This window comes from Ectobacillus antri, assembly GCF_003852715.1.
Taxonomy (GTDB): domain Bacteria; phylum Bacillota; class Bacilli; order Bacillales; family Bacillaceae_G; genus Ectobacillus; species Ectobacillus antri.
In genome coordinates this window covers 1-57671 of record NZ_RIAV01000007.1, presented here as the reverse complement: position 1 = coordinate 57671, position 57671 = coordinate 1, and the positions used below count along the sequence as shown (strand labels likewise).

Below are 57671 nucleotides of genomic sequence, written 5' to 3'. Positions count from 1 at the left end.
CGTACCGCGCATTCCTGAATTCGTCTGCATGACGCAGTTCAGTGAAACGGTTGGAGGCTACGTTGCTTTCAAACCAACAAATCTAGACAACACATTGGGAGAAGTTGTATCCCAGGCGGGCTTAAAGCAACTTCGTATTGCGGAAACAGAAAAGTATCCGCACGTAACATTCTTCTTCAGTGGCGGACGTGAAGCAGAATTCCCAGGTGAAGAGCGCATCCTCATTAACTCTCCAAAGGTTGCGACATATGATTTAAAACCTGAAATGAGCATTTATGAAGTAACGGATGCCCTATTAAAGGAAATTGAAGCAGACAAACACGACATGATTATTTTAAACTTTGCAAACTGTGACATGGTTGGTCACTCCGGTATGATGGAACCGACTATTAAAGCAGTAGAAGCGACAGATGAGTGCCTAGGAAAAGTTGTGGACGCTATTCTTGCCAAAGGCGGACAAGCTATCATTACGGCAGACCACGGTAACGCGGATGAAGAATTAACGCCGGACGGTCAACCAATGACAGCTCACACAACAAATCCAGTGCCATGCATCGTAACAAAGCAAGACATAACACTTCGTGAAGATGGTATTCTTGGTGATCTTGCCCCAACAATGCTTTCATTACTTGGTATTGAACAACCGAAAGAAATGACAGGAAAAACATTAATTCAACAATAAAAGGAGAGATTTTACATGCCAGCTATTTTAGATGTTTATGCTCGTGAAGTATTAGACTCCCGCGGTAACCCGACGGTAGAAGTAGAAGTATACACAGAGTCCGGTGCATTCGGACGCGCAATCGTACCAAGCGGTGCATCCACTGGTGAGCACGAAGCAGTTGAGCTTCGCGACGGCGACAAAGGTCGTTACCTTGGTAAAGGTGTACAAAAAGCGGTTGATAACGTAAACGAAATCATCGCTGAAGCAATCGTAGGTATGGACGTAACAGATCAAGCAGGTATTGACGCTGTGATGATCGATCTTGATGGTACAGAAAACAAAAGTAAATTGGGTGCAAACGCAATCCTTGGCGTATCTATGGCAGTAGCACATGCTGCAGCTGATTACGTTGGTCTTCCATTGTACCGTTACCTTGGTGGCTTCAACGCGAAGCAATTGCCAACACCAATGATGAACATCATCAACGGCGGTTCTCACGCAGACAACAATGTAGACTTCCAAGAATTCATGATTCTTCCTGTAGGTGCGCCTACATTCAAAGAAGCAATCCGCATGGGTGCTGAAGTATTCCACGCATTAAAATCTGTATTAAGCGCAAAAGGCTTAAATACAGCTGTAGGTGACGAAGGTGGTTTCGCACCAAACCTTGGTTCTAACCGTGAAGCACTAGAAGTAATCATGGAAGCAATCAAAAAAGCTGGCTACGAAGCTGGTAAAGACATCCTTTTAGGTATGGACGTTGCTTCTTCTGAATTCTACAACAAAGAAACTGGTAAATATGACCTTGCAGGCGAAGGCCGCACTGGTTTAACTTCTAAAGAAATGGTTGATTTCTACGAAGAGCTAGTAAATGAATTCCCAATCGTGTCTATCGAAGACGGTTTGGACGAGAATGACTGGGAAGGTCACAAGCTTTTAACAGAGCGCATCGGCGACCGCGTTCAATTGGTGGGCGATGACTTGTTCGTAACAAACACGAAGAAGCTTGCTGAAGGTATCGAAAAAGGTATCTCTAACTCCATCCTAATCAAAGTAAACCAAATCGGTACTTTGACTGAAACATTCGAAGCAATCGAAATGGCAAAACGCGCTGGTTACACTGCAGTTGTTTCTCACCGTTCTGGTGAAACAGAAGATGCAACAATCGCTGACATCGCAGTTGCAACAAATGCTGGCCAAATCAAAACAGGTTCTATGAGCCGTACAGACCGCATCGCGAAGTACAACCAACTTCTTCGCATTGAAGACGAGCTAGGCGATCTAGCTGTTTACGCTGGTCTAAAATCTTTCTACAACTTGAAGAAGTAATGACAAAGACCTCCTGCCAAGTTTGGCGGGAGGTTTTTTAATCCTACTTGTTCAACAGGGGTCTTTATGATACAGTTAAACTAACTCAAAGTGTGTATAGGAGGTTCATCGCGTGAATACATTTCTATCGGTCTTATTGATTATTGTATCTGTAGTGTTGATTATCCTTGTTCTGTTGCAGTCTAGCAAAAGTGCGGGCCTTTCTGGCGCAATCTCGGGCGGAGCGGAGCAATTGTTCGGTAAGCAAAAAGCGCGCGGTCTGGAAGCAGTGTTAGAAAAAATGACAGTGGTCTTCGCTGTCCTCTTCTTCGTGCTAGCAATGGCTGTAACTTACGTGAACCTAGCTTAAAGCAACCAAGAGATTCATCTGATTAGATGAATCTTTTTTGTGTCCGAAAGCTTTGGGAGCTTTATACACATGAATGTTCGTGACTTATGATACACTATAGAGAGATCGCCTAATGGTGGATGCAGAATTACGGAAGGAAAGAGGAGAAGTCATGAAAGTAGTTGCACCTAAACCGTTTACATTTGAAGCTGGCGAGCGCGCTGTTTTATTACTACACGGATTTACTGGTCATTCCGCTGATGTACGCATGCTTGGCCGCTTTTTAGAGAAAAAAGGCTATACATCCCATGCCCCTATTTATAAAGGTCACGGGGTGCCGCCTGAGCAGCTTGTTCATACAGGACCAGAGGATTGGTGGAGCGATGTAATGAACGCCTACAATCATTTAAAAGAGCTTGGTTACGAAAAGATTGCTGCGGTTGGTCTGTCACTTGGCGGCGTATTTTCTCTCAAGCTATCATATACAGTTCCTATTGTCGGTGTTGTACCAATGTGCGCGCCCATGTACATTAAAAGCGAAGAAACGATGTATGAAGGAATTTTAGCGTATGCAAGAGAATATAAGCGCTATGAGGGTAAGTCACCAGAGCAAATTGAGGAAGAGATGAATGCGTTTCGTCAAACGCCAATGAATACATTGCGCGCCCTGCAGGACTTAATCCGTGACGTCCGCAATAACATTGACATGATTTACAGTCCAACCTTTGTTGTACAAGCACGCCACGATGAAATGATTAACACCGACAGTGCGAACATCATTTACAACGGCGTAGAATCACATCTAAAGAAAATTAAATGGTATGAAGACTCAACACATGTCATCACACTGGATAAAGAAAAAGATGCATTGCATGAGGACGTCTACAATTTCTTAGAGCAACTGGATTGGTAATTCAGTTGCGTCTTTTTTATGGGCTGGGAACCTCCGCCCATAAAGGCAAAAAGCGCCTTTTTGTTCGGAGAACCTCTTCTTCGGTGCCTAAACGAACCGGCTCCGCTTTTCTTATTGTCCAGCTGTAGCGGCTAACTCCTCCGGTCAGAGAACCCAAGCCCATTAAGGCAAAGAAGCGCCTTTATGGGCTGGGAACCTCTGCCCTATGGAGTTAAACGAGCCGCTTCCGCTTTTCTTATTGTCTAGTTCCGCCGGTTAGGCACTGCCAGCAGAGAACCTCCGCCCATAAAGGCAAAAAGCGCCTTTTTGGTCGGAGAACCTCTTCTTCGGTGCCTAAACGAACCGGCTCCGCTTTTCTTATACATACCTACTTTTTAGGTAAAACTAATGATATGAAGTTTGAGGGAGGAATCTATTTGGAACAAGGTATTCAGCAAAATATGGATAGGCTACTGGCGTTTATGAAAGAAGAAGCGTATAAGCCTTTAACTGTTCAGGAATTAGAGGAGGCGTTCGGCATTGCTGAGGCAGCCGAATTTAAGGATTTTGTAAAAGCGTTAATTATAATGGAAGAGAAGGGATTAGTTGTGCGAACGCGCAACAATCGCTACGGCTTACCAGAGAAAATGAATTTGCTACGCGGCAAATTAACAGGTCATGCGCGCGGCTTTGCGTTTGTCTCGCCGGAAGAAACGGGTATGGATGATATTTTTATCCCGCCAAATGAACTCAATAGCGCGATGCACGGTGATATTGTGTTGGTTCGGGTTAGCTCTGAATCAAGTGGCAGCCGCCGTGAAGGCTCTGTTGTCCGCATTGTCGAGCGCGGCACGAAAGAGATTGTCGGTACATATACCGAATCAAAAAACTTTGGCTTTGTGATTCCAGACGACAAGCGCTTTGTTGGTGATATTTTTATACCGAAAAATGCGGCCCAAGGCGCGGTAGAGGGACATAAGGTTGTTGTGAAAATTACTGCCTATCCAGAAAACCGCATGAGTGCGGAGGGTGAGGTTATTCAAATCCTTGGTCATAAAAACGACCCAGGTGTGGATATTTTGTCTGTCATCCACAAGCACGGTTTGCCGCAAATGTTTCCTGCAGATGTGCTTGAGCAAGCGAACAATGTACCAGATGAAATTGATGAAGCAGATCTTAAAGATCGCCGCGATTTACGCGATCAAGTAATCGTTACAATCGACGGTGCAGATGCGAAGGACTTGGACGACGCTGTTACAGTTACAAGACTTGCAAATGGCAATTATAAGCTAGGTGTTCATATTGCCGATGTGAGTCACTATGTGAAAGAAGGGTCACCAATTGACCGTGAGGCGGCGGAGCGTGCAACGAGTATTTATCTTGTAGATCGCGTTATTCCAATGATTCCCCATCGCTTGTCAAATGGCATTTGTTCCTTGAACCCAAAGGTAAATCGTCTGACACTATCATGTGAAATGGAAATTAACCGAAATGGTGAAGTGGTAAACCACGAAATTTTCCAGAGTGTGATTAAAACGACAGAGCGTATGACGTATTCAGATGTAAATAGTATTTTAGAGGATGAAGACGAAGCGCTGATCGAGCGCTACGAGCCGCTCGTGCCTATGTTTAAAGATATGGCGGAGCTTGCATCTATTTTGCGAGAAAAGCGCATGAAGCGCGGTGCTATCGATTTCGATTTTAAAGAAGCAAAGGTTCTTGTGGATGAAGACGGACACCCGCAAGATGTGATTTTACGAGATCGCTCTACTGCTGAAAAGTTAATTGAAGAGTTCATGCTAGCAGCAAACGAAACAGTGGCGGAACACTTCCATTGGCTCAACGTACCGTTTATGTATCGTGTGCATGAAGATCCGAAGGAAGATAAGCTAGAACGTTTTTTCCAGTTCATCACAAATTTTGGTTACGTGGTAAAAGGAAAAGCAAATGATATTCACCCGCGTGCCCTGCAGCAGGTGCTTGAGATGGTACAGGGGCAGCCGGAGGAAATGGTGATTTCAACAGTTATGCTTCGCTCTATGAAGCAGGCGCGTTATGATGAAAAGAGTCTGGGGCATTTTGGACTATCAACAGAGTTTTACACACATTTCACATCACCAATTCGTCGCTATCCAGATACCATTGTGCATCGCTTAATTCGCACATATTTAATTGAAGGAAAAATGGATGCAGAGACGCAGGCAGAATGGAAGGATAAATTGCCGGAGATTGCTGAGCATTCTTCCAATATGGAGCGCCGTGCAGTGGAAGCTGAGCGCGAAACAGATGAATTGAAGAAAGCGGAGTATATGTTAGATAAAATCGGCGAGGAATACGATGGTATTATTAGCTCTGTAACTAACTTCGGATTGTTTGTAGAATTGCCGAATACAATTGAAGGGCTTGTTCATGTAAGTTATTTAACAGACGATTATTATCGATACGATGAAAAGCATTTTGCGATGATTGGAGAACGTACAGGAAACGTCTTCCGTATTGGTGATGAGATTTCGATTCGTGTTGTAAACGTCAATAAAGATGAGCGTGCTATTGATTTTGAAATCGTCGGCATGAAGGGCGGCGCTAAGCGTGATCGCAAGCCGCGCGCGATGGTGATTGAAAGTGGTGGACGTCGTAAGCGCAAAGAAGGCGAAACGACGCATAACCGCCGCGGCAAAGCACCGCGCAAAGATGGAAAAAAGAAGCGGGCGTTTTTTGAAAACGCGCCGGTGTCTAAGCGGAAAAAGAAAAAGAAACGATAAAGAGGCTGACTCAACAGGGTGGTAATGCTCCTATCTGAGGTAACATGGAAAAATAGACAGCCAGTGAAAACTCAGTAAAATCAAGGGTTTCAGAGGTGGTCTATTTCACATACTTCGGTTACATTTCATCAAAAAAAGGGGCTTTTGGGTTAGCCCCTTTTTTAGTTGGTAGCAATAACGCCAGCTTTTTTAGAGTGAGATATAGGAAAGAGGTTGACGATTTCATATCTCTAACTTCTCATGTAGTCCTTTAATAAAAGTAGAAAGTAAGCGTCTTAAACTTTCATCACGGTCAAGAGACAAGCCGAAGCCTCCCTTTTGCTCCAAAGAAGAAAAACCGTGCACAATACTGCGGAACCCTCTGACAAGGTGCAGCGCATCTTCTTCCGCTAGCTGATATTCTTCGAGCACGCGCAGCAGCAGACGAACTAAAGCGTCGCCGGCAGCCTGTATTTCTTCGTCATATGCGGCGGCAGGCAGGGTAGCTTCATATAAACCGGGATGCTGACGCACAAACGTGACATACGATAAACCGATAGACAACAAGGCTTTATCGCCGGCTTTCCCGATAGAAGCTTGTGTTAATGCCTCTGTAAGCTGACGAATACCGTAAAGTGCCATTTCTTTTCGTAAGCCTGCAAGACCATCTATGTGATTGTACAGAGAAGGTGTTTTAATGCCAAGACGCTGTGCGATGGCTGCTAGCGTGATAGCATCTATTCCTTGTTCATCAGCAAGCGCTGCTGCTGTTTCGACAACGAGTGCTTTATTGACTTTCATGCTGTAATCGCTCCTAATTTGATATTTGCCTCAGCAATCGCTTGTTTCATATGCGTAATCGGCGCTGCCATCATCTTACCATGTCCTGTTGCTAGTAAGGAAGGAGATAAGCGAAGTAGCTTTTCTGCGCTGGCAATGGCAGTTTTTTTATCCCATGTGCCAAAAGCCGGAAATGGAAATAACATATTGATTTTACCTGCTACGGCTACACCAGCGCGAGTTTGGAAAGCATCACCTGCAATAAGAGCATGTGTACGAGTGTCTAAAAACGCCATTGACCCAGGTGTATGTCCAGGCGCGGCGACAGCTGTAAGCGACCCGATTGTATCTCCGTCATGAAGAAGGACGTCAGGGCGTGTTTGCAACGTTTTTGGCACACCGCCTTTAATTGGTGTTTGTGGTTCGTTTGGCCGCAGTGACAGATCATGCGCCATGATGCTAGCATCTCGTTCGGAAATAAATACCTTGGCGTTTGGTAAGGCACGTTTTAAGGAATCAAGTGCACCTACATGATCTTCATGAGCATGCGTCAATACAATGCGTGTAATGGGTTTACCGATGGTTTGTGCGGCCTTCAAAATCCCTTTATGACTGAAAGGAAGGGCAGCATCAATGAGTGTTAATTCATTTTTTTCTTCTACAAGGTAGCAATTGACGGGAAACAGACGAGGTAAAAATGCTAATTGAAACAAGTGACCGTTCTGTGTGATACGCATATATAATCAGCTCCTTAACTAAGTATATTAATATTATAGCTAATAATATTAGTTTTGTGTATGAAATATGTGTAAAGATTGTGAAGATGTGATGTTTTTGATAAAATAATGTGATACAAAGGAGGGGCAAGCACAATGCCAAAAGGACATGGAAAGGTCGTTGCACAAAATAAAAAAGCGTATCATGACTATTTCATTGAAGAAACATATGAAGCCGGCATGGTCCTTCAAGGAACAGAAATCAAGTCCATCCGCGCCGGACGCGTAAACCTAAAGGATGCATATGCGCGCATTCAAAACGGTGAGATTTGGATTTTCGGCATGCATATTAGCCCATATGAGCAAGGCAATCGTTACAATCACGATCCGCTGCGCACACGAAAGCTGCTGTTGCATCGCAAGGAAATCTTGAAGCTGATCGGTTATACGAAAGAGACAGGATATACAATAGTGCCGCTTCGTATTTATCTGCAAAATGGATTTGCAAAAATGCAAATCGGCGTTGCTAAAGGTAAGAAGAACTATGATAAGCGTGAAGACCTGAAGAAAAAAGAAGCCAAGCGAGATATTGAGCGTGCATTCCGCGAGCGCCAAAAAATGTAATACAATAATTTACAATTGCAAAGTTCGCGACATATGATATAATGGGTTATGTAATCGCCAGTTGCTCTTTGAGAAACAGCTCAGTAGCTTACTTCTCGTAATTTTCCTATATGGGGACGTTACGGATTCGACAGGGGTAGTTCGAGCTTAAGTTGCGAGTCGAGGGGATCGGCCTCGTTAAAACGTCACAGCCAATAACTGGCAAAACTAATTACGCACTAGCTGCTTAATTAAAGTAGCTGCTCCTCCCTCCATCGCCCATGTGGTAGGGTAAGGGGCCCAAACTTAGTGGGCTACGCCGGAGTTCGCCGTCTGAGGACGAAGGAAGAGAACAACCAGACTAGCGGCTTGGACGCCTGTCGATAGGCATAAAAGTCCGCGAAACCCGAGTATATCGACTACACTCGTAGAAGCTTAAGTGCCGATATTTCTGGACGTGGGTTCGACTCCCACCGTCTCCACCAATACATATTGTTGGTGGTTTTTTTATGCCTAAAAAAGGGGTGGTCGCCAAATCCCTGTCAAAGAGGTGATAACATGATTAAAAAAGAGCGCAAGCCACCGCTCAAACTGCAAAAGCTTGAAGCGCTACTACGAAGATTACCTGCTTCTCATCCAAAATATAAAGAAGTAGAAGTCGAACTCGCCAAAAGTCGTGCTGGATATAAAGGAGAGCTCTCGCTCGACTATCATATCAACTCCTTTGCTTCGTCGCAGCACCTCATTTTTCACGACCTTCGTTTACCCCACAAGCAGTACTTCTTTCAAATGGACACTCTCCTTGTCACATCTTCCTATCTATTAATTCTCGAAGTGAAAAACATAAGCGGTACACTATTCTTAGATCACCAATTTAATCAGCTCATTCGTAATCAAAATGGTGAAGAGCATGTATTTGCAGATCCCATTTTACAGGTACGCAGACAAGCCTTTCAGTTGCGGATGTGGCTGGAGGTATATAAGATCCCCACTGTTCCTATCGAGTATTTAGTTGTTATGACAAATAGAAATGCTTTGTTAAAGAGTCATAAATCAGAGCCCTGTGTGATTCACAGTGAGGCTCTGCATGAAAAGTTACAGGAATTTGATAGAAGATATAACCAGCCTGTGCTTTGTACAAAGAAACTGCGTAAGCTTTCATCTTCTCTTATAAAGGCTGATACCATGCAGCAATTAGATGTTCTCAAACAATTTTCAATTCATTCTAGTGAGCTAATAACAGGCGTACAATGTCCACATTGTGGAAAATTTGCGATGAGGAGAGTGTATGGGACATGGAGATGTCCTGATTGTGAGTACGTTTGTAAGCAAGCGCATCTTTCTGCGCTTATTGACTATGCGCTACTGATTAAACCTTCTATTACAAATCACGAGTTTAGAGCGTTTCTCCGCTTGTCCTCCATCAATATAGCCAAAAACTTACTAGCTGCATTACAACTACCGTATACAGGTGAAACAAAAGGTCGGGTGTATGAGCTTTCAATAGGTGACTTGCCAGATTATGTGCGAAAGTCGCCAAATTCCTCTTGAAACTCGCCAAATTATTATCCAAAGTCGCCAGATTCTCCCTGAAACTCGCCGAATTCCGCAAAAAAACAGCATAGCCCCTATGCTGTCTCCTTATGATTTATACAAATCATGTCTGTTTACAGGCTGCGGTGACTGTTCGAATCGCCCACTTCCATCCATCATGTACAACCGCTATTTGCACGTATTGATGTCAAACAAATAGAGGAAGAGCTGCAGAGGCTGCATCACTCCTCCATAAAGTCATAAGATGACCAGCAGCGATTCATTTGTATGCCTTTTTCTTCAGCATATAAATCACCCCATTTGCACATTTCAAACAGAGTGGGTTGAATCTTTTTGCCAAGGTCGGTTGTTGTATATTCAACACGAGGAGGTACTTCTTCATATACCGTGCGCATGACAAGCCCGTGCTCTTCGAGTTCGCGCAGCTGCTGTGTTAGCATTTTTTGCGTAATACCAGGCATGGCGCGTTTTAGTTCATTAAAACGCTTCGTGCCCTCGTTTAAGTTCCAAAGAATAAGCACCTTCCATTTACCGCCGATAATCTCGATGACCATATTAATTGCACATTGATATTCTTGATTTAATTGCTTCATGCTCGTTCTCCTTTAGTATCCAAATGGAAACCAGTTACAAAATAGTGCCTACTTGTTTCCTTTTCTTCTAGTATATATTATATACCATGTAAGACAAACTACATGTAAGCTTACATTAAGGAGCTGATATAGATGAAAGCATTGTTACTTCACGAAAAAGGACAATGGAAAGATATGAAAATTGAAGAGGTGAGCACGCCAACACCGCAAAAAGGAGAAGTATTGGTTGAGGTGCATGCTGCAGGCTTAAATCCGGTTGATTATAAAACAGGCACAAACGGTAATCCAAACTGGGTATATCCACATATTTTGGGCTTAGATGTTGCAGGTGTAATCGCAGAAGTCGGCGAAGGTGTGACAGAGTGGAAGAAAGGCGATCGTGTTGTATATCATGGCGATTGGATTCGCCCGGGCGGTTATGCACAGTATTCCATTACAACAGCACAAACGGTGTCTCGTATTCCAGACAGCGTTTCGTTTGAGGATGCCGCAGCTATTCCAACTGCGGGCTATACGGCTTATCAAGCACTATTCCGCAAATTGCCGCTTGAGCGTATTCACACAATTTTAATTCACGGTGGTGCTGGCGGTGTAGGCGGATTTTGCGTACAGCTAGCAAAATTGGCAGGTAAAACAGTTATTTCCACAGCGTCTGCTCATAATCATGAATACGTTAAATCACTGGGTGCGGATTATGTCATTGATTATCGGGAAGAAAACGTAAAAGAAAGAATTATGGAGATTACAAACGGCCGCGGTGTCGATGCGGTTGTCGATGCGGTAAGCAGACAAAGTGCAACAGATTCACTAGACATGCTGGCATTTATGGGACACATCGTATATATCGCGGGTGCACCTGATTTTGCACACATCAAGCCATTTACCAAAGTGGTGTCTTATCACGAAATTGCCCTTGCGGCAGCGCATCAGGCAGACTTCGAATCACAAAAGGATTTAGCGGTTATGGGAGATGAGATGCTTGCATTAATAGCGGAAGGTAAAATCTCTTCTTTACTAGAAGAAATTATCTCTTTTGAAGAAGTACCAGCAGCCCTTGCTCGTTTGTCCGAACGTCATGTAAAAGGCAAGATTGTAGCAAAAATCAAATAAGTAGAAACGAGGATAGGCCATGGTCTATTCGCAAAGAAATTTCATATATAGAATTGCGGAAGCAGGAAAACGCGCAAAGGCTTATATGGATAATGTCTTCAGTGGGCGCTCTAAGTATCATGTAACAACGGCAGGAATTCTATAAGGTCCTGCTGTTGTTTTTGAAACATGTAGATAATTCCAGGTGAAAACCAAACATAACGAGCTTTATTTGTGATACGATATGTATTACAAGCGGAAATAGCGGGAGTTGATTGAATGGAACAATATTTTTGCGGGTGTTTATATTTTACTGCCAATCACCTGGCAAGATTGATGAATAAAATGGCCGAGGAAGAATTTGTACAGCTTGGTCTTTCGCCAACATATGCTTTTTTATTAATGGCTGTCCATGATAAACCTGGTATCACGCAAACAGAGCTAAGCAATACATTGCATATCGCACCTTCTACGACAACCAGATTTGTTGAAAAGCTGGAAGTGAAAAAGCTAGTGGAGAGAAAAAATGAAGGCAAATTAACGCTCGTGTATCTGACAGAAAAGGGAGCAGACATACAGGCTGATATTAAGGTATGCTGGAAGAATTTGTACAAGCGATATGCGGACATTTTAGGAGAAGAAACAGCAAAACAGCTAACAAATCAAACGTATTTAGCTGCTACAGAGTTGGAAAAGCATAAATAAAAGTTTGTATGTACACGCAATATCGATTTTTAAATAAGGGCTGTGTTCATTTTACGCTCTCTGACTGCCGTACCACAAATCAAAACAAACTTCAAAATAATAGAAGCTAGACCATCGCGGATTTGTAAGCGATGGTCTTTTTTTATGGATCTATTGTATAGAGTGCAGAATTTTGATACAAACTACATACTAAAGGGAGGTATGTGCAATGAAACATGTTATGATGTTACTCATAAAGTTTGGGATTTCGACAGTGGCATTCGCAATTGGTTTGGACTTATTCTTTGATGCTACAATTGTAGACATTTTATCATTTAGTGTATTTGTTACGATTGTAACGTATGTATTCGTGGACCGTGAAATTTTACCGCGTCTTGGCAATACGGTGGCATCGATGACAGACTTTTTGCTCGTGTATTTAAGTGTATGGGTATTCGGTAGCTATTTATTTGAAGGCTATTTGCAGGTTGCTTGGGGTAGTGGAATTTCTGCTGTTATTATTACGATGGCCGAAGTATTTGTACATCGCTATTTACTGGGCGGCATCGCTGAACGCGTAAACAGAGAAAGAAGCATGTCATTTAATCGTCGTTTCGCTTATGAGTTTGCAGAGGAAAACGAGATACATAACCCTAAAAAAGAAGAGTAAAACCGCTGCCTATTGGCCGCGGTTTTCGTTTTGAATCCAAAAGCGCTTTACAGCATTGCCATCATCTTCTATGAACATAGATTCAAAGACGCCGCCATTTTTTAAAATGGTTCGCTCTGAAGCTATATTGTCTTCGTCACAACATACAAGCACGCGATCAATGCCAAGCTCCTTTGTTTTTTCAAGAGCCAACGCTAGGATATGGGTTGCATATCCCTTGCGGCGTTCCGATGGACGAACGCCGTATCCGATATGTCCCCCGCAGTTTAACAGCTGCTCTGTTAGCGCATGACGAATATTTACTGCCCCAACTACTTTTTCTCCATCTACCAGCCAATATGTAGAGGCTGGTACCCAGCCCGGCGGCAAGCATTCTACCAATTCGCCCTCTCTCAAAAAGCGCAGCATCTCCTCAAAATCGGACGGGTCCTTGCTGATGACCCAAGGCACCATCGTTTCGCCGCTTGCCTTCCATTCTTCGTAAAAAGAAAGATAGGCAGATTGTAAATCACGAGTTGGTTTCACTAAACGCATATATATCCCCCTATGTCTACTATACGATAAAATCACTATTTTGTATTTTAAGTAAAAAAAATATTATTTTAAGTTTTTTGCTTTTTAGAAAGAAATGCGTATAATAGAACTATCTTATATGCGAGGAGTAAACGTGTATGTTGCAAGCTGACAGATTAGCAGAAGTGAAGCGCATACTGCAGTTGCAGGGAGAAATGAGCTTAGAAGAAATGATGAAGCTATTTGGCGTTTCGCGTGATACGGCAAGACGGGATGCGGTAAAACTGTCAGAGGATGGTGACGTTTTGCGTGTGAAGCGCGGGGTGGCTTTACGCTCACCAAGGAGCTATCGTGACAGACCGGCAACACCAGCAAAAGAAGCAATTGCAAAAACAGCCTGCGCCTTAATTCAAGATTATGATACGCTGATTTTTGATACATCAACAACAATTGAATTAGTTGCACGTTTGATGGGAAATCGTCCAGTGTCGGTAATTACAAATTCCATTGATGTAATGAATGTACTCAGTGAATACCGAGATGTAGAGCTATATGTGACAGGTGGAAAATTACATGCTTATCATCGTAATTTCGTAGGCCCTGGCGCGGCAGAGGAAATGCAGAAATACAGTGCCAATAAGTTGTTTATTGGCGCCTGTGCGATTACCACAAAAGGATTAACATCTCCTGATGAACAGGAAGCACACGTAAAAAAAAGTATGATACAAGCGGCACAACAGGTTATTGTCGTGACCGAGCATACAAAGTTTGAAAAAGCATTTTTGCACAATGTATGTAGTCTAAAGGAAATTGATATCATCATTACGGATAAAGTGCCAAGTGAAGAAATACTGGAGCATTTACAAGGCATCCAATTACTTATAGCAAAAGGAGAGGGAGATTATGAAGAGTATTAAAACCGCATTGGTTGGATACGGATTCTCAGGCGTCACATTTCACGCCCCGTTTTTACAGGCGATGGATGAATTTGATGTGATAAAAGTAGTATCTAGCAGCCCTGAAAAAGTCAAGCAGGATTTTAGTGAGGCAGAGGTCGTACCGCAGTTGGAGGATGCGCTTCGTGACCCTAATGTAGAATTGGTCGTGATTACGACCCCGAATACCCTTCACTATGACATGGCTAAGCAAAGCATACTGGCAGGTAAGCATGTGATTATTGAAAAGCCGATGGTTGTTGAGCCTGTGGAAGCAGAAGAGCTTATTGCACTTGCTAAGGTACACGGTGTGATGCTGAGCGTGTATCAAAACAGACGCTGGGATAATGATTTCCTGACAATTAAGCAATTGCTTGCGCAGAATAAACTGGGTGATGTTATGACGTATGAAGCGCATTTTGATCGCTTCCGCCCACAAGTCCGTGACCGATGGAGAGAGCGTGAGGGAAGAGGAACGGGAATCTTGTACGATCTTGGCTCACATTTAATTGACCAAGCGTTGCATTTGTTCGGCATGCCGCAGTTCGTAGTCGCTGACGTGACAGAACAAAGAGAAGGTGCGCAAACGGATGATTATTTCCATATTGTAATGGGATACGGCAAACGACGCGTCATCCTACATGTTGGCTCTATTGTGCCTGGGCAAGGTCCGAAATTTTTGGTCCACGGCACAAAGGCGAGTTACATCAAATACGGTCTTGATGGGCAGGAGGACGCTTTAAAAGCGGGAAAAAATCCGCTTGAACAAGGCTGGGGTGCAGATCGCCCAGAATGGTACGGAAAGCTGCTGACAGAAGAGACAGAAGAAATCATTGAAACTGTACCAGGCTCTTATAGCTCATATTATCAAGGAGTATACGAGCATATTCGCGGCGGGGCACAAAATCCTGTACCAGGTGAAGATGGACTGCGCACGATTCAAGTTATTCGTGCAGCCTTAACAAGTAGTATAGAAAAGCGTTTTGTATATATGGACGGTGAGGTGCGTGAATAAGCAATTATTACAAGAAAAGCTGGGGCAGTTGCAGGCGGAAGAAGCGGAGCTGCAATTCCAGACATTTAACAATGAAACAGCGCTTCAGCTCGGTATGCTGATTGTGCAAGCGGCCAAACAAAATGGACAAAGGATTGCGGTAGATATTACACGAAACGGGCAGAAGCTGTTTTATCATGCGATGGATGGCACAAGTCCAGATCAGGAAAGCTGGATTGCCCGCAAGTCAAATGTCGTGAAGCGTCATCATCATAGCTCCTATTATATGCGCTTTTATAATGAACTGAAGGAGCGCTCCTATTTTCAGACTTACGCTACGAGTTCAGCTGAGTATGCAGTGCATGGCGGCTCATTTCCAATTATTTTAAAAAATACTGGTGTTATTGGAACAATTACTGTTTCTGGCGTATCACAAGAGGAAGATCATACGCTAATTACCAATGCGATTCGCATGCTTCTTATTAAAACTTCTGTGTAGTCACAGGAGTTTTTTTGCTGGTTTGACTAATATTTGTCATGAACTCTTCATACAAATTTCACGACAATTTCATATGAATGTGATACAGTATCTCTGTCATCGCAAAACAAAAGAAAAGGTGAACAATATGCAAACAATGCAAGAACGAATTACAGAATGGACAAATTTTCTATTTATCTATAAATTTGCTTTAGATGAAATTGATACAAAGTTAACCATACTCAATGAAGAATTTCAATTTGTGCATCAACATAATCCAATTGAACATATTAAATCGCGTATTAAAAGTCCTGATAGTATTAGAGAGAAGCTAGAGCGCAAGGGGCTTGAGGTGACTGTTGAAAATGCCCGCGAGCATATTCACGATATCGCCGGTATCCGCGTGATGTGTTCCTTCGTATCTGATATTTATAAAATCTTTGAGATCATTAGCAATCAAGATGATTTGCGCGTGCTACGTGTGAAGGACTATATTAAAAATCCAAAGGAAAATGGCTACCAAAGCCTGCATTTAATTGTGGAGGTGCCGGTGTTTTTATCCAACCGCATGGAGAAAGTGAAGGTCGAAATTCAAATCCGCACAGTGGCGATGGACTTCTGGGCAAGTCTTGAGCACAAAATTTATTACAAATTTGATAAAACGGTGCCGAAACACTTAACTGACCAGCTCAAGGAAACAGCAGAGATGGTAAAGTATCTTGATGAAAAAATGAAGCGCTTAAAAGATGAACTGGAGCAGTTTAAAGAAGAAGATACAAGCGTTGACGACGTGCAACCATTGCTCCAACTATTATAAAAAAGTGCCGGAGATTATATTAAAGTATTTGATACAGATTGCGGCAAAATTGCAATTCAAATTTGCTATGACATTGAGTTTCCAGAGATGGCACGCATTGCCACTGAAAATGGTGCTAAAATTATTTTTACGCCATTTTGTACAGAAGACCGTCAAGGTTATTTGCGTGTAAGATATTGTGCGCAGGCACGTGCTGTGGAGAATCAAATTTATACAGTTATTGCTGGAACAGTCGGTAATTTACCGCAAACAGAAAATATGGATATTCAATACGCGCAGTCCGCCATTTTTGCACCGTCTGATTTCGAGTTTGCGCGCGACGGCATTGTGGGCGAGTGTAATCCAAATATTGAAATGGTTGTTATTGGCGACGTAGACCTCGAAATTTTACGGAGGCAACGTCAGTCCGGCACGATGTGTATTCTGTTCAATATAAGCAATAAGAGAAAACAGTCCAATTAACCGGACTGTTTTTTTTGTGAAAGGAATTTTTTTACATGAGGAGAATAGATAAGAGAGAGAAATAGGAGAGGTGGCAAAATCATGAATAACAATGGATTGTTCATGCAACTGCAAGAGAATGTAAGCAGAAGAGCAAAAAAGGGATATCCCATCCTACTGGCGGGCGCGTTGTTTTTTATTCTTGTAACCATCATGCCTTATATCGTTTCAAGTGACATGTTACCATATGTATGGATTTTAGGAATGGGAAGTATCTTTCCGTTAGGGTTGTTACTAGCACGTATATTGCAAGCTGAGATTATCATAACCGATAATCCCTTGGCGACACTGGGGGGGTTGGCAGGTGGTGTTCAAGTCTTTTATATTCCGGTCTTCATTATTATCGCCAAACTGGACCCCAATTGGCTTCCTGCCGCGGTCGGCTTGCTAGGTGGTTCTCATTTTTTGATCTACATGTGGGTGTACCGCAGTAAAGCCTATTTGTTTATTACTATTGCAACGGGTGTATCCTCCCTTTTTTTGAGCATTTTCTTTTTAGAAATGTCGTATCAGCTAGTCGCTCCGGCTATTGCAGTGGTATATGGCATAGGGATTGTGATGATTTGGTCAGAACTAAAACAAGAAGTACATACAGATACACAACAGATGATGTAAAGCTGCGCTCAAGATGAGTACAGCTTTTTTAGTTTATCTTTACAAAAAAACAGACATAACTGTAATAAGTGATAGCGTAGTACTTATAGTAAGAGAGAGAGAAAGGGGACATGAAATGGAGTTTCCGTTGCCGAAGGCGCTTCAGCAGGCAGGAAATTGGTGTGTATTTGATGAGGATTTTTCTTGGGATCTTTATCAGGTGAGAGAAGATGTGTTTGGATTGGTAGGACAAACTGACGTAGCCGTTCTGTTTTGTGATACCTGCGAAGCAAACAATATTTTACTTCATATGGGTGAAGAAGAAGAGGAGTTTTTGTTTCCACTGCATGGTTACTATCATCAGCGCAGCAAAACCATTTTTATTTTTATGTGGGAGGACTATGAGCGCATGCTGGAAACGATTCTACATGAAATCCGACATGATATGCAATTTCAGCAAAGTTTAATTCGTCATGTATTTCATGCGGAAAGACATTTGCCATATGAGGAGCGTTGGATTGAAAAAGACGCGCGTGAGTTTGCGAGAGAAAAGATGAGAGCGTACAAGCGAAGGAAGGCATAAGCCTAGGGGCTTATGTTTTTTTATGTAGAAAAGAACGAGTGACGTACTAGTAACAAAAGGATGGGGCGAACAGCTCTTGCATATGTTCAAAAGAGCGCCATGCGAAGTTTGACGAAAAAACAGACTGAAAATTCTATAAATAAGATTGAAGTAGCGGCCGAAAGATGATTTAATTAAATAAACTCAACAGTCATTTTTAATTAAAAAACAGGTGAATATGAACAAGAAAACGTTTCTACGCTGGAAATGTAGGGGGATATGAAAATGATTACATTGAAACGAATGAGTGATTGTACATGGAATGAAGCGATGCAAGCATGGAATGAAGGATTTCAAGGCTATTTTGCCGATATGACGATGACAATGGAGCGCTTTACAGATCGTTTTGGCATGGAGGGATTGTCACCTGCGCTGTCTGTAATTGCATTTGACGGCGATATACCGGTTGGTATGATTGTAAACGGCATAAAAGAGATAAAGGGAGAAAAGGTGGGGTGGAATGGTGGTACTGCTGTGGCCCCGGCTTATCGGAAGCAGGGCGTTGGCAAAGTGATGATGGACTTTGTTTTGGATGTGTATGCAGAAAATGGTGTGACGGTCGCTACGTTAGAGGCAATTCGTGAAAACGAAAAAGCAATTGCTTTATATGAACAAAAGGGCTATCGAATATTTGATAGATTGGTACATTTGAAGCAAAACGGCAAACTACAATTGCCGGAAGCACAGAATTTTACTATCCAAACTGTGCACCCTGCACAAATTGTGCCGCTCTCCTTTTACGTACAGCATGCCCCGTGGCAAACACAGGCGTTAAACGTACGAGACGCCGAAGCTGCCATTGCATATGAAGGGAATGAAGCAGTCGGTTATGCATTATATAAACATATGTACAACGAACAAGGAGAGCTAACGCATATTTTGTTGTATCAATGTGTAGGCATGGGAGCACAGGAAAGAGAAATTGTAGCTTCACTGCTTTATCATGTTCTACGGTCGAATGTAGAATGTGCAAGAATGGCTATCAATCTACCAGAAGAAAGTACCGCAGCTGCATTGTTACAGGAAGCGGGCTTTATGGTGTACGTTTCACAGGTACAGATGAGAAAAGAAATGTAGGGGAAAGTTTGTGGTGAAAGACACTTTTTTACTAAGCAACAGTGCAGCATTTACTGTTTATTTCCGCGGTGGATATCCCGAAATAATAGAAGAACATCCGCATGTCGGGCTTGCCATTGATATTAGTGATTTTTCTTCCTTTTGGATGGAAAGTGTGGATTTTCATGCGTTGTGGCGCTACGAATTGGTGCGGCTTTTTGATGAATCGTATGTAGGTAAGTTGTAGCAATTGTTTACTATACAGCAAAAGCCACTTTGCGTGACAGCATTTTAAAAGGGAATCGTACGCAGTCTATAGCCATTCATTTGGGCATACTCAAATATAGATGCTGCAGGAAGCAGGGCTAGCCTGGTAAGTAATGAAATTAGGGAGGATAGATATGATGAATGAATAGTAGATAATTCATGTAAATTACATTAAAAATGGTTTCCTAGTCTGGAAACCATTTTTGTAGTTAACCATATGGTGTTACCGATTTGTTTATCAAATTTACGTAAAGAGATAAATGATTTTTCTTCTAGAAATAATGATTTAGATACGTACCTAAAACAATGAAAGCCCTACCTCTCTTTCATCTTTACGGCTCCTTGTCCGCGCCAGTGTGAATTAAGGTTGCAAAAATCAAATAAGCTATTTGAAGAATCTTTAAATATCAATAAGAGAAATTTAGCTGACGAAATTAGAGTAGATTGTAGAAATTACAAAAGAGGTTGATGCTACTAAAAGTAGTTGAAGAAATTAGATGTCTTAGAAATGATTTTTTAACATAATTCCAAAAGAAGTATCCTCTTCAAGCGTGTGAAGGGAGAAGCCCAACGATAAGGGGGAGATGAATTTCTGTTGAGCTATAGCCCAAAAGCTTTACGTACACATGTTCTTAATGGTGAAATAAACCTGTGACACGTTTATAACTAGTCTTAACAAAAACTTTTTATTTGAACTTCAGTGATGCCTTTAATTAATTCCAGTTCACTAATCAAAAATTCATATGCATTGTCCAACATCTTTTTTTCACTTGCATTAAGTGCCTTTTCTTTCTGCATACGCATTAAATCACGTACAACCTCAGCACCTTCTTGTATTTCACCGGTTTTAATTTTATCTGTGTTCAATTTATACCTTTGTTTCCAAGTTAACAACCGATCTGATTCTCCATGGTGGAAAATGTGTATGATTTGCTTTAATGCAAGTAGATCCGTAACTGGTCGTATACTTGAACTCAACATTTTACTTGTTGGAATCATCACTTGCATATTATTGATTGACATTTTTATGACATAATACTGTTGTTTTTCTCCTGAAAATTCTTTTTCTTCTATAGCTTCAATTATACCTGCTCCGTGCATTGGATACACAATATTATCGCCAACATGAAACATATAATTCACCTCCGTATATGGTAACCTTTTTAAGTTTATCATATATAGAATTTTTTGTAAAAATAATTAAAATATCATATTTTTATTCATATGTCAATATATTTTGTTTTAAAATCAAATGGAATGGAAGCAACGTCAAACTTGTTGTAAGTTTGGTCATTTATTGACTCTGTTGTTTAATATTTGGACCTGTTAAAGTTCATTGTTGATTTCCGTTACGGGTGGGCGCTTTCTGCGAGCAAGTAGGGAGCCTCCTCAGTGCTATGCGCCTGCGGGGTTCTCCTTTTGAATCGCTTTTCCCGCAGGATCACTCCAATCAACAAGTGCAATTATCAACATTAGGCTTTAACACAGCCTAATATTTAAATCCCTTTGCAATTAGCCGAGATCCCTTCTCCTGCAAAGCAAGAGAAGAAATCTCCATTTTCACATCTAAATGAAGTGCTTGTGATTTTTTTAGGCAAGATGTAAAGATTGTTGTAAAATATCGTCCACAATCTGCCGTGCACTTTCTTGCCGGTGGACTTGACTGAGCGCCAGACGCATCTCTGACAGTCTATCACCGTGCTGTAACAAATGAAGAGCTTCCGTGACAATACTCTCTTTATCCCGAACCGTAATAGAGGCTCCAATTTTGCAAAAATATAAAGAGTTTTCTTTTTCCTGTCCCGGCACCGGGCGGTACAGAATGGTCGGTAGCTTTGTCGCAATGGTTTCTGACAGGGTAATACCACCGGGTTTGGTAATCATAATGTCGGCGAGCTCATATAATTCGTGCACATCTTCCATGTAGCCAAATAGCTTAAGTTGATTGTGATAACGTAGTTGTAGCTTATGAAGTTGGTTATAGAGCTGCTTGTTTTTACCGCATACAATTACGAGCTCTATATCGCTTTGCTCTAACAGCTGTGCAGCAATCCATTTGATGTTTTTTACAACGCCTTGTGCGCCGGCCATAATGAGCAATCGCTTTGCCTGTGGATTGAGGTTGTACTTACGTAACAACTGCGATTTGCTTTGTTCTGTTTCAAATGCCTTGCGTATAGGGATGCCGCTTACATATACTTTGTCACAAGGCACACCGCTTGACATAATTTTTTGCTTCACATCCTCCGTTGCCGCATAGTAGCGATCAATTTCAGGATGCACCCATGTGCTGTGCAGACAATAATCCGTAATGACAGTGTAAATCTTAAAGCTCCGCCCCGAGCGTCTGCGCCATTCTGGAACGGTGCTGACAGGAAAAGTTGTAATTACAATATCCGGTTGCTTCTCTTCAATAATTGCCTCTAGCTTTTTCTCTCCGATGCGGCAATATAATTTTCCCGCTTTTGTACTGTAAATGCGATCCATGCCATAAAAGAACATTTTGTAGAGAGAAGAACCAACGGAAAAAGATTGTTTATATAAAAATTTTGCTGCTTCGTTCCAATACGGATATGCTTCCGCATACAAATCATAAATATCGACAGTTCCAATACCAAACTCTTGAAACGTATGTTTTAAGGCATGAGAAACTTGATTATGCCCATTGCCAAAACTTGCAGTAAACAGTAATACCTTTGGTTGCGTCCTCATATGTCTTCCTCCAGCGCCCAAATTTATCGTTTCAGACCATATTATAAAGAAGAAAACTAAAGGAATTGTAAGAAAAGTCTTAAGGTTTTTTGAAGATTTTGTAACCTATGTTTTGCATCATGTAAATAGATATTGCTAGGCACCTATATAAGTCTACATGATTTTTTCGACAGATAAACAGCGAGAAAATCACAGCGCCAGAACCGCCTCTCTACGTATGTTCTTACTTGACACCCGTCTCTTAGGCCCCTACTGCAACCATACATTGCCTGTTCTTCTTTCCCATCCAAAAAAAGAATGTCGGTTTTTCTAGTAGTACTTATATAGCATCTTTGTGAAGCAGCAGTTCAGAATGGGGGACTTTACATGTGGAAGTATACAGCTATTTTAGTAGGCTATTCCAATACCTCTGCGCTACAAAATGGCAGGATTGTAGATATACATATGAAACAAGTAAGTGTATGGCAAATGAACTTATTTTTACATGGGAGCAGGAAGCGAGTCAGTAAACAAAATGACAGTAAGTCACAAAAGTCAGGAACTTTTTCTGACTTTTTATAATGGAAAAATGTGACTAAACTCACTACGGAAGGATTTTATCTCCGTCTATACTTAACTATAGATGCAAAATGTAAATCAAACGAGAGGGAGTGAATAGGTTGACGAAATGGATTCAATTTTCGTTAAAAAATGCCGGTGTGATCTTTATTGCCATTCTTATGATATTGGCAGGGGGATTGTATTCGGTACAAACAATGAAGAAAGAAGCAATGCCAAATGTTGATATTCCGTATATGCTTGTACAAATTCCATACGTGGGAGCAACGCCTGAGCAAGGTTTGGAAGATGTCGGTAAGCCGCTTGAAGCGGCGCTGTCAGGACTGAACAAAGTAGAAAATTTATATATCGAGTCCCATAGTAACTTTGTAATGGCTATTTTAGAGTTCAATATGAATCAAAAAATGGATGATGCCGAAAAAGATGTAACCACTGCGGTTGCAGCTGTCAAACTGCCAGAAGGAACAGGAAAGCCGGTCATTCTAAAGGACGGTCCTGCGTCTGCACCGGTGCTGATGTTTGCACTGGCTGCGAAAGGAGCCAATCAATCCGACTTAACGCAGTATGTAAACGATCGTGTAAGGCCAGCGCTTGCAACAGTTGAGGGTGTATCTAAGGTTGATATCTCCGGTGAAGCGGAGAAGCAGCTTGCGGTTACATTAGATCAAGATAAAATGAAGGAAAAGGGCGTTACGTATGAGCTTGTAAAACAGGCATTTCTCTCGCATAACTTCTCATTTCCAGCCGGTCAGGTGAATGTAAACGATAAAACATTAAATGTGCAGGCGGACTTTAAGTTGAAATCGGTTCGCGATGCGGAAAACATTGAAATCCTCACACAGACCTCAAACGGCTTACAAAAGGTAAAATTGTCTGAGGTGGCGACGGTTACCTATAGCGATAAAAAAGAAACGGTGTATACACGCTTAAATGAAGAGGCGGCTGTTTTGCTTGAGCTGAAAGCGCAAGCAGGAGAAAATGCGGTAGAGGTTGTTCGGCAAGCAAAGGAAAAGCTGAAGGATCTCGATTTACCAAATGGCTATGCGTTTACAATGCTGTATGATAGCTCGGAATATGTGGAGCAATCGGTTAATAGCATGCTTCGTGAAGTGTTACTGGGTACGCTGTTTGCAGTCATTGTAACGTTTGTATTCTTGCGAAACGTTCGTGCTACGATCGTAGCGGTACTATCCATTCCACTGTCCATTTTAGCAGCGATGATTACGATGAAATATTTGAATTATACATTAAATATGATGACACTAGCTGGTATTGCGGTAGCGGTCGGCCGTGTCATTGATGACTCCATTGTGGTAATCGAAAATATTTATCGTCGTACGTTAACAGCAACAAAGCGTGACGAGCATATGATTTTGACAGCCGCAAAAGAAGTGGGAGGAGCGGTTACATCCTCTACACTAACTACAATGGCTGTATTCGGACCATTGTCTTTTGTGCCGGGCATCATCGGTAAATTTTTCGCGCCGTTCGGAATCACTGTCATTGTTGCGCTGGCATTTTCACTCATCGTTTCTTTAACAGTTGTACCATTGTTGGCAAAGCTGTTCTTGCTGAACATTCCTCATAAAGAGCCGAAAGAAGGAGTATTAGAACGAATATATAAGAGAGCAATTGCTTGGACTCTGCAGCGCCGCGTGATAACGGTTTTACTGGCAGTAGTTGTGTTTATCGGTTCACTTGCTCTTGTACCGCTCATTCCAAAAAACTTTTTACCGGAAGAAAAGGCAGTTATGTTTAATTTAACGGCAGATCTACCGGTTGGTACATCTCTTGCCGCAGCCAATGAAACAGCACAGGACCTAGAGGCAATTATCAAGAACGAGAATCATGTAGAGAATTACCAAACCATTGTAGAAGGTGAAAAAATTCGTATTTCGGTGAATTTGAAAGAAAGTGTGACAAAGGAACAAAGTACGACATTTGAAGACAATGTACGAAAGGAACTGAAAGAAATTTCTGATGACATTGAAATTGCGTGGACGCCTATGGGGATGACAGGCGGTGGTCAGTTTATGTTGATTGTAGAAGGAAGCAACAAGGACGATTTGCAAAAAGCCGGAGAAACAATTGTTGAAAAATTACAGCATACGGAAGGACTCGGTAACGTAAGCACAAACTTATCTGGCGTAAAACCGCAGCTTAGTCTAGAGATTAATGGAGAAAAGGCTGCTGAAAAGGGCTTAAATCCAATTATGGTCGCAGGTTTTGTGCGCGGTTTGATTTCCGGTGAAAGTGTAACAAATGTTCAAATTGAAGGTAAAACAACCGCTGTAAATCTGGGCTTTAAAAACGAGGGATTACAATCCATTGATGCCATTGCGGCACAAACAATGATGAATACAATGGGGCAACCGGTGAAGCTATCAGAAGTGGCGACGCTCTCAGAAAAGCCAGGTCCGACTGCATTGTATCGTTTAAATCAACAGGAATACGTACAGGTAACAGCACGTTTTACAACAGATAACGTTTCCGGCGTACAAGAAGCGGTCAATAAAAAGTTAAAGGATATCGAACTTCCAGAAGGTGTGACATATCGCTCCGAAGGGCAAGCGAAAGCGATGAGCGAAGGATTCCAAAACATGGCCATTGCGATGGTGGTTGCAATTGTACTTGTGTTCATTGTGATGCTTGTGACATTCGGAAACATGCTGATGCCGGTAGCGATTCTATCTTCACTTCCGTTTCTATTTAGCGGCGGCTTGCTCGGATTGTACCTGACAAAGCAATCGCTCGGCATGCCGGCTCTTGTCGGATTTCTGATGCTCATTGGGATTGTGGTAACAAATGCCATCGTACTCATGGATCGTGTGATGCAAAACGAGAAAAAAGGAATGGAATTGCGTACCTCTCTATTAGAGGCAGGCGCTACACGCCTTCGACCAATTTTAATGACAGCTCTTGCAACAATTGGTGCTTTATTGCCGCTTGCACTGTCAACCGAAGGCGGTCTCATTTCCCGTTCGCTTGCTATTGTCGTTATCTCAGGTCTGCTCACATCTACACTATTGACACTTGTCATCGTACCAACCACATATCATATCATGACGTCTATCAAACAGCGCTTCTCTAAGAGGCCAACGGAGATAAAGCGGAGTGAGTCGGTATAAAAAAGAGGACCTCGGTCCTCTTTTTTATTATAGGCTCTGTTAAAGTTCGTTGTTGCTTTCCGTTACGGGAGTTCGCTTTCCGCTGGGTCTCTCTTGACTCGCTTTTCCCGCAGGAGCCTCACTCTCGCGAACAAGTGTCCGTTATCAAAATTAGGCTTTAACACAGCCTTATTATAAATGGGGAATATACCTCACCTTGACAAAAACGCACCGATTTGGGGCACAATACCTCAAAAGGAGGTGAATGCCGTGGCGTTTGCGATAAATCCATTTTTGTCAGAGCGTGATCGACAAATCTTTCGGCGCGAGCGGCGCTTGTTTTTAATTGCGGTATCGTCTGGGACGCTTCTGAATCCGTTAAATTCGTCCATGATTTCTATGGCGCTGCACGGTATACAGGAGACATTTCATCTAACATTTGCCGCCGCATCATGGGTCATTTCGGCGTTTTATCTCGCCAGTGCGATTGGACAGCCCGTGATGGGACGATTAGGAGATGTGTTCGGCAGAAAAGCAGTATTTCTAACGGGTCTTCTTATTGCCTTTATTCCAGCGATTACAGCGCCCATCATTTCATCATTTGCTGCATTGGTTATACTGCGTATTATACAAGCCATTGGCACGAGTGCGATTTATCCTTCAGGCATGGGACTTGTACGTGCACACATTCACTATAAACAAGGATATGCACTTGCTGTCATTTCCATATTTTCTTCCGTCACAGTTGCCCTTGGCCCCACAGTGGGAGGCTTCGTGATAGCACTAGGGGATTGGCCTGCAATTTTCATGATTAACATTCCATTTCTGCTTGTCAGTTTTTTATTGGCTTGGTTTATGTTTCCTAAAGAAACGCATGAACGTCATTCCTTACGAGAAGTTGCTCATTTCTTAGATATACCGGGTATTCTGTTGTTTGCGGCTACGCTCATTACATTACTTATATTTGTTCTTTCCTTAAAAGCAGAGCCGCAGTATGTTATGGGACTTGTTGGTGTAGTTACATTACTTCTATTTATAAGACACGAGTGGAAGACAGAAGCAGCGTTTATTCCGCTTCGTATGTTTTATGAAAATCGATTGCTTACGTATGTAAACTTTACTTTTGTTTTGTTAAACATATATAACTATGTGCTATTGTTTGGTGTACCAGTATATCTTCAGGATCATTTGCATCTCAGCTTATCTATGAGTGGCTTGCTGATGCTATTTATCGCTGGCTCCGGCATTGTGGTCACACCTATTACAGGAAGATGGACGGATAAGGTGGGGGCGGCACCTGCGCTGATGTTGGGGGCAGGTTTTATGCTTACCGGTGCAGTGCTACTCGCCTTTGTATTTACAAAATTGCCTGTTTACGGTACCATCCCTGTGTTGCTTTTGCTCGGTATGGGGTATGGCTTTCAAAATATCAGTTTGCAATCTGCTATGCTAAAAGCGGCACCTCCTGAACAAACGGGTGTGGCATCTGGATTATTTCAAACAGCGAGGTACATTGGTGCAATCTTCGCATCAGTCTTGCTCGGGAGTTTATTCGGTCAAGAGGTGACAGCGAGTCATATGCGCATGCTGAGTATCATTCTAATTGGTTTAGCGTTCGCCAGTATATGGATGAGCAGAAAGCTTCGTCACCTATAACAAAAGAGCACGCCGCCGCGTGCTCTTTTATTAAGCTGCTTTTTTCTCTTCTGCTTTTGTAGAAAGACGCGGGAAATTAAAGACAATTGCTAATGCACCGCAAATGGCAATTAGCATTGGATAAAAGCAAAACGGTAAAATACTAAGCGGAGAAATTGATGCAAATGCCGCTGCCGTCAGCATTTGGGCCCCGTACGGTACGAGACCTTGCACACAGCAAGAGAAGATATCCAAAATGCTTGCTGATTTACGTTTATCAATGCTGTATTGATCTGCGATGTTCTTTGCAAGCGGACCAGCAAAAATAATAGAAATCGTATTGTTGGCAGTCGCCAAGTTTGTTGCACTTACAAGACCGGCGATACTGAATTCTGCTCCTTTTTTCGAGCGAATGTTACGCGTCATGATATTTAGAATAAATTGAATGCCGCCGTTGTATTTAATCAGTTCGACCATACCGCCAATTAGCATTGCAAGAAGCGCCATTTCCATCATGCCATTCATGCCATCCGCAACAGCTTTGAACAGCTTTGTGATGGTATAGCTACCGTCAAGCAATCCAACTACACCAGCAAATACAGTTCCGCCCACCAGTACAGCAAGTACGTTTACGCCAAGCAGTGCTGTAACTAATACACCTACATAAGGAAGAATCTTAATCCAATTAAAGTCCTTAGCCGCTACACTACTTTGATTGCCAGATGTGATAAGAACTAAAATAATAATTGTAACAATCGCTGCTGGCAATACAATGAAGAAATTTGTTTTGAATTTATCTTTCATCTCGGTTTGCTGCGAGCGGACTGCCGCAATCGTGGTATCCGAGATAAAGGAAAGATTATCACCGAACATCGCACCGCCAATAATAGTGGCCATGGAAAGAGCCATAGATATATCTGCTTGTGTACTAATGCCCACACCGATTGGTGCAAGTGCTGCAATCGTTCCCATGGATGTCCCCATTGCTAATGATAGAAAAACCCCGATAATAAATAAGCCTGCGATTAAAAAGTTTTGCGGTAAAACAGATAAAGCTAAGTTAACTGTGGAATCAACAGCTCCCATCCCTTTTGCAGTTTGTGAGAAGGCACCAGCTAAAATAAAAATAAGCACCATAATCATGATATCTGTATGTCCGGCACCCTTTGCAAATCGTTCCACTTTTGTAACTAGTGTTTCTTTTTTATTCATCATAATAGCGATAGCTGCTGCAATGGTAATGGCAACAAGTACCGGCATTTTATAAAAGTCTCCTGTAATTACACCTGAACCTACAAATAAAATTAAAAATGAACCAAGTGGCAATAAAGCCAAAGCACTTCCTTTCGAATTTTCCAATCTTTGCACCTCTTTCTAAAATAATAAAAAACCTCTTCTTATGAATAAGAAGAGGTTTCATCTATACGAAACACTCCTCTTATCTCTCAAGCAAAATGCTTGCTGGATTTGGCACAGCACTCTGTAAGAGTCCGCTGCCGAGGTATCAACGGGCCAGTCCCTCCGCCTCTCTGGATAAGTGGATTATTATATTTCTAAACAAAGACTAGACTACTTTATAGCGTTTTACTAGAAATGTCAATGGAAAAAATTTTTAGGCGGTAACGAAAAAGGGAAATATTTATAGATATAGTAAAAATGTGGAAAAATTATATGTAAATATTAAATGCTTTTATTACATTACTGTTACGAACAGAAAATGAAGAGGAATATTTATTACATGAGGATTTAGCATAAAATTTTATAAAATATATTGCAGGTAAAAAACAGTTATGTTACATTAATGTTACAAAGGTTACAAAATAACTTATGTTACATATAGATGATCGAGCTAAAGGAGACGGAGTAAGATGGAAAACCAAACAGTAAAAATGACAAAAGCAGATGTAGTAGGATTCGGCGGTGCGGCAGCAACATTATCAGCAATCATCTTAATGTTTGCAAGCTTTCTAGGATAAGAACGGTCAATGCCTAAGAAGGGCATGTATCACAAAGCTTCGAACTTTCGTCATATTATGAAAACATATATTATATAAGCGCATCTGATGAGGTGCGCTTTTTTGGTGTGGAAAATTTGCAAAATGAGGTAGAATAAGATGGAAATGAAAAGGAGGCACATACGATGGCGATAGTTGATGTTAGTATCATCCCAATTGGAACAGGTACACCGAGCGTAAGCTCATACGTAGCAGATATACATAAAGTGTTACAGCGGCATGAAGGACGTGTAAAATACACGTTAACCCCGATGAATACCATTATCGAAGGAGAGCTTCCCGTTTTGCTGGAGGTGATTCAAGACATGCATGAAGTTCCTTTTACGAAAGGGGCAATGCGCGTCGCAACTAATATTCGCATTGATGATCGTCGTGACAAGGAAAGTACGATGGAAAAAAAGCTGGCTTCTGTGCGTTCTAAGCTATAATTAGAAAAGGAGAGAAGCGTAGTGAATGAAAATTTTCCAAAGCAATTTGATGCACTGCTTGCAAAATATACAGAGCTGCTGTTAGGAGAAAGTACACCTGAATTGCAAGAGCAGGTAAAATTGTGGGCATTGTATTCGCAAATTGCAAAGTCAATGCCAGCACTGGCGAAGCACTGGAATGAAACGTATCCAGAGGCTAAGGCGGATATGATGCACGTTATTCAAAGTATTAAACAATTAAATGATGCACATCGTACCAAAAAATAAAGTCATAAAAGACCTTGCAGTAGCGAGGTCTTTTTGATATCTTCTAAAATGTATGTATTCTAAATTATTTTAAAAATTATTTGTGTCAAATAATTTTTAAAAGTGATATAATTGATAAGGAAGAAGCAGAGAAACAATATTTACGTAGGGGTGGAGTACAATGGAACAACTTATGCGTAACGCATTTTTATTTTTATCAAAAAATAAAGCGCTAACAAAATTGGCGAAGCGCTATGGTTTACGTTTTGGTGCTGGCCGCTTTGTCGCGGGAGAAACCATTGGTTTAGCAACGGAAGCAATTAAAGATTTAAATAAAAAAGGTCTCGTTGTTACAATTGACTATTTAGGCGAGTTTGTGGACAATGAGCGCGAAGCGAATCAAATGGCGGACGAGTCGATAGAGGCAATTAGAGCAATTGGTCGTGAAGGATTAAATTCACAGCTTTCTTTGAAGATGACATCTATGGGTCTTGATATATCGGAAAATCTGGTAATGAATAATATGCGTCGCATTTTAAATGCTGCAAAGGAGAATGGTGTATTCGTTACGATTGATATGGAAGACTACACACGTTGCGAGAAGACGATTGAAATTTTCAAGTTGCTTCGTGAAGAGTATGACAATGTCGGTACAGTAATTCAAGCGTATTTATACCGTACGGAAAAGGATATTGACGATTTGAATCGATATAAGCCGAATTTACGTCTTGTAAAAGGTGCGTATAAAGAGCCAGAAACAGTTGCTTTTCCAAATAAAGCGGATGTGGACGAAAATTTCAAAAAGATCATCAAGACTCATATGTTAAATGGCAACTACACAGCAGTCGCATCTCATGATGAAGCCATTATAGAATATACGAAAAACTTAGCGAAGGAATACAACATTCCGCGCACGCAATTTGAATTCCAAATGCTATACGGCATTCGCCCTGAGCGTCAATTGGAACTTGCAAAAGAAGGTTACACAATGCGCGTATACGTACCATACGGCAATGACTGGTATGGTTACTTCATGCGCCGCTTAGCAGAACGACCAGCAAACGTGGCATTCGTCCTAAAAGGTATTTTTAAAAAATAAACAACACAAAATCCTGTTGTCAGTAGACAACAGGATTTTTAGATTGTAAATCTATTTGTCCGATAGAAGGTAAAATCGGCCGATAGGAGTGAGAAATCGGCCGATAGAAGTGAGAAATCGGCCGATAGGAGTGAGAAATCGGCCGATAGGAGGTAAAATTGGCCGATAGAAGTGAGAAATCGGCCGATAGAAGGAGAAATCGGCCGATAGGAGTGAGAAATCGGCCGATAGGAGGTAAAATTGGCCGATAGAAGTGAGAAATCGGCCGATAGGAGGTAAAATTGGCCGATAGAAGTGAGAAATCGGCCGATAGGAGGTAAAATTGGCCGATAGAAGTGAGAAATCGGCCGATAGAAGGTAAAATCGGCCGATAGGAGTGAGAAATTGGCTGATAGGAGTGAGAAATTGGCTACAATTTAGTCAAGCACATAGGTTGTAATCTTCTGGGCATCTTTATAAGCATTCTCTTTATTGCTTTGCAAAACAACGGTGATAATGCGGCGTCCATTTTTCTCATCCACAGTTACTAAGGTGTAGCCAGCACGCTTTGTATGGCCACTTTTGCTGGCAATAGCGTGCGGGTCTTGGTATAGCTCTTTTCGACCATTATTATGTATTTCTATGTACTGCGCAGATGTTTGGACGGTTGTCGAAACAGAATGCATAGCAGAAAGAACAGCTGGATAGCGAATGACCTCTTTTGCAATCACTGCAAGATCATGCGCTGAAGCATGATGATGTTTGCCATCTGCACCGCTTGCATTATGAAAAGTTGCTTGTATTCCAAGCTCTCTTGCGCGCTCGTTCATCAAAGCGGCGAAGCCTTTTCCTGAACCGGAAATGTGCTCAGCGATTGACTCTGCTACGTAGTCGACACTAATTGTGAGCAATAGCTTGATTGCCTCGTCTCGTTTTAACGTTTCGCCAACACGTAATGAAATTTTGGCGGAGCCGTCTTCTGTATTACGTGCATGCTGTGTAATGGCAATCTCTTCATTCGGCCTCACTTTTTCCATAACAAGCAATGCAGTCATTAGTTTGGCAAGGCTGGCCGGGGCAGCTGGAACATTCGCATCTTTTTCATACAATACCTCACCTGTAGTAGCATCTAATACGACTGCATATCTTCCTTTAATAAGCGGCGCACTCTTTTGTGATAGTGCAGAAAGTTTTACAGAGTTTGTTATATAGGTGATACCAGTAATTAGAAATGTGATTGAGAGTACATGTATCCATCGTTTCAATATAAACATCTCCTTGCTAGAATAAAAGAGCGCTACTCATGGCTCTTCTTATATCATGCCATGTTCAGCGCGCTCTTTCATCATACATATTCAGCCTTCGCTCATATTTTGTTTGCCGTATTGCTCATTGTTGCCATGGCGGCCCTTTTGCGGCAGTTGATTGCTGTCGGCATTACCCCTTGCGCTAGCTGCACTCACAGCACCTTTAGAAGGATTTTTCTTTTGCTTGCCCATGTTTATCACCTCCGTTTCCTAGCTTTTCCAAATTTAAAGAAGTCATGTAAGTGCAAATAAAAAAAGAATCACCTTAGCGATTCTTTTTTGCTCTGTATACAGTGGTTGTTGATTTCCAGTTCTTTCAATCCTCTATGCCAACCAACAAGTACAGATTATCAATTAACAAAGCTTATTTTGCAAATGTATAGTTTAAATCCCAAATCACGCCAAACGCGTCCTGTACCTTGGCAAATTTAGCTCCCCAAAATGTATCTTGAAGCTCCATAAATACAATGCCATTTGCGCTGAGACGTTTGTAGAGCGTTTGAATCTCTTCTTCACTTTCCAATTCCAGAGCTAAGGAAATATTGTTACCTTGATGAACAGATTGATTTAAAAACGCATCGGACACCATGAAAAATAAATCATCTTTTTTAAATTGCGCGTGCATGATTTTGTTATCCATCTCTGGAGGTGTCGGAAACTGTGCTTCTCCAAACGTTTGCATGCCGATAATTTCTCCTTCAAATACTTCCTTGTAATACGTCAATGCTTCGCGCGCGTTGCCCCCAAATGTTAAATACGGTGTTGCTTGATGCTTCATCCCAATCTCTCCCATCGTTATGTAGTTGGTTCATATCTATTATAAAAGATGCACATGCAAAAAAACAAGAACATTTGTTCTGTTTTAAAGAAAGCCACCGACACGGTAGTTTCCGCTGTCTATATGAAAGGCAATGATGCAATATGACAAAATGATAGCAGTGTAAATTTTTATTTTTAAATTTATTGCGAAAATTCATTCAATATCATATATTTAATAGTAGGAAGCTCATTCAGCCGTTGGGAGAAGTTTGCGCAAAAATTGAATGAGTATTCATTCAAGAATTAAGGGGGAGAATGGAATGTTTCAAATTAAAAAAGCAGCCGTTCTCGGATCCGGCGTCATGGGGTCAGGAATTGCTGCACATTTGGCTAACATTGGAATTCCAACACTATTACTAGACATCGTACCGAAAACGCTTACAGTAGAAGAGGAAGCAAAGGGCCTTACGCTAGAAAGCAAAGAAGTCCGCAATCGATTCAGCAACACAGCCGTGCAAAAGCTGTTTAAGCAAAAGCCGGCACCTCTTACTTCTAAAGAAAATGCAGCTTTAATTCAACCTGGTAACTTTGATGACGATTTCTCTCGTCTTGCAGATGTGGATTGGATTATTGAAGTGGTGGTTGAGAATCTTGAAGTTAAAAAACAAGTTTTTGCTCGTATAGATGAAATTCGTAAGTCAGGTACGATTGTTAGTTCCAATACATCTGGTATTTCGGTAGAAAAAATGGCAGAGGGGCGTTCCGAAGATTTCCGCAAGCACTTCCTAGGCACGCATTTCTTCAATCCCCCGCGCTACTTAAAGTTACTTGAAGTCATTCCAACGCAAGACACGTCCACAGAAGTACTAAGCTTTATGAAAACCTTCGGTGAAGATGTACTCGGTAAAGGTGTTGTTGTCGCGAAGGATACACCGAATTTTATTGGCAACCGCATCGGCACATATGGCTTACTTGTCACACTGCAGGAAATGCTAAACGGCGGTTACAGCGTCGGGGAAGTAGATTCTGTGACGGGCCCGCTAATTGGTCGCCCGAAAAGCGCAACCTTTCGCACGCTTGATGTGGTAGGACTTGATACATTTGTTCACGTTGCGAACAACGTATATGAAAATGTACAAGAAGAAGAGCGCGAGGTATTTAAAGTACCAGCATTCATGCATGTGATGCTTGAAAACAAATGGCTCGGAAGCAAAACGGGGCAAGGCTTTTTCTTAAAGCAAGGAAAAGAGATTCTGGAATTGAATCCGGAGAACTTGCAATATGAAGCACGTAAAAAACTAAAGGCACCGTCTGTAGAACTGAGTAAACAGGAGAAGGGTCTTAATAATAAATTAAAAACGCTTGTATATGCAAAGGACCGTGCCGGTGCATTACTTTGGAATATTTTAACACCAACTCTTTTATATGCAGCAAAACTGAACAAGGAAATTGCAGATGATATCGTTGCGATTGACAACGCCATGAAATGGGGCTTTGGTTGGCAATACGGCCCGTTTGAAACATGGGATGCAATCGGTGTTCGCAAGTCTGTTGCAAGACTGAAGGAGCAAGGCAAAGCTATTCCGGCATGGGTAGAAGAGATGCTAGATGCAGGCTTTGAAACATTCTATAAGCACGAAAACGGCGATGTATTGTATTACGATAACGGTGAATACAAGCTACTTCAGCGAAATAAAAAAGCGATTAGCTTAAAGCAATTAAAGGAAAAGAACGGTGTGTTAAAGAAAAACAGCGGAGCGAGCCTTGTTGACTTAGGAGACGGTGTGCTTTGCCTGGAGTTCCACTCTCCAAACAATGCGATCGGCATGGATATCACGCAAATGATTAACTATGCGATTGACGAAGTGGAAAAGGGTTATAAGGGTCTTGTTATTGGTAACCAATCTAAAAATTTCTGTGTTGGTGCGAACCTAGCGATGATTTTAATGGAAGCGCAGGACGATAACTACTTTGAAATTGAGTGGGTTGTGAAACAATTCCAAGATGCAATGATGAAAATTAAATATAGCGCTAAACCAGTCGTTGTGGCGCCTTATGGAATGACGCTTGGCGGCGGAGCGGAGATCTGTTTACCGGCTGCAAGCATTCAAGCATCTAGCGAAACGTATCTTGGTCTTGTGGAAGTTGGGGTTGGCTTAATTCCAGGCGGTGGCGGAAACAAAGAGCTGTATATTAAACACCTAAACAAAATGGCAAAAGGTGTGGAGTTCGACCTGCAAAAGGTTGCCAATAAAGTATTTGAAACCATTGCGATGGCGAAGGTGTCTACTTCTGCGCAGGAAGCATTTGAAAACAATTTCCTTGGCGATAAAGATGGCATCAGCATCAACGGCGACCATCTATTATATGATGCAAAACAAAAGGTTATTGAATTGTTTGAAGCAGGCTATAAAGCGCCAATTCGCAAAAAGGTACCGGTTGTCGGTGAAACAGGATACGCCACGCTTGTTCTTGGTGCACAAGCAATGCATTTGTCCGGCTATATCTCTGAGTACGATTTAACGATTGCAAAAAAACTTGCTTACGTTATCGCTGGAGGTAAAGTACCGTACGGAACAGAGGTGGATGAGCAATACTTGCTTGACCTGGAGCGCAAAGCGTTTTTAAGCCTTGTACAAGAAATGAAATCACAGGCAAGAATGCAGCACATGCTTGTAAAAGGAAAACCGTTACGAAACTAAGAGGAGGAAAGAACATGAGAGAGGCCGTAATTGTAGCAGGAGCAAGAACACCGGTCGGCAAAGCGAAAAAAGGTTCCTTGGCGACTGTTCGTCCTGACGACTTAGGTGCATTGGTAGTAAAGGAAACATTAAAGCGTGCAAACAACTATGAAGGCAACATAGATGACTTAATTATCGGGTGTGCGATGCCAGAAGCGGAGCAAGGTTTAAATATGGCTCGCAACATTGGCGCGCTAGCAGGATTGTCCCATATGGTGCCTGCGATCACAATTAATCGCTATTGCTCTTCCGGCTTGCAAAGTATTGCATACGGAGCAGAGCGCATTATGCTTGGTCACTCTGATGCAGTAATCGCCGGCGGTGCAGAATCTATGAGTCTTGTACCGATGATGGGGCATGTGGTTCGTCCAAACAGCCGCCTTGTTGAAGCTGCGCCTGAATACTATATGGGCATGGGACATACAGCAGAACAAGTAGCTGTGAAATATGGTATCAGCCGTGAAGAGCAAGACGCTTTTGCAGTGCGCAGTCATCAGCGCGCGGCAGCTGCTTTGCAGGCAGGTCGTTTTGCGGATGAGACGGTCCCAGTGGATGTAACGCTACGCGGCGTGGGCAGCGATAACAAGCCATACGAAAAATCCTTCACATTCTCTCAGGATGAAGGTGTTCGTGCTGATACAACGGCAGCAGTGCTTGGTAAATTACGTCCGGCGTTCAATGTGCGCGGTTCTGTAACAGCGGGTAATTCTTCGCAAATGAGCGACGGTGCCGCAGCGGTATTACTCATGGACCGTGAAAAAGCGGAAAGTGATGGTTTGAAGCCACTTGCAAGGTTCCGTTCTTTCGCAGTAGCGGGTGTGCCGCCAGAAGTAATGGGGATTGGACCAGTAGCAGCGATACCTAAAGCATTGAAGCTCGCAGGTCTTGAACTTTCTGATATTGGTTTGTTTGAACTAAACGAAGCGTTTGCTTCGCAATCTCTTCAAGTTATTCGTGAGCTTGGTCTTGATGAAGAAAAGGTAAATGTAAACGGCGGCGCCATTGCACTTGGTCATCCTCTTGGCTGTACCGGTGCGAAGCTGACCTTATCTCTTGTACACGAAATGAAACGCAGAAATGAGCAGTTTGGTATCGTCACAATGTGTATTGGCGGCGGTATGGGCGCAGCGGGCGTATTCGAATTATTGTAATTATCTGAGCCCTCCTCGGAGGGTATTATCCACATAATGAAAACAGGAGGCATTCCAAATGGAAAAAACAACAATCAGTAGCGCAGTAAAGGGCGGTAGCTTTTTAGTTGATGACATTACATTTGAGCAAGTGTTCACACCGGAAGATTACACAGATGAGCATAAATTAATTGCAAAAACAACAGAAGACTTTGTGGTAAACGAAGTATTGCCAGAACTTGAGTATCTTGAAAAGCATGAGTTTGATCGCTCTGTACGTTTGTTGAAGGAAGCGGGCGAGCTGGGTCTTTTAGGTGCTGACGTTCCAGAGGAATACGGTGGTATCGGTCTTGATAAAATTAGCTCCGCATTAATCTCTGAAAAGTTTTCTCGTGCAGGCGGCTTTGCGATTACGCACGGGGCGCACGTTGGTATCGGTTCACTTCCAATCGTATTGTTTGGTAACGAAGCGCAAAAGCAGCAATATCTTCCTGCTCTTGCAACAGGTGAGAAGCTGGCAGCATATGCATTAACTGAGCCAGGTTCTGGTTCTGACGCGTTAGGTGCAAAAACAACAGCTCGCTTGAACGCAGAAGGTACACATTACGTACTAAACGGCGAAAAGCAATGGATTACAAACTCCGCATTCGCAGACGTATTTGTTGTATATGCAAAAGTGGATGGCGAACATTTCACAGCATTTATCGTAGAGCGTGATTTCCCAGGTGTATCCACAAGCCCTGAGGAAAAGAAAATGGGTATCAAATGTTCTTCTACACGTACATTAATCTTAGAAGATGCACTTGTACCAAAAGAAAACGTACTCGGAGAAATTGGCAAAGGTCACGTAATTGCATTCAATATTTTGAATATCGGTCGTTACAAATTAGGTGTAGGTACGGTGGGATCTTCCAAGCGTGCACTTGAAATCTCTGTACAATATGCAAATCAACGTCAGCAATTTAAGCAACCGATTGGCCGCTTCCCGCTTATTCAAGAAAAGTTGGCAAATATGGCTGCGAAAATTTATGCAGCAGAGAGCTCTGTATATCGTACAGTTGGTTTATTCGAAGCTCGTATGAGCACATTAACAGATGAAGAAGTGAAAAATGGGAAAGCAGTAGCGGATTCTATCGCAGAGTATGCGATTGAGTGCTCTTTGAATAAAGTATTCGGTTCTGAGGTTCTTGATTATGTGGTGGATGAAGGTGTACAAATTCACGGTGGCTACGGCTTTATGGCAGAATACGAGATTGAAAGAATGTACCGTGATTCCCGTATTAACCGTATTTTTGAAGGAACAAATGAAATCAATCGTTTGATTGTACCTGGTACATTCCTTCGCAAGGCAATGAAGGGAGAGTTGCCATTGCTTCAAAAAGCACAGCAGTTGCAGGAAGAGCTTATGATGCTGATGCCAGAAGAAGTGGGCGATGAGCCATTAGCACAAGAAAAGTATTTAGTGCGCAATGCGAAGAAAATTGGCTTGATGATTGCTGGTCTTGCAGTACAAAAGTATGGCAAAGCGCTTGATAAAGAGCAAGAAGTACTTGTGAATATTGCTGATATCGTCAATAACCTGTATGCCATGGAGTCCGCAGTCCTTCGTACAGAAAAAGCGATTAAAACAACAGGTTTGGAAAAGAGTAATCAAAAGCTGCTTTATACACAAGTATTCTGTCAAGAAGCGTTCAATGAAATTGAAGCGCATGCAAAGGAAACGCTAATTGCGACAGAAAACGGCGATACACTTCGCATGATGCTATCAGCATTACGTAAATTTACACGTTATACACCAGTAAACGTAATCGCGAAAAAACGCGAAATCGCAGCGAAATTGCTAGCAGAAGAGAAATACGTTCTATAATAATAAAGCCCCCTTGGTCGAGGGGGCTTTTACATTATTGTCAGACTAACACAAATCGAGGTGGCGGAGCTATGGATTAAAAGTTCTGTCTCATCCATACGTTTATCGCAGTAAGATGACAATTAATTTACATAAGCAGCGTGACACATAATCTCGATGATAGAGCCAGGTGCGCCTTCTAGATTATTGAAATAATCATCAGTTCCTCCTTCGCCGATTTTATAATTTGGATTATTGTTATCGTAATACTCTACAATTGCTCCGAAAATATCAGAAGTTGCTTTATTCAAGGTGCGCGATTCATTTTGATAGATTAGGTTGAATGATTTTCTGTTACAGCATGTGTTAATTCGTGTGCGATAACATCAAGTGCGCCGGAATGAATGTTGTACCATCACCATACATTGTTCATCTCAAAACGCATTGTGTAAAATATAATCATTGCAGGATGCATGATGAGTGTGACGAATATATAAAGTTTGAACGTAGGATATGAAAAATGTATAGCTCTGTGTTAAAATAGGGCATAAAGAAGAAGTGGGTGAAGAGATGGTAGTAACATTTTATACATATCCCAAATGCGGAACATGCCAAAAAGCAAAGAAATGGCTAGATGAAAAGGATGTTGCGTATGAAGCGGTTCATCTGGTAGAAAATCCGCCAACAAAAGAAACACTTGCGGTGTTGTACGCAACAAGCGGCTTGGAGCTGAAGAAATTTTTTAATACAAGCGGTATGAAATATCGCGAGCTTGGACTAAAGGATCGTTTAAAGGATATGAGCGAAGAAGAGATGCTTGCTCTTTTAGCTTCTGACGGTATGCTCATTAAGCGACCGATTGTGTCTGATGGTAAAAAAGTAACTGTTGGATTTAACGAAGAGCAATTCGAGAAAATGTGGTTATAAGGGAGAAATACCGATTTGGTATTTACATAATAATAACACTCACATGGAGGGGACTTACATGAGCATTCCTAAAGAATTACGTTATTCAGAAGAACACGAGTGGGTTAAAATTGAAGACGGCAAGGTAATTGTTGGTATTACTGATTTTGCACAACATGAGCTTGGCGATATTGTATTCGTAGAGCTTCCAGAAGTTGGTGCAGAAGTGAAAGTAAACGAGCCGTTCGGCAGCGTTGAATCAGTTAAAACCGTATCTGAGCTGTATGCACCTGTAAGCGGCAAAGTGGTACAAGTCAACGACGCACTTGGAGATAGCCCTGAGCTTGTAAATGAATCACCGTATGGAGACGCTTGGATGATTGTTCTAGAAGTATCTGACATGAGTGAAGTAGAAAGTTTGATGAATGCAGAGCAATACGAAGAAATGACAAATCAAGGCTAACGCCTACAGGCCCTACCGCATCGCGGTAAGGGCCTTTTTAAACTGACCGGAATAAGCATGAAACTGACCGGAATAAGCATGAAACTGACCGGAATAAGCACAACTTGCATAAAGAATGTCCATTTTTCGCACAAAAAGTGGATATTTGCTTTTGTAGAAAAGCGGGAAAGCTACAGAAAAGTGTCGCATTCCACAACAGACAGGAAACAAGACGAAAGTACAGAATATACTATATACTAAAGTTGTATCATAGTCTAAATGAGTCAGGTGATGCCGAGTGATAGAAGTGGAAAAAGTAATAATTGTGGAAGGAAAATCAGATAAGAAAAAGATTGCGACACTTATTAAAGAGCCTGTAGAAATTGTGTGTACAAACGGCACCATCAGTTTGTCCAAGCTAGATGATATGATTGAACAGTTTTTTGATAAAGAAGTGTACGTCCTTGTCGATGCCGATGAAGCTGGAGAGAAGCTTCGCAAGCAATTTAAACGTGAATTTCCACATGCGGAGCATCTGTATATTGACCGCTCGTATCGTGAGGTGGCAACAGCGCCTGTGCAGCATCTTGCCAGTGTTCTGTTAGGAGCGGACATTGATATTTATACCGAGTATTTATAAGGATGGATAGCATGATAGAGTGGACGGAACAAGAAGCAATGAAACGGGCGATTGAGCCTGGTAAGACAGTGTTATATGCGCATACGCCGCTTTGCGGAACATGTCAGCTTGCGAAAAAAATGCTGACGGTTGTGGAAGCGGCTTTGCCTGAATTAGAAATTGGTATGGTAGATCTCAACTATGCGCCAGATTTGGCGCGTACATATGAAATCGCAAGCGTACCTTGCTTATTGGTGCTTCACGAAGGAAAAGTGGACAAGCAAATTTATGCGTTTCAATCAGTGAATTATTTGTATGATGAGCTAAAATGACAGCTCGACATATTTCTTGGGAAATACAAGGGAATTTGTCGAGTGATTAGACAAGGAACAAGCCGCACGAATAGGGAATAAGTATAAAAAATCGTGCGGGAGTGATACAAGTGAAGGAGCGATTGCTGTCATTTATTGAATACGTCAATGCACAGGATTATGTAGGGCCTTTGTTACCGCTTCAGGAAATCAAGGTGCGTGTGGATATGGGAAACGAAGCTTGTACGTTGCATATTTCTAAGACAGGACTGCATATTTCAGAAGCATCCGATGTGAGCGATTGTCTTCAATTTTCACATGAAGATGATTTACGATCGCTTACAACAGGTATACGTCTGCAGATGCTCGTAAGAATGAAAGGAGCAACGTATAAAGGGACATATCGTACATTATTACTGCTTGAATCCCTCTTTTATCTGTATCGTCCCGCAGCATAAAATCCGGCCGTAGCGCCGGATTTTATGCTTATCTAATGGTTTCCCTATGGGTAATTGGTGAGGATAAAACAATGAGAGTAGAAGATTTGCCGTAGTACATAGCTTTATCAATAAAAGACTCTAGAGTTGTTATATCCTCGGTCACGATTTTTACTAAGTAGCTGTATTGACCAGCAAGACGATGACATTCCGTTACGTCCGTATATGATTGACAAAATTGAACAAACTGCTGACATCTATGTGTATCGAATAAAATATATGCTGTAATATGCTTACCGAGCTTTTTGTGGTTAATTTTAACTGTATATCCCTCAATTACACCTCTATCTTCAAGTTTTTTGATTCTTTCCGTAACCGATGGTGCTGATAATCTAATTTGTTTACTTAACTCTGTAATAGATATACGTGCATTTTCACGCAGGCCCTCTATAATGAGTTCATCGATTTCATCAATCATAGTATCTCCTTTTTATTTTAGTTTTTTATGCTTATTTATTAATAAATACTAGGTGATTACCAGGAATTACTTTCATTATCTCGTTTAACTAGATGTATATCAATACTAAAATAAAGATATTACACATAATGGGGGAAGATATATGAACACTCTTTTCAAAAATGTGCCTTTAATTATTATTGATGTTCAAAAGTTTTTTTTACAGCCCCACTGGGGAAAGCGTAACAATCTAGATGCTGAAAGGAATATGCTACGTCTTTTAGAAGGATGGCGGAACTCTCAAAGACCTGTTATTTTTATTCAACATATTTCACCCACGCCTCCTGAAACTTGGTCTGTGCGTGAAAGAGAATTAAGAGAGTTTCAAGTCGGCTTTGAGCCGCTTCCTCATGAATATGTTGTTACAAAAACAGTGAATAGTTCTTTCATTGACACGAATTTAGAAGCACTCTTACGTGAATTAGCGGCACAAAATGTAGTAATTGTTGGCTTAACGACAAATCATTGCGTAGAAACGACAACACGTATGGCGGGCAATATGGGCTTTTCGCCGTTTCTTGTTTCTGATGCTACTGCAACATTTGATCGAATTGGACCAGATGGGCGACTTTATAAAGCACAAGACATTCATAATATGACAATGGTAAACCTTCATGAAGAGTTTGCAACGATTGTTACTACAGAAGATGTACTCTTGGCGTTATAGTTATGTAGAGTAATTGAAGCAATATATGCAAAAACTCAGAAAAAATAACTATTTCCGTATTGACAATATAATCAGACATTGATAAAATTCAAATCATGTCATGCAACAATATTATTTTTATACAATAAATCAGACAACTATGTCTGATTTCTCTTATCAAGAGAGGTGGAGGGACTGAGCCCTGTGAAGCCCGGCAACCGTCAACAATCGTGTTGAAATGGTGCCAATTCCTGCAAAGCGCATGCTTTGAGAGATGAGAGAAAGGCTTATTGACGAATGCTCAAAACCTTTCTGCTCATGCGCGGAAAGGTTTTTTTATGTAAACAGGCCGCTGAAAGCCAACTGTAAGAAGGACGTTGCGGGTTAGATTATATACGTATAAAGAAAATGGGGTGAAAACATGATTGTACTTGAACAGGTACAAAAAATATATCGTGCCAAGCATGGCGATGTAACGGCTGTGCAGGATGTGAGTTTTACGATTAAAAGCGGTGAAATCTTTGGGATTATTGGTTACAGCGGTGCTGGTAAGAGTTCTTTAATCCGTATGCTGAATCAGCTTGAGAAGCCAACATCGGGACGTATTTCAATCGGCAATCGTGTGATTTCTGCGATTAAAGGAAAAGAGTTGCGCGAGGCGCGTCAGGAAATTGGGATGATCTTTCAGCATTTTAACCTATTATGGTCGCGCACAGTTCGTGAAAATATTGCATTTCCATTAGAAATTGCAGGTGTTGCTAAAGAGGAGCGTCAAAAGCGTGTAGAGGAACTGATTCGTCTTGTTGGTCTAGAAGGTAGAGAGAATGCATATCCGTCACAATTGAGCGGCGGACAAAAGCAACGAGTGGGGATTGCACGCGCTCTTGCCAATAATCCGAAAGTATTGCTTTGCGATGAAGCTACTTCGGCACTAGACCCGGAAACAACAGATCAAATTTTAGATTTACTTTTGGATATTAATAAACGTTTAGGACTAACAATTGTTTTAATCACACATGAAATGCATGTTATCCAAAAGCTTTGCGGTCGCGTTGCTGTGATGGAACAGGGGCGTATTGTTGAGATGGGTGAGGTTCTTGAGGTGTTCCGCAATCCACAGCAAGAAATTACCAAGCGCTTTGTTAAGCAGGTAACAGATGTTGCTGATACAAAGGAAGCAATTGAACACCTAACAGAGAAACATCCTAGCGGTCGAATTGTTCGTCTGAAGTTTACAGGCGAGTCTATTGAGCAGCCATTCTTGTATGAGATGATTCGCAACAATAATCTAGAAGTGAACATTTTGCAAGGGAAAATCTCGCAAATGTCGAACGGCTCCTACGGCAATTTAGTCGTACAATTAAATGGTTCGCAAGAGGAGATTGATAAGGCAATTGCCTTCATGAAGGAAAGACTTGTAGATATGGAGGTAATTACAAATGGATAAGTTATTTCCAAATGTAGATTGGGCGGAAATGGCTCTTGCTTCTTGGGAAACGATATATATGACGCTCATTGCAGCGTTTGCCACATGTATTCTTGGTCTTGTGCTAGGTTTGCTACTGTTTATGACGGGCAAGGGAAACCTTTGGGAGAACAAGTCGCTCAATACGATTATTGGCGCCTTTGTGAATATTTTCCGCTCTATTCCGTTCATCATTTTAATTATTTTATTGTTACCATTTACTAAGTTTATAGTTGGTACAATCTTAGGTGCAAATGCTGCGCTTCCTGCGTTAATCATCGGTGCAGCACCGTTTTATGGTCGTATGGTGGAAATTGCGCTTCGTGAAATTGATAAAGGTGTAATTGAAGCGTCACGCGCAATGGGGGCGAGTACAAGCACGATTATTTTTAAAGTATTGATTCCAGAATCTATGCCCGCACTTGTATCCGGTATTACCGTTACAACAATTGCACTTGTCGGGTATACAGCGATGGCTGGTGTAGTAGGGGCAGGAGGACTTGGCAATTTAGCATATCTAGAAGGTTTTCAGCGTTCAAATAATGATGTGACCTTGGTTGCCACTGTGTTGATTTTGGTTATTGTGTTTATTTTACAATTCATTGGCGATCGAATTACAGCACGCCTTGACAAACGATAGAATACTTTGGTGCTCTGCGCCGAAGTTTCTTATAAAAACAAAATTCAAAATTTTTAAAAAGGAGATAAAGAGACATGAAAAAAGTACTATTCACAGCTCTTACTGCTGTATTCGCATTTTCACTGGCTGCTTGCGGAGGAAAAGAAGATAAACTGGTAATCGGTGCATCTAACGTACCACACGCAGAAATTTTGGAACAAGCAAAGCCGATTCTTGAGGAGAAGGGCATTGATCTTGAAATCAAAAAGTTTCAAGATTATATCTTGCCAAACAAAGCGCTAGCTGACAAGGATATCGATGCAAACTATTTCCAGCACATTCCTTACTTAGAGCAACAAATGAAGGAAAAAGGCTACAAATTCGAAGTAGCAGGAAAAATTCACATTGAGCCAATCGGTATTTACTCTAAAAAGTATAAAAACTTAAAAGATTTGCCTGAAAATGCAGAGGTTATTATGAGTAGCTCTGTTGCGGATCATGGTCGTGCGTTATCTCTACTACAAGAAGAAGGCTTGATTAAAATCAAAGATGGTGTTGATAAAACAAAAGCAACTGTAAAAGACATCGCAGAAAACAAAAAGAACTTAAAGTTTAAAACAGATGTAGAAGCAGGTTTGCTCCCGAAGGTATATGAAAACAAAGAGGGCGACATTGTTCTTATTAACACAAACTATGCAATTGATGCAGGCTTAAACCCACAAAAAGATGCAATCGCGTTAGAAGGTTCTGAGTCTCCTTACGTAAACATCATCGCAGTACGCGAAGGTGACAAAGACAAAAAAGGCATCAAAGAGCTAGTTGAAGTACTACACTCTAAAGAAATTCAAGATTACATTAAGAAAGAATATAAAGGTGCGGTTGTACCTGTAAGCGAATAATCTAGAAGAGGCGGCACTGTCCGCTTCTTTTTGTCTTTATTGCACACCTATTGTAGAAAGTAGCTGAATTGTTGCCAAAAGTGGCCGAATTCATAAAGAAGAAGCTTTCCTTGCTTATAAATAACAACAAATGCAAAAGCTAGTAAATGTGAAAAAATTGTTACATTTTAAAGCCGTTTGATATATCATTTTATTTGATATAAAATAAGAATGAGAATAAAATGAGAATGATAAGTTTTCAGGAGAAATTCAAATTTATATAGAGAAAACTGGAGGTATAAGAATGGCTGGTTCTACTTTAGTAATCAAGGACTTACATGTATCCATCGACGACAAAGAGATTTTAAAAGGAGTTAACCTGGAAGTAAAGGGCGGCGAAATCCATGCAATCATGGGACCGAACGGAACAGGTAAATCCACACTATCTTCTGCAATCATGGGGCATCCTAAATATGAGGTAACATCTGGAAGCATCACGCTTGATGGTGAAGATGTATTGGAAATGGAAGTAGATGAGCGTGCACGCGCAGGTCTTTTCTTAGCAATGCAGTATCCAAGCGAAATCAGCGGTGTAACAAATGCTGACTTCTTGCGCTCTGCAATGAATGCACGTCGTGAGGAAGGCGATGAAATTTCTTTGATGAAGTTCATCCGTACGCTTGATAAAAATATGGAATACTTAGAAATGAATCCGGAAATGGCACAGCGTTATTTAAACGAAGGCTTCTCCGGTGGTGAGAAAAAGCGTAACGAAATTTTACAAATGATGATGATTCAGCCGAAGATTGCCATTCTTGATGAAATTGATTCTGGTTTGGATATCGATGCGTTGAAAGTTGTTTCTAAAGGTGTAAACGAAATGCGCGGCGAAGAGTTTGGTTGCTTAATCATCACGCACTACCAACGCCTGCTTAACTATATCACACCTGATTATGTACACGTAATGATGAACGGTCGCGTTGTAAAATCCGGTGGTCCTGAGTTGGCACAACGCCTAGAAGCAGAAGGATATGACTGGATTAAAAAAGAATTGGGCATCGAAGACGAAGCAGAGCAAGAAGCGTAAGCGAGGGGGATATAAATGACAATCGGTACACTACCATTCGACCAAGATTACATTCGTCAATTGGCCGGCAATGAAGCGGCATGGTTGACAGAATTCCGCTTACAAGCACTTGCGCAAGCTGAGGCGCTGCCAATGCCGACTCCTGACAAAACAAAAATTGACAAGTGGGATTTCGTTGGTACAGGTCGCACAGCGACGCAAGAGCCTGTTCGCTCTCTAGAAGAGCTTCCGGAAAGCATTCAAAAGCTGTTGACGGAAGAAACGAAGAATGTTCTTGTACAGCGCAGTGGTACACGCGCATACACAGAGCTTTCACAAGAAGCGCAGGACAAAGGTGTTATTTTTACAGACATCATTACAGCTGCAAGCGAGCATGCGGACCTTGTACAAAAGTACTTAATGAAAGATGGCGTAAAAGTTGACGAGCATCGTCTTACTGCACTTCATGCAGCACTTATCAACGGTGGTGCATTTGTATATGTACCGAAAAACGTTGTATTGGAAACACCTCTGCAAGCAATCTATGTAATGGACGGCGAAGTGAACGCATACAACCACGTATTGGTGGTAGGAGATGCAAACAGCTCCTTTACTTATGTAGAAAACTACGTGGCGGATGAAAATGCTTCAGGTATTGCTAACATCGTAGCAGAAGTTATCTTAGAGCCGGGTGCACAGGTGAAATTTGGTGCGGTTGACTTGCTTGCCAAAGGCATGACAACATATGTGAACCGCCGCGGTTTCATTGGCCGTGACGCGCGTGTAGAGTGGGCGCTTGGCTTGATGAACGAAGGAAACACAATCTCTGAAAACATTACAAACTTAATCGGTGACGGTTCTTTTGCAGATACAAAAACAGTAACAATCGGACGCGGCGAGCAAACACAAAACTTCACAACAAAGGTTGTTCACTTCGGTAAGCACTCCGAAGGCTTTATCTTAAAGCATGGTGTACAAAAAGACAGCGCAACATCTATTTTCAATGGTGTGGGTAAAATCGAGCACGGCGCTTCTAAATCTAACGCGCAGCAAACATCTCGTGTATTGATGCTGAATGAAAAAGCACGCGGTGACGCGAACCCGATTCTTTTAATTGACGAAGATGATGTAATGGCAGGCCACGCTGCTTCTGTTGGACGCGTAGATCCTACACAGCTTTATTACTTGATGAGCCGCGGTATTCCGAAAAGAGAAGCGGAGCGTCTTGTGATTCATGGCTTCTTGGCACCTGTTGTAAATGAACTTCCAATTGAAGGCGTTAAAGCACAGTTAGTAGAGATTATTGAAAGGAAAGTTCGCTAATGGATATTCAAGAAATACGCAAACAGTTTCCGATTTTGCATCAGCAAGTAAACGGCAAACAGCTTGTATATTTGGATAACGCTGCGACATCTCAGAAGCCCATTCAAGTGATTGAGGCTTTAGATCAATACTATAAAGGTTATAACTCCAATGTGCACCGCGGTGTTCATACGCTCGGTACGAAAGCGACCGATGCGTATGAAGGTGCGCGTGAAAAGGTTCGCAAGTTTATTAATGCGAGCTCAATTGAGGAAGTTGTATTTACGCGCGGTACAACAACGGCGCTGAATATGATTGCTAGTAGCTACGGTATGGATAACCTAACCGAGGGCGATGAAATCGTCATCTCTCATATGGAGCACCATGCCAATATTATTCCTTGGCAGCAAGTCGCAAAGAAAACGGGTGCGACATTAAAATATATTCCTCTTCAGCCAGACGGCACCATTTCTCTAGCGGATGCAGAACAAACGATTACACCAAGCACGAAAATTGTTTCCATTATGTATGTGTCCAACGTACTAGGAACAATCAACCCAATCAAGGAGCTAGCGCAAATCGCTCATAAAAACGGTGCAATTATGGTAGTGGATGGTGCGCAAAGTGCACCGCATATGAAAGTTGATGTACAAGATTTGGACTGCGACTTTTATGTGTTCTCCAGCCATAAAATGTGTGGACCTACGGGTGTTGGTGTAATGTATGGTAAAAAAGACATTCTAGAAAATATGGAGCCAGCTGAGTTTGGCGGCGAAATGATTGATTTTGTGGATTTGTATGAATCTACATGGAAGGAATTGCCTTGGAAGTTTGAAGCGGGTACACCGATTATCGGTGGTGCCATCGGTTTGGGCGCGGCAATTGATTTCCTTGAACAAATTGGCATGGATAACATTGAAAGACATGAGCAAGAGCTTGCGCAATATGCGATGGAACGGATGTCAACAATTGAGGGCATTACGATTTATGGACCAAAGCATCGCGCTGGTCTTGTGACGTTTAATATTGATGATGTGCATCCACACGATGTGGCGACAGTGCTTGATGTAGAAGGGATTGCAGTTCGTGCGGGTCACCACTGCGCGCAGCCGCTTATGCGCTGGCTGAAGGCTTCGGCAACGGCGCGTGCGAGCTTCTACATTTATAATACAAAAGACGAAGTCGACACATTTGTTGAAGCACTAGTCAAAACAAAGGAGTATTTCACAAATGTCTTCTAATAATCTAGATGCATTATATCGCCAGGTAATCATGGATCATTATAAAAAACCTCGCAATCGCGGCGTTTTGGAAAATGACAGCGTGACAGTAAACTTAAACAATCCGACATGCGGAGACCGCATTCAGCTAACGATGAAGGTGGAAAACGGCATTGTACAGGATACAAAGTTTGAAGGAGAAGGTTGTTCCATCTCTATGTCCTCCGCTTCCATGATGACACAGGCCATTAAAGGAAAGAAAATTGAAGAAGCATTAAAGCTTGCGAAAATTTTCTCCGATATGATGCAGGGCAAAGAGTACGATGAAAGCGTAGATTTAGGCGATATTGAAGCATTGCAGGGCGTATCTAAGTTCCCGGCGCGCATCAAATGTGCGACATTGGCGTGGAAAGCGATGGAAAAGGGTTTGAACGAACAGCAGTAATGCTTTAGAAGGAGGGAAAACGACATGGCGAAACAAATGCCTGATATTGGCGATTATAAATACGGCTTTAAGGACAAGGACGTGTCCATTTTCCGTGCAAAACGCGGTTTGACAAAGGAAATCGTAGAAGAAATCTCCCGCATGAAGGGTGAGCCGCAATGGATGCTTGATTTCCGTTTGAAATCTTTGGATCATTTCTACAAGCTGCCTATGCCGCAGTGGGGCGGAGACTTATCCGACTTAAACTTTGACGAAATCACATACTACGTAAAGCCTTCTGAAAAGTCTGAGCGTTCTTGGGATGAAGTACCGGATGAAATCAAAGCAACGTTTGATAAGCTTGGTATTCCGGAAGCAGAACAAAAATACTTGGCGGGTGTATCTGCGCAGTATGAGTCTGAGGTTGTGTACCACAACATGAAGGAAGACTTAGAAGAGCTAGGCATTGTCTTTAAAGATACAGACAGCGCTTTGAAAGAAAACGAAGATATTTTCCGCGAGCATTTCGGTAAAGTGGTACCGCCAACAGACAACAAATTTGCAGCGCTGAATTCCGCTGTTTGGTCCGGTGGTTCTTTCATCTACGTACCAAAAGGCGTTAAGGTTGATACGCCGCTACAAGCGTACTTCCGTATCAACTCTGAAAACATGGGACAATTCGAGCGTACGCTTATTATCGTTGATGAAGATGCACATGTTCACTACGTAGAGGGTTGTACAGCGCCTGTGTATACAACAAACTCACTTCATAGTGCGGTTGTTGAAATCATCGTGAAAAAAGGCGGCTACTGCCGTTATACAACGATTCAAAACTGGGCGAATAACGTATACAACCTTGTTACGAAACGTACAGTATGTGAAGCGAATGCGACAATGGAATGGATTGACGGTAACATCGGTTCTAAGCTAACGATGAAATATCCGGCAGTTATTCTAAAAGGAGAAGGCGCGCGCGGTTTGACATTATCTATTGCGATTGCAGGTAAAGGGCAGCATCAGGATGCAGGGGCGAAAATGATTCATCTTGCACCAAACACGTCTTCTACAATTGTATCTAAATCAATCGCAAAACAAGGCGGTAAGGTAACATACCGCGGTATCGTTCATTTCGGTCGTAAAGCAGAGGGCTCTCGCTCCAACATCGAATGTGATACATTGCTGATGGATAATGAGTCTACATCTGATACAATTCCATATAACGAAATCATGAACGACAATATCTCTTTAGAGCACGAAGCGAAAGTGTCTAAAGTATCTGAAGAGCAATTGTTCTACCTCATGAGCCGCGGTATTTCTGAGCAAGAAGCAACAGAAATGATCGTAATGGGCTTTATCGAGCCATTCACACGTGAATTGCCGATGGAGTACGCGGTTGAAATGAACCGTCTAATCAAGTTCGAGATGGAAGGTTCTATCGGTTAATGAAAAAACGCCTGCGATAGCGGGCGTTTTTTTGTACAATAAAGAAAACGCCTATAATGAAGTGCACCTATTGCGCATAGGCTAGAAATAACACATACAAGCTGTTGCCGCAATATGTGTACAAGCTACCGATGTTGCGCGAGAGGAGCGGATTACTTTGGTAACCATTCATTTGTATCACACAAACGATTTACATAGTCATTTTGAAAGTTGGAACCCGATTGCTGGATTTATGCAGCAGGAGAAGGAACGCCATCGTGTCAGTGGTAGCCCTGTATTTATATTGGACATTGGCGATCATGTGGATCGTTATCATACGATTTCAGAAGCAACTGCAGGTAGAGGAAATGTTGAACTTCTAAATGAGGCTGGCTATGATTTTGTCACTATCGGCAATAATGAAGGCATTACATTGCCAAAAGAAGAGCTAGAACGTTTGTATACAAAAGCTGAATTTCCAGTGCTAGTCGCCAATTTGTTTCATCAAGATGGTACAAGACCGCATTGGGTGCGCCCGTATCACATAGAAGAAACAGCAGGCCTTACCATTGCGTTTATTGGTGTAACTGTGGCTTATCCAGACTTTTATGCAAAGCTGGGGTGGTCCATTACCGACCCAATTGTAGCGCTGGAGAAATGCTTGCAAGAAGTACGACAAAAAGCCGATGTAGTAGTACTTTTGTCGCATTTAGGTCGCAATGAAGATGAATACATTGCCACGCATTATGATATTGATGTCATACTAGGTGCGCATACCCATCACTTTTTTGAAAAGGGCATGCTAGTAAATGATACGCTACTCTGCTGCACAGGAAAATGGGGACAATATGTGGGACATGTGCAGCTTGAGATTGATGTAGAGTCCAAGGAAATACTGCAAAAGCGGGCTTCTACGCTATCTGTCAATCAACTCGGTGGCTATCATGCAGATACTCGCTTAGACGTTCTACAAGAGCAAAGCCGGCTCATTTTACAAGAAAAAGTCACCGTTTTACCACATGCGCTACCTGTTGATTGGTTTGCTGAAACAGAATTTACAAGCCTGCTTGCATCGTCTTTAAAAAAATGGTGCGATGCAGAAATCGGAATGGTCAACGCCGGTGTTCTGCTAGAGTCGCTACCTGCAGGAACGGTCACCAAAGGAGATATCCACCGCATTTGTCCGCATCCAATTAACCCCTGCCGTTTGCTTATTACGGGAAAAACGCTACGCGATGTAATTATAAAAGCAATTCGTCCGCAAACAGAGCAAATGGAGATCAAGGGCCTTGGCTTTCGTGGAAAAATTATGGGAAAAATGATTTTTGATGGCGTGCAAATCATTCGAGACAATATACCTGGTAATAAAAAGTTGCTGGAGGAAATTCTTGTAAATAGCGAGCCGCTTGACCTACAGCGCATGTATGCGGTAGGAACAATAGATATGTTTACTTTTGGCTATATTTATCCAGAACTGGCCTTAGCGCCGGAAAAACGATATTATATGCCAGAGCTTCTGCGCGATGTGCTAGAAGACACGCTTGTACGTTCCTCTGTAAATTCGTAACCATCGTTTCCTTACCTTCATACAGATAAAGAAGAGGAGGGAAGCAGTATGATGCATGTAGAACCTATTGTAATTGAAACATATACGTTTATCGCTGTAAGTGTGCAGCTGCCGAAAACGAATTTGCTTGCTGTGATGAGTGATAAAGGCTATATTATGTGCGGTGCGCTTGATGTTGGATTGTTAAATGAAAAACTAAAGGACCGCGGGATTATTGCTGGGAGAGCTGTTGGCGTTCGGACGATTGAGCAGCTGCTCAATGCGCCGCTTGAGTCTGTTACCCATGAAGCAGAACGATTAGGTATTACAGCTGGCACAATCGGCAAGGACGCACTGCTAAAAATGATTTAGATATTGTCCTCCTTTCTTGCATACATATGAAAGTAAGAAAGGGGGATTTTTTTGCGCAAATTTAAGACAACACGTTTTCGACGAGGGCCCCTCCCGTTTCGGCACGTTTTGCTCATCTCTGCTGTTATTTTCGTGGTGTTGGCGCTACAAGGTATATGGCTCGTCAACAAAAGCATTGAACCGACACTCATGACCTATGCCCAAACACAAACGAAGCGCTTAGCCAATGTTATTATTACAAAAGCGATTAACGAGCAGATGGAAGTGGGAAGCAGCAACGCACCTATGTTTACGACGCGAATGGACAATCAAGGCAAGGTATCGACCATTGAATTTAGTGCCGATGCAGTAAACCGTACGCAAAATGCGATTACAAAAGCAGTGGAACGATATCTGCATATGGCAGAACGCGGTGAAATAGACAAATTAGGCATTCGTGGGGAGCCAAAAATCAACTTGGCTAAGAGCTTGGAGGACGAAGGAATTCTATTTGCGGTCCCACTTGGACAGGTGACAAAAAATGCGCTTCTAGGAAACTTAGGTCCTAAAATACCGGTTACATTTACCACAATAGGTGATGTAAAAACAAGTATTAAGCGAGAAGCTAAAACGTACGGTATTAATAATGCACTTGTGGAGGTTGTGGTAGAGGTAGAAGTCAGCATGCAAGTCATCATCCCATTTGAGACAAAGGAAACAGTTGTGAAAACAGACATCCCAATTGCGTTAAGTGCCATTCAAGGTGAGGTACCTGATTATTACAATGGTGGTCAAAATGGAGCTGTACCAGCTTTGCCTCCCGCTAAAAAAGAACGCTAAAGAGTGGGTCTCTTTAGCGTTTTAATTTTGCCCATTCTTTCCGTTCCCAATTGGCAAGATGAATATAAGGATCAAATGCCCACTCGATACGTCCATTATCTTTATACATACCGTAATGCAAATGAGGTGGGAATTTGCCAGAAGTGCCCGGCGGTCCATAGCCTGAGCTGCCGACAAAGCCAATGACTTTTCCAGGTTCAACAATTTTCCCTATCTGTACATCCTTTGAGAATCCGCCGAGATGAGCGTAGTAGTGATAGTTATTTTGTAAATCGCGAATACCGATACGCCAGCCGCCAAGTCGGTTCCATCCCTTTAGCTCGACAATACCATAGCAGGTTGCACGAACCGGTACACCATAGCCCGCAAAAATATCCGTTCCTTCATGCATACGTCGTCCGCCAAAGCTGCGGCGGTCACCAAATGTACTGCGGTAGCTATGGTTGCTACGAACAGGCATGGGAAATGCATTTCCAATTACATCAAGACGTTTATAATGTTTAAACATCTTGGCATATCCTATAATCATATCAACTGTTTTGGAGCGCTTGTAATGCTCCCACAGCATAATTTTGATATGTTCACGGTCATTGCCGAATTGTCCAAGAACAGTGGACATTGTATATAAAATGTCTTTGTCGTTGTTGCGATCTGCATACCCATCACCGTCACCATCTCGGCCCATACCACCGTACAAGCCTATGGTATAGGGATTTTTATCATCCTGATTCGGATTGATATAGCCACCCCACCATTCCGGTGTAAAATAAATGGAAATCACCCCGGTTTCCTTTTTAGGGATATCACGGCGCACACTCCGAACATTACGTTCGTACTGATCAATCGCCGCATAATATTCCCACGGAATAAGAGAGAGAGCTTCCATTTGTTTATAAAGTGTCATGCGTTCCTTATAAATTTCTTCAAGTTCCGAAGCACCAGAGACAGCCTGTAAGTTTTGATCAAGCTCGGCTATGTGTTCCTCGAATTCCCCGTATACTTTTCCGAGCGGAAGAAGCAAACTAACAATTAGAAATGATATGAAATATTTACACACGAAATTGTCTCCTTTCCATGCTACTATATATAGTGTGGGATTTACACGCCGTTTCATAATAGTAAATCAATGGTAAAAAACCACATTTGAGCATTTCCTTTTGTTTCATTTCGGGAGATATGGTAAAGTGAAGAAAGTGGAACGAGCTTATTTTAAAGTGCGGAGTGATTAACATGACAAAAACAACCGAGCATATACGCAAACCAGAGTGGTTAAAAATTAAGTTGAACACGAACGAAAACTACAATGACTTAAAGCGCATGATGCGTTCTAAGAAGCTACACACGGTGTGTGAAGAAGCAAAGTGCCCAAACATTCACGAATGCTGGGCGGTTAGACGTACTGCGACATTTATGATTTTAGGTGATATTTGTACGCGTGCCTGCCGCTTCTGTGCGGTTAAAACAGGCTTACCGACGGAACTTGACCTACAAGAGCCGGAGCGCGTTGCAGACTCTGTTGTAGATATGAACTTAAAGCATGTTGTTATTACAGCAGTGGCACGTGATGACTTAAAAGATGGCGGTGCAGGTGTGTTTGCTGAGACAGTACGTGCCGTACGCCGTAAAAACCCATTCACATCTATTGAAGTCTTGCCATCGGATATGGGCGGGGTATATGAAAACTTAAAAATATTGATGGATGCACGTCCTGATATTTTAAACCATAATATCGAGACGGTTCGTCGCCTTTCCGACCGTGTTCGCGCAAGAGCGAAGTACGAACGCTCACTTGAATTTTTGCGCCGTGCCAAAGAAATGCAACCAGACATTCCTACAAAATCAAGCATTATGATTGGTCTTGGGGAAACAAAAGAAGAAATTATTGAAGCGATGGATGACCTTCGCGCAAATCATGTAGATATCTTAACACTCGGACAATATTTACAGCCGTCTAAAAAGCATCTACCGGTTGTGAAGTATTGGTCTCCGGCCGAATTTGCCGAATTGAAGGAAATTGCATTAAGCAAAGGCTTCAGTCACTGTGAAGCAGGTCCGTTAGTACGTTCTTCCTATCATGCGGATGAACAAGTAAAATCTGCGCAAGAAAACGCTAAAGCAAACTAAACAAGAGGATGTTCCGTAACGGAACATCCTCTTTATTACTATTTCATCTTGGTGTGCATAGTATCGTCCTGTTGGTTGTTGATATGGGGATTCTTTTGCATTTCGCGAATTAACATATCAACAGTTCCTGCGTATTCTTTATCTGTTAAATGTCCTGACTTCAAGCCTTCCATTTGAGACATAATTTTTGTATCATCGGAAACGTAGACATGATAGTAGCTGGGCACAACCGAGAGCGCTGTTTTTTTCACTTGATCTGCGACCAACTTTGGATCCGTCGTATTGGCGCGATACGAAACAAATATCTCGTCATCTGTTACCAGCGTAGCGGCGTCTGTGACATCTGGTAATTTTACTTCCATATCTGTAATGATATTGGCCAAATTTTCACGGTTGACGTAAGCGACTCGGCTTGTATCGTTAGCGCTTGTTAGATTGTTTTTTTGCTGACGAGAATAGCCAAGCTTTGTTGTATTGTAATCCAGCTTTCCATTCATAGAGCGTTGCTCATAAATATCCTTTTTATTGGATAGCAATACGCTACCACCCTGATCTTCGGGAATTGCATTTTGCGGCTTCATTTCAGCAGCATTGTTTATTTGACAAGCGCTGAGCAATAATAAACCGGTGAGCGCTGGAAACAAGTATTTTTGCAATGATTCCACCTCCTTATCCTTATCATTTGTTAACTGAGGTTTTTTCAACTTAGAAATTGTTGGTTGCCTTCGTTTGTGGTAGGATTAGGATAATACTGTGCAGAGAGGATCTTTTGGATATGGAAAAGCATGAGGTGAAACAGACTATCTTAATAAATAACATGACGTATGAACTTATTCAGGATTACCGCAATGGCTTTAATGAAGAAGCATTTAAGGGGCGATATGCGGAGATTTTAAATAAATATGATTACATCGTAGGAGATTGGGGTTACAGCCAGTTGCGCTTGCGCGGTTTTTTTGAAGATCAAAACCAGCGTTCTACGTACGATACCCGTATCAGTACATTGTCCGAATATTTATATGAATTTTGTAACTTTGGCTGTGCCTACTTTGTGTTGAGGAAAGTAAAAAAATAAGCGTGCTGCGCAGTTGCGGCACGCTTATTTTCACATGATTTCATATAGAAATTGCCGAAGCTCTTCAGCTGTTTCTTCGTCCATTTTGTAGGCATATTCGAGATAACCCGGCTCGTCTAAATCATCGCGGCCAATAATTGCAAACAGGTTGCGCAAAATATCCAGAACAAGTACTTTGCCATAATAACGGTCTGAAAACACCAAGGCCAGATCGTGGCGTTGATTCTCCCCGACGAAGCTGACAAACCGAGTTTGTGTTGTTACGGTTTCATCGTATAAAAAAAAGCGCTCTGACATATAAGTCACTCCTTAACGAAATAGTAGTTAGTATCACTATAACAGAGAAAGCTTGCACAGTCGGTGAACTACCCGCCACCTACGCTTCGCTTAGAGGTGGGGGCTTCTAAGGTAATCGTACCTCACGGTACGAAATTGACTTAGCTATCGAGCCTATTCCATGCTCTATATATGATTATGCT

The 57671-nt window shown here is 42.0% G+C and carries 60 protein-coding genes, 1 other RNA gene, 2 pseudogenes and 2 riboswitches (1 of these 65 running past the window's edge); of the genes and pseudogenes, 48 read left to right on the top strand and 15 right to left on the bottom strand.

Annotated elements, in window-relative coordinates; translation table 11 throughout:
* The 5 genes from gpmI to rnr all read left to right on the top strand — a co-directional run.
* A protein-coding gene (gene gpmI / locus EEJ45_RS09050; RefSeq protein WP_124564486.1) for a 2,3-bisphosphoglycerate-independent phosphoglycerate mutase crosses the window boundary here: on the top strand, nt 1-682 show its 3' end. 854 nt of this gene lie to the left of the window's left edge; 682 of the gene's 1536 nt are visible here — the last part of the coding sequence; its start codon lies beyond the left edge, outside the window; the stop codon is at nt 680-682.
* A 15-nt stretch (nt 683-697) separates the two neighbouring features.
* Nucleotides 698-1993, top strand: coding sequence for a phosphopyruvate hydratase (gene eno, locus EEJ45_RS09045; RefSeq protein ID WP_124564485.1), 1296 nt, complete (start codon nt 698-700; stop codon nt 1991-1993).
* Between the two features lie 112 nt (nt 1994-2105).
* A complete protein-coding gene (secG, locus tag EEJ45_RS09040; RefSeq protein ID WP_124564484.1) occupies nt 2106-2342 on the top strand; it encodes a preprotein translocase subunit SecG in 237 nt (78 codons plus the stop codon).
* Between the two features lie 151 nt (nt 2343-2493).
* Entirely contained in the window at nt 2494-3234 is a 741-nt protein-coding gene (locus EEJ45_RS09035) for an alpha/beta hydrolase (protein ID WP_124564483.1), read from the top strand.
* A gap of 416 nt (nt 3235-3650) precedes the next feature.
* Nucleotides 3651-5975 carry a ribonuclease R gene (gene rnr, locus EEJ45_RS09030; protein ID WP_124564482.1) on the top strand — a complete coding sequence of 775 codons (2325 nt, stop codon included), beginning with the start codon at nt 3651-3653 and terminating at the stop codon, nt 5973-5975.
* Between the two features lie 222 nt (nt 5976-6197).
* Here rnr and EEJ45_RS09025 read toward each other — a convergent pair whose 3' ends face one another.
* Nucleotides 6198-6755: a TetR/AcrR family transcriptional regulator gene (locus EEJ45_RS09025; RefSeq protein ID WP_124564481.1), complete on the bottom strand. Its 558-nt coding sequence runs from the start codon at nt 6753-6755 to the stop codon at nt 6198-6200.
* Complete coding sequence (locus EEJ45_RS09020) at nt 6752-7471, bottom strand: MBL fold metallo-hydrolase (RefSeq protein WP_124564480.1); 720 nt, start codon at nt 7469-7471, stop codon at nt 6752-6754. Before EEJ45_RS09020 ends, EEJ45_RS09025 begins: the two co-directional genes overlap by 4 nt.
* Before the next feature lie 135 nt (nt 7472-7606).
* Between EEJ45_RS09020 and smpB the strand changes: the two genes are divergently transcribed.
* The 3 genes from smpB to EEJ45_RS09005 all read left to right on the top strand — a co-directional run bounded on the left by smpB (nt 7607) and on the right by EEJ45_RS09005 (nt 9604).
* Nucleotides 7607-8074, top strand: coding sequence for an SsrA-binding protein SmpB (gene smpB / locus EEJ45_RS09015; RefSeq protein WP_124564479.1), 468 nt, complete (start codon nt 7607-7609; stop codon nt 8072-8074).
* A 112-nt stretch (nt 8075-8186) separates the two neighbouring features.
* Nucleotides 8187-8538, top strand: a transfer-messenger RNA (tmRNA) gene (gene ssrA, locus EEJ45_RS09010).
* 73 nt (nt 8539-8611) lie between these two features.
* Nucleotides 8612-9604: a nuclease-related domain-containing protein gene (locus EEJ45_RS09005; protein WP_124564478.1), complete on the top strand. Its 993-nt coding sequence runs from the start codon at nt 8612-8614 to the stop codon at nt 9602-9604.
* A gap of 224 nt (nt 9605-9828) precedes the next feature.
* On the opposite strand, the gene EEJ45_RS09000 is transcribed toward EEJ45_RS09005, so the two are convergent.
* A complete protein-coding gene (locus EEJ45_RS09000; RefSeq protein ID WP_124564477.1) occupies nt 9829-10200 on the bottom strand; it encodes a winged helix-turn-helix transcriptional regulator in 372 nt (123 codons plus the stop codon).
* A gap of 132 nt (nt 10201-10332) precedes the next feature.
* Here EEJ45_RS09000 and EEJ45_RS08995 point away from each other — a divergent pair, with 132 nt between their 5' ends.
* The 3 genes from EEJ45_RS08995 (at nt 10333) to EEJ45_RS08985 (ending at nt 12643) form a co-directional block, all read left to right on the top strand.
* Nucleotides 10333-11310 carry a zinc-binding dehydrogenase gene (locus tag EEJ45_RS08995; protein WP_124564476.1) on the top strand — a complete coding sequence of 326 codons (978 nt, stop codon included), beginning with the start codon at nt 10333-10335 and terminating at the stop codon, nt 11308-11310.
* A 258-nt stretch (nt 11311-11568) separates the two neighbouring features.
* Nucleotides 11569-11994, top strand: a complete 426-nt coding sequence (locus EEJ45_RS08990) for a MarR family winged helix-turn-helix transcriptional regulator (RefSeq protein WP_124564475.1) — start codon at nt 11569-11571, stop codon at nt 11992-11994.
* 208 nt (nt 11995-12202) lie between these two features.
* The gene (locus tag EEJ45_RS08985; RefSeq protein ID WP_124564474.1) at nt 12203-12643 is read left to right on the top strand and encodes a YndM family protein; all 441 of its coding nucleotides are present in this window, start codon (nt 12203-12205) and stop codon (nt 12641-12643) included.
* Between the two features lie 9 nt (nt 12644-12652).
* On the opposite strand, the gene EEJ45_RS08980 is transcribed toward EEJ45_RS08985, so the two are convergent.
* Nucleotides 12653-13177, bottom strand: a complete 525-nt coding sequence (locus EEJ45_RS08980; RefSeq protein WP_380017891.1) for a GNAT family N-acetyltransferase — start codon at nt 13175-13177, stop codon at nt 12653-12655.
* A gap of 137 nt (nt 13178-13314) precedes the next feature.
* On the opposite strand from EEJ45_RS08980, the gene EEJ45_RS08975 reads away from it, so the two are divergent.
* The 9 genes and pseudogenes from EEJ45_RS08975 (at nt 13315) to EEJ45_RS08935 (ending at nt 19400) form a co-directional block, all read left to right on the top strand.
* Nucleotides 13315-14073 (top strand): DeoR/GlpR family DNA-binding transcription regulator, encoded by a 759-nt coding sequence (locus EEJ45_RS08975; protein ID WP_124564473.1) that lies wholly within the window; start codon nt 13315-13317, stop codon nt 14071-14073.
* The gene (locus tag EEJ45_RS08970; protein ID WP_124564472.1) at nt 14060-15106 is read left to right on the top strand and encodes an oxidoreductase; all 1047 of its coding nucleotides are present in this window, start codon (nt 14060-14062) and stop codon (nt 15104-15106) included. The genes EEJ45_RS08975 and EEJ45_RS08970 overlap by 14 nt, the downstream gene beginning before the upstream one ends.
* A complete protein-coding gene (locus EEJ45_RS08965) occupies nt 15099-15584 on the top strand; it encodes a heme-degrading domain-containing protein (protein WP_124564471.1) in 486 nt (161 codons plus the stop codon). Before EEJ45_RS08970 ends, EEJ45_RS08965 begins: the two co-directional genes overlap by 8 nt.
* Nucleotides 15585-15711: 127 nt before the next feature.
* Nucleotides 15712-16380: a GTP pyrophosphokinase gene (locus tag EEJ45_RS08960; RefSeq protein WP_124564470.1), complete on the top strand. Its 669-nt coding sequence runs from the start codon at nt 15712-15714 to the stop codon at nt 16378-16380.
* A 3-nt stretch (nt 16381-16383) separates the two neighbouring features.
* A pseudogene (locus EEJ45_RS08955) lies at nt 16384-16842 on the top strand (nitrilase-related carbon-nitrogen hydrolase); the annotation flags it as partial.
* Nucleotides 16843-16923: 81 nt separating this feature from the next.
* Nucleotides 16924-17496 carry a DUF7010 family protein gene (locus EEJ45_RS08950; protein ID WP_124564469.1) on the top strand — a complete coding sequence of 191 codons (573 nt, stop codon included), beginning with the start codon at nt 16924-16926 and terminating at the stop codon, nt 17494-17496.
* Nucleotides 17497-17611: 115 nt separating this feature from the next.
* Nucleotides 17612-18058, top strand: a complete 447-nt coding sequence (locus EEJ45_RS08945) for a DUF3920 family protein (RefSeq protein ID WP_124564468.1) — start codon at nt 17612-17614, stop codon at nt 18056-18058.
* Between the two features lie 264 nt (nt 18059-18322).
* On the top strand, nt 18323-19174 hold the full coding sequence (locus EEJ45_RS08940; RefSeq protein WP_164464232.1) for a GNAT family N-acetyltransferase: 852 nt from the start codon (nt 18323-18325) through the stop codon (nt 19172-19174).
* A 10-nt stretch (nt 19175-19184) separates the two neighbouring features.
* Nucleotides 19185-19400 carry a sterol carrier protein domain-containing protein gene (locus EEJ45_RS08935; protein WP_124564466.1) on the top strand — a complete coding sequence of 72 codons (216 nt, stop codon included), beginning with the start codon at nt 19185-19187 and terminating at the stop codon, nt 19398-19400.
* A gap of 692 nt (nt 19401-20092) precedes the next feature.
* Here the strand turns inward: EEJ45_RS08935 and EEJ45_RS08930 are convergent.
* A complete protein-coding gene (locus EEJ45_RS08930; protein WP_124564465.1) occupies nt 20093-20554 on the bottom strand; it encodes a CarD family transcriptional regulator in 462 nt (153 codons plus the stop codon).
* A gap of 456 nt (nt 20555-21010) precedes the next feature.
* On the bottom strand, nt 21011-22132 hold the full coding sequence (locus EEJ45_RS08925) for an MGDG synthase family glycosyltransferase (protein WP_124564464.1): 1122 nt from the start codon (nt 22130-22132) through the stop codon (nt 21011-21013).
* A 366-nt stretch (nt 22133-22498) separates the two neighbouring features.
* Between EEJ45_RS08925 and EEJ45_RS08920 the strand changes: the two genes are divergently transcribed.
* The 3 genes from EEJ45_RS08920 to EEJ45_RS08910 all read left to right on the top strand — a co-directional run bounded on the left by EEJ45_RS08920 (nt 22499) and on the right by EEJ45_RS08910 (nt 27453).
* Nucleotides 22499-22693 (top strand): hypothetical protein, encoded by a 195-nt coding sequence (locus EEJ45_RS08920; protein WP_124564463.1) that lies wholly within the window; start codon nt 22499-22501, stop codon nt 22691-22693.
* A gap of 98 nt (nt 22694-22791) precedes the next feature.
* Entirely contained in the window at nt 22792-25818 is a 3027-nt protein-coding gene (locus tag EEJ45_RS08915) for an efflux RND transporter permease subunit (protein ID WP_124564462.1), read from the top strand.
* Between the two features lie 249 nt (nt 25819-26067).
* Nucleotides 26068-27453: an MFS transporter gene (locus tag EEJ45_RS08910; protein ID WP_245999863.1), complete on the top strand. Its 1386-nt coding sequence runs from the start codon at nt 26068-26070 to the stop codon at nt 27451-27453.
* Between the two features lie 30 nt (nt 27454-27483).
* On the opposite strand, the gene EEJ45_RS08905 is transcribed toward EEJ45_RS08910, so the two are convergent.
* A complete protein-coding gene (locus EEJ45_RS08905) occupies nt 27484-28791 on the bottom strand; it encodes a Na+/H+ antiporter NhaC family protein (protein WP_124564460.1) in 1308 nt (435 codons plus the stop codon).
* A 76-nt stretch (nt 28792-28867) separates the two neighbouring features.
* Nucleotides 28868-28972: riboswitch (SAM riboswitch) on the bottom strand.
* Nucleotides 28973-29572: 600 nt separating this feature from the next.
* Here EEJ45_RS08905 and EEJ45_RS08900 point away from each other — a divergent pair.
* From EEJ45_RS08900 to EEJ45_RS08890, 3 genes are all read left to right on the top strand, one after another.
* Nucleotides 29573-29875, top strand: coding sequence for an MTH1187 family thiamine-binding protein (locus tag EEJ45_RS08900; protein ID WP_124564459.1), 303 nt, complete (start codon nt 29573-29575; stop codon nt 29873-29875).
* A gap of 21 nt (nt 29876-29896) precedes the next feature.
* A complete protein-coding gene (locus EEJ45_RS08895; protein ID WP_124564458.1) occupies nt 29897-30142 on the top strand; it encodes a YusU family protein in 246 nt (81 codons plus the stop codon).
* Nucleotides 30143-30302: 160 nt separating this feature from the next.
* Nucleotides 30303-31220, top strand: coding sequence for a proline dehydrogenase family protein (locus tag EEJ45_RS08890; protein WP_124564457.1), 918 nt, complete (start codon nt 30303-30305; stop codon nt 31218-31220).
* A 416-nt stretch (nt 31221-31636) separates the two neighbouring features.
* Here the strand turns inward: EEJ45_RS08890 and EEJ45_RS08885 are convergent, their stop codons facing one another.
* From EEJ45_RS08885 to EEJ45_RS08875, 3 genes are all read right to left on the bottom strand, one after another.
* A complete protein-coding gene (locus EEJ45_RS08885; RefSeq protein ID WP_380017885.1) occupies nt 31637-32464 on the bottom strand; it encodes a D-alanyl-D-alanine carboxypeptidase family protein in 828 nt (275 codons plus the stop codon).
* A gap of 90 nt (nt 32465-32554) precedes the next feature.
* Nucleotides 32555-32698 (bottom strand): YuzL family protein, encoded by a 144-nt coding sequence (locus tag EEJ45_RS08880; protein WP_124564456.1) that lies wholly within the window; start codon nt 32696-32698, stop codon nt 32555-32557.
* A gap of 172 nt (nt 32699-32870) precedes the next feature.
* Nucleotides 32871-33284, bottom strand: a complete 414-nt coding sequence (locus tag EEJ45_RS08875) for a VOC family protein (RefSeq protein WP_124564455.1) — start codon at nt 33282-33284, stop codon at nt 32871-32873.
* Between the two features lie 301 nt (nt 33285-33585).
* On the opposite strand from EEJ45_RS08875, the gene EEJ45_RS08870 reads away from it, so the two are divergent.
* Genes EEJ45_RS08870 through EEJ45_RS08860 form a run of 3 tightly spaced genes read left to right on the top strand, consistent with a single transcriptional unit; the run spans nt 33586 to nt 39003 of the window.
* Complete coding sequence (locus tag EEJ45_RS08870) at nt 33586-35967, top strand: 3-hydroxyacyl-CoA dehydrogenase/enoyl-CoA hydratase family protein (RefSeq protein ID WP_124564454.1); 2382 nt, start codon at nt 33586-33588, stop codon at nt 35965-35967.
* Between the two features lie 14 nt (nt 35968-35981).
* Entirely contained in the window at nt 35982-37157 is a 1176-nt protein-coding gene (locus EEJ45_RS08865; protein ID WP_124564453.1) for an acetyl-CoA C-acetyltransferase, read from the top strand.
* Nucleotides 37158-37215: 58 nt separating this feature from the next.
* Nucleotides 37216-39003, top strand: a complete 1788-nt coding sequence (locus EEJ45_RS08860) for an acyl-CoA dehydrogenase family protein (protein ID WP_124564452.1) — start codon at nt 37216-37218, stop codon at nt 39001-39003.
* A gap of 209 nt (nt 39004-39212) precedes the next feature.
* On the opposite strand, the pseudogene EEJ45_RS08855 reads toward EEJ45_RS08860, so the two are convergent.
* Nucleotides 39213-39382, bottom strand: a pseudogene (locus EEJ45_RS08855) (M4 family metallopeptidase); the annotation flags it as partial.
* 170 nt (nt 39383-39552) lie between these two features.
* On the opposite strand from EEJ45_RS08855, the gene EEJ45_RS08850 reads away from it, so the two are divergent.
* The 5 genes from EEJ45_RS08850 to EEJ45_RS08830 all read left to right on the top strand — a co-directional run bounded on the left by EEJ45_RS08850 (nt 39553) and on the right by EEJ45_RS08830 (nt 41718).
* Nucleotides 39553-39909, top strand: coding sequence for an arsenate reductase family protein (locus tag EEJ45_RS08850; RefSeq protein ID WP_124564451.1), 357 nt, complete (start codon nt 39553-39555; stop codon nt 39907-39909).
* A 58-nt stretch (nt 39910-39967) separates the two neighbouring features.
* Nucleotides 39968-40351, top strand: coding sequence for a glycine cleavage system protein GcvH (gene gcvH / locus EEJ45_RS08845; protein WP_124564450.1), 384 nt, complete (start codon nt 39968-39970; stop codon nt 40349-40351).
* A 277-nt stretch (nt 40352-40628) separates the two neighbouring features.
* Nucleotides 40629-40970, top strand: a complete 342-nt coding sequence (locus EEJ45_RS08840) for a toprim domain-containing protein (protein WP_124564449.1) — start codon at nt 40629-40631, stop codon at nt 40968-40970.
* A gap of 11 nt (nt 40971-40981) precedes the next feature.
* Entirely contained in the window at nt 40982-41281 is a 300-nt protein-coding gene (locus EEJ45_RS08835) for a thioredoxin family protein (protein WP_124564448.1), read from the top strand.
* 110 nt (nt 41282-41391) lie between these two features.
* Complete coding sequence (locus tag EEJ45_RS08830; RefSeq protein WP_124564447.1) at nt 41392-41718, top strand: hypothetical protein; 327 nt, start codon at nt 41392-41394, stop codon at nt 41716-41718.
* 28 nt (nt 41719-41746) lie between these two features.
* Here EEJ45_RS08830 and EEJ45_RS08825 read toward each other — a convergent pair whose 3' ends face one another.
* Nucleotides 41747-42172 (bottom strand): Lrp/AsnC family transcriptional regulator, encoded by a 426-nt coding sequence (locus EEJ45_RS08825; protein WP_124564549.1) that lies wholly within the window; start codon nt 42170-42172, stop codon nt 41747-41749.
* Between the two features lie 145 nt (nt 42173-42317).
* Between EEJ45_RS08825 and EEJ45_RS08820 the strand changes: the two genes are divergently transcribed.
* From EEJ45_RS08820 to yunB, 12 genes are all read left to right on the top strand, one after another.
* The gene (locus EEJ45_RS08820) at nt 42318-42881 is read left to right on the top strand and encodes a cysteine hydrolase family protein (protein WP_124564446.1); all 564 of its coding nucleotides are present in this window, start codon (nt 42318-42320) and stop codon (nt 42879-42881) included.
* Nucleotides 42882-43031: 150 nt separating this feature from the next.
* A riboswitch (SAM riboswitch) is annotated at nt 43032-43141 on the top strand.
* A gap of 140 nt (nt 43142-43281) precedes the next feature.
* Nucleotides 43282-44307 carry a methionine ABC transporter ATP-binding protein gene (locus tag EEJ45_RS08815; protein ID WP_124564445.1) on the top strand — a complete coding sequence of 342 codons (1026 nt, stop codon included), beginning with the start codon at nt 43282-43284 and terminating at the stop codon, nt 44305-44307.
* Nucleotides 44300-44965, top strand: a complete 666-nt coding sequence (locus tag EEJ45_RS08810) for a methionine ABC transporter permease (protein WP_124564444.1) — start codon at nt 44300-44302, stop codon at nt 44963-44965. The genes EEJ45_RS08815 and EEJ45_RS08810 overlap by 8 nt, the downstream gene beginning before the upstream one ends.
* Nucleotides 44966-45039: 74 nt before the next feature.
* Entirely contained in the window at nt 45040-45843 is an 804-nt protein-coding gene (gene metQ, locus EEJ45_RS08805; protein ID WP_124564443.1) for a methionine ABC transporter substrate-binding lipoprotein MetQ, read from the top strand.
* A 283-nt stretch (nt 45844-46126) separates the two neighbouring features.
* Entirely contained in the window at nt 46127-46909 is a 783-nt protein-coding gene (sufC, locus tag EEJ45_RS08800; protein WP_124564442.1) for a Fe-S cluster assembly ATPase SufC, read from the top strand.
* Nucleotides 46910-46924: 15 nt separating this feature from the next.
* A complete protein-coding gene (gene sufD, locus EEJ45_RS08795; protein ID WP_124564441.1) occupies nt 46925-48211 on the top strand; it encodes a Fe-S cluster assembly protein SufD in 1287 nt (428 codons plus the stop codon).
* Entirely contained in the window at nt 48211-49431 is a 1221-nt protein-coding gene (locus EEJ45_RS08790; protein WP_124564440.1) for a cysteine desulfurase, read from the top strand. Before sufD ends, EEJ45_RS08790 begins: the two co-directional genes overlap by 1 nt.
* Entirely contained in the window at nt 49421-49855 is a 435-nt protein-coding gene (gene sufU, locus EEJ45_RS08785; RefSeq protein WP_124564439.1) for a Fe-S cluster assembly sulfur transfer protein SufU, read from the top strand. Before EEJ45_RS08790 ends, sufU begins: the two co-directional genes overlap by 11 nt.
* Before the next feature lie 24 nt (nt 49856-49879).
* Nucleotides 49880-51277, top strand: coding sequence for a Fe-S cluster assembly protein SufB (sufB, locus tag EEJ45_RS08780; protein WP_124564438.1), 1398 nt, complete (start codon nt 49880-49882; stop codon nt 51275-51277).
* Between the two features lie 157 nt (nt 51278-51434).
* The gene (locus tag EEJ45_RS08775; protein ID WP_281274446.1) at nt 51435-52823 is read left to right on the top strand and encodes a bifunctional metallophosphatase/5'-nucleotidase; all 1389 of its coding nucleotides are present in this window, start codon (nt 51435-51437) and stop codon (nt 52821-52823) included.
* A gap of 48 nt (nt 52824-52871) precedes the next feature.
* Nucleotides 52872-53174, top strand: a complete 303-nt coding sequence (locus EEJ45_RS08770; RefSeq protein ID WP_124564437.1) for a YunC family protein — start codon at nt 52872-52874, stop codon at nt 53172-53174.
* 51 nt (nt 53175-53225) lie between these two features.
* On the top strand, nt 53226-53993 hold the full coding sequence (gene yunB / locus EEJ45_RS08765) for a sporulation protein YunB (protein WP_124564436.1): 768 nt from the start codon (nt 53226-53228) through the stop codon (nt 53991-53993).
* A gap of 13 nt (nt 53994-54006) precedes the next feature.
* Here the strand turns inward: yunB and EEJ45_RS08760 are convergent, their stop codons facing one another.
* Nucleotides 54007-55050 carry a M23 family metallopeptidase gene (locus EEJ45_RS08760; RefSeq protein WP_380017877.1) on the bottom strand — a complete coding sequence of 348 codons (1044 nt, stop codon included), beginning with the start codon at nt 55048-55050 and terminating at the stop codon, nt 54007-54009.
* A gap of 173 nt (nt 55051-55223) precedes the next feature.
* Between EEJ45_RS08760 and lipA the strand changes: the two genes are divergently transcribed.
* The gene (gene lipA, locus EEJ45_RS08755) at nt 55224-56117 is read left to right on the top strand and encodes a lipoyl synthase (protein WP_124564435.1); all 894 of its coding nucleotides are present in this window, start codon (nt 55224-55226) and stop codon (nt 56115-56117) included.
* 38 nt (nt 56118-56155) lie between these two features.
* Here lipA and EEJ45_RS08750 read toward each other — a convergent pair whose 3' ends face one another.
* Nucleotides 56156-56773 carry a YhcN/YlaJ family sporulation lipoprotein gene (locus EEJ45_RS08750; protein WP_124564434.1) on the bottom strand — a complete coding sequence of 206 codons (618 nt, stop codon included), beginning with the start codon at nt 56771-56773 and terminating at the stop codon, nt 56156-56158.
* Nucleotides 56774-56892: 119 nt separating this feature from the next.
* Here EEJ45_RS08750 and EEJ45_RS08745 point away from each other — a divergent pair, with 119 nt between their 5' ends.
* Nucleotides 56893-57192: a YutD family protein gene (locus EEJ45_RS08745; protein WP_124564433.1), complete on the top strand. Its 300-nt coding sequence runs from the start codon at nt 56893-56895 to the stop codon at nt 57190-57192.
* 30 nt (nt 57193-57222) lie between these two features.
* Here the strand turns inward: EEJ45_RS08745 and EEJ45_RS08740 are convergent, their stop codons facing one another.
* Nucleotides 57223-57489 carry a DUF3055 domain-containing protein gene (locus EEJ45_RS08740; protein WP_124564432.1) on the bottom strand — a complete coding sequence of 89 codons (267 nt, stop codon included), beginning with the start codon at nt 57487-57489 and terminating at the stop codon, nt 57223-57225.
* Between the last annotated feature and the right edge of the window lie 182 nt (nt 57490-57671).

Excerpts from the sequence above, each read along its gene's own strand:
- eno (WP_124564485.1), top strand. The coding sequence starts at position 698 with ATGCCAGCTATTTTAGATGTTTATGCTCGTGAAGTATTAGACTCCCGC.
- EEJ45_RS09035 (WP_124564483.1), top strand. The coding sequence starts at position 2,494 with ATGAAAGTAGTTGCACCTAAACCGTTTACATTTGAAGCTGGCGAGCGC.
- EEJ45_RS09025 (WP_124564481.1), bottom strand. The coding sequence starts at position 6,755 with ATGAAAGTCAATAAAGCACTCGTTGTCGAAACAGCAGCAGCGCTTGCT.
- EEJ45_RS09020 (WP_124564480.1), bottom strand. The coding sequence starts at position 7,471 with ATGCGTATCACACAGAACGGTCACTTGTTTCAATTAGCATTTTTACCT.
- smpB (WP_124564479.1), top strand. The coding sequence starts at position 7,607 with ATGCCAAAAGGACATGGAAAGGTCGTTGCACAAAATAAAAAAGCGTAT.
- EEJ45_RS09005 (WP_124564478.1), top strand. The coding sequence starts at position 8,612 with ATGATTAAAAAAGAGCGCAAGCCACCGCTCAAACTGCAAAAGCTTGAA.
- EEJ45_RS09000 (WP_124564477.1), bottom strand. The coding sequence starts at position 10,200 with ATGAAGCAATTAAATCAAGAATATCAATGTGCAATTAATATGGTCATC.
- EEJ45_RS08995 (WP_124564476.1), top strand. The coding sequence starts at position 10,333 with ATGAAAGCATTGTTACTTCACGAAAAAGGACAATGGAAAGATATGAAA.
- EEJ45_RS08990 (WP_124564475.1), top strand. The coding sequence starts at position 11,569 with ATGGAACAATATTTTTGCGGGTGTTTATATTTTACTGCCAATCACCTG.
- EEJ45_RS08985 (WP_124564474.1), top strand. The coding sequence starts at position 12,203 with ATGAAACATGTTATGATGTTACTCATAAAGTTTGGGATTTCGACAGTG.
- EEJ45_RS08980 (WP_380017891.1), bottom strand. The coding sequence starts at position 13,177 with ATGCGTTTAGTGAAACCAACTCGTGATTTACAATCTGCCTATCTTTCT.
- EEJ45_RS08975 (WP_124564473.1), top strand. The coding sequence starts at position 13,315 with ATGTTGCAAGCTGACAGATTAGCAGAAGTGAAGCGCATACTGCAGTTG.
- EEJ45_RS08970 (WP_124564472.1), top strand. The coding sequence starts at position 14,060 with ATGAAGAGTATTAAAACCGCATTGGTTGGATACGGATTCTCAGGCGTC.
- EEJ45_RS08960 (WP_124564470.1), top strand. The coding sequence starts at position 15,712 with ATGCAAACAATGCAAGAACGAATTACAGAATGGACAAATTTTCTATTT.
- EEJ45_RS08950 (WP_124564469.1), top strand. The coding sequence starts at position 16,924 with ATGAATAACAATGGATTGTTCATGCAACTGCAAGAGAATGTAAGCAGA.
- EEJ45_RS08945 (WP_124564468.1), top strand. The coding sequence starts at position 17,612 with ATGGAGTTTCCGTTGCCGAAGGCGCTTCAGCAGGCAGGAAATTGGTGT.
- EEJ45_RS08940 (WP_164464232.1), top strand. The coding sequence starts at position 18,323 with ATGATTACATTGAAACGAATGAGTGATTGTACATGGAATGAAGCGATG.
- EEJ45_RS08930 (WP_124564465.1), bottom strand. The coding sequence starts at position 20,554 with ATGTTTCATGTTGGCGATAATATTGTGTATCCAATGCACGGAGCAGGT.
- EEJ45_RS08925 (WP_124564464.1), bottom strand. The coding sequence starts at position 22,132 with ATGAGGACGCAACCAAAGGTATTACTGTTTACTGCAAGTTTTGGCAAT.
- EEJ45_RS08920 (WP_124564463.1), top strand. The coding sequence starts at position 22,499 with ATGTGGAAGTATACAGCTATTTTAGTAGGCTATTCCAATACCTCTGCG.
- EEJ45_RS08900 (WP_124564459.1), top strand. The coding sequence starts at position 29,573 with ATGGCGATAGTTGATGTTAGTATCATCCCAATTGGAACAGGTACACCG.
- EEJ45_RS08890 (WP_124564457.1), top strand. The coding sequence starts at position 30,303 with ATGGAACAACTTATGCGTAACGCATTTTTATTTTTATCAAAAAATAAA.
- EEJ45_RS08880 (WP_124564456.1), bottom strand. The coding sequence starts at position 32,698 with ATGGGCAAGCAAAAGAAAAATCCTTCTAAAGGTGCTGTGAGTGCAGCT.
- EEJ45_RS08875 (WP_124564455.1), bottom strand. The coding sequence starts at position 33,284 with ATGAAGCATCAAGCAACACCGTATTTAACATTTGGGGGCAACGCGCGC.
- EEJ45_RS08870 (WP_124564454.1), top strand. The coding sequence starts at position 33,586 with ATGTTTCAAATTAAAAAAGCAGCCGTTCTCGGATCCGGCGTCATGGGG.
- EEJ45_RS08865 (WP_124564453.1), top strand. The coding sequence starts at position 35,982 with ATGAGAGAGGCCGTAATTGTAGCAGGAGCAAGAACACCGGTCGGCAAA.
- EEJ45_RS08860 (WP_124564452.1), top strand. The coding sequence starts at position 37,216 with ATGGAAAAAACAACAATCAGTAGCGCAGTAAAGGGCGGTAGCTTTTTA.
- EEJ45_RS08850 (WP_124564451.1), top strand. The coding sequence starts at position 39,553 with ATGGTAGTAACATTTTATACATATCCCAAATGCGGAACATGCCAAAAA.
- gcvH (WP_124564450.1), top strand. The coding sequence starts at position 39,968 with ATGAGCATTCCTAAAGAATTACGTTATTCAGAAGAACACGAGTGGGTT.
- EEJ45_RS08835 (WP_124564448.1), top strand. The coding sequence starts at position 40,982 with ATGATAGAGTGGACGGAACAAGAAGCAATGAAACGGGCGATTGAGCCT.
- EEJ45_RS08820 (WP_124564446.1), top strand. The coding sequence starts at position 42,318 with ATGAACACTCTTTTCAAAAATGTGCCTTTAATTATTATTGATGTTCAA.
- EEJ45_RS08815 (WP_124564445.1), top strand. The coding sequence starts at position 43,282 with ATGATTGTACTTGAACAGGTACAAAAAATATATCGTGCCAAGCATGGC.
- EEJ45_RS08810 (WP_124564444.1), top strand. The coding sequence starts at position 44,300 with ATGGATAAGTTATTTCCAAATGTAGATTGGGCGGAAATGGCTCTTGCT.
- metQ (WP_124564443.1), top strand. The coding sequence starts at position 45,040 with ATGAAAAAAGTACTATTCACAGCTCTTACTGCTGTATTCGCATTTTCA.
- sufC (WP_124564442.1), top strand. The coding sequence starts at position 46,127 with ATGGCTGGTTCTACTTTAGTAATCAAGGACTTACATGTATCCATCGAC.
- sufD (WP_124564441.1), top strand. The coding sequence starts at position 46,925 with ATGACAATCGGTACACTACCATTCGACCAAGATTACATTCGTCAATTG.
- EEJ45_RS08790 (WP_124564440.1), top strand. The coding sequence starts at position 48,211 with ATGGATATTCAAGAAATACGCAAACAGTTTCCGATTTTGCATCAGCAA.
- sufU (WP_124564439.1), top strand. The coding sequence starts at position 49,421 with ATGTCTTCTAATAATCTAGATGCATTATATCGCCAGGTAATCATGGAT.
- sufB (WP_124564438.1), top strand. The coding sequence starts at position 49,880 with ATGGCGAAACAAATGCCTGATATTGGCGATTATAAATACGGCTTTAAG.
- EEJ45_RS08770 (WP_124564437.1), top strand. The coding sequence starts at position 52,872 with ATGATGCATGTAGAACCTATTGTAATTGAAACATATACGTTTATCGCT.
- lipA (WP_124564435.1), top strand. The coding sequence starts at position 55,224 with ATGACAAAAACAACCGAGCATATACGCAAACCAGAGTGGTTAAAAATT.
- EEJ45_RS08745 (WP_124564433.1), top strand. The coding sequence starts at position 56,893 with ATGGAAAAGCATGAGGTGAAACAGACTATCTTAATAAATAACATGACG.
- EEJ45_RS08740 (WP_124564432.1), bottom strand. The coding sequence starts at position 57,489 with ATGTCAGAGCGCTTTTTTTTATACGATGAAACCGTAACAACACAAACT.